49 protein-coding genes and 1 pseudogene (1 of these 50 running past the window's edge) are annotated in these 57,671 nt (G+C 69.8%); 23 read left to right on the forward strand and 27 right to left on the reverse strand.

Annotated elements, in window-relative coordinates:
- The 3 genes from AB0G47_RS10920 to glgB form a co-directional block, all read left to right on the forward strand.
- Positions 1-438 (forward strand): alpha-glucosidase C-terminal domain-containing protein (locus tag AB0G47_RS10920; protein WP_360766892.1); only part of this gene is annotated, 438 nt, incomplete at its 5' end.
- Between the two features lie 136 nt (positions 439-574).
- Positions 575-2,002, forward strand: coding sequence for a maltokinase (locus tag AB0G47_RS10925; protein ID WP_360766895.1), 1,428 nt, complete (start codon positions 575-577; stop codon positions 2,000-2,002).
- Positions 2,003-2,027: 25 nt separating this feature from the next.
- On the forward strand, positions 2,028-4,325 hold the full coding sequence (gene glgB / locus AB0G47_RS10930; protein WP_360766897.1) for a 1,4-alpha-glucan branching enzyme: 2,298 nt from the start codon (positions 2,028-2,030) through the stop codon (positions 4,323-4,325).
- Between the two features lie 12 nt (positions 4,326-4,337).
- On the opposite strand, the gene AB0G47_RS10935 is transcribed toward glgB, so the two are convergent.
- The 5 genes from AB0G47_RS10935 to AB0G47_RS10955 form a co-directional block, all read right to left on the reverse strand.
- On the reverse strand, positions 4,338-6,599 hold the full coding sequence (locus AB0G47_RS10935; protein WP_360766900.1) for a helicase: 2,262 nt from the start codon (positions 6,597-6,599) through the stop codon (positions 4,338-4,340).
- Positions 6,600-6,778: 179 nt separating this feature from the next.
- Positions 6,779-7,123 carry a thioredoxin gene (trxA, locus tag AB0G47_RS10940; protein WP_360766903.1) on the reverse strand — a complete coding sequence of 115 codons (345 nt, stop codon included), beginning with the start codon at positions 7,121-7,123 and terminating at the stop codon, positions 6,779-6,781.
- A 25-nt stretch (positions 7,124-7,148) separates the two neighbouring features.
- The gene (locus AB0G47_RS10945) at positions 7,149-7,541 is read right to left on the reverse strand and encodes a MerR family transcriptional regulator (RefSeq protein WP_360766906.1); all 393 of its coding nucleotides are present in this window, start codon (positions 7,539-7,541) and stop codon (positions 7,149-7,151) included.
- A 57-nt stretch (positions 7,542-7,598) separates the two neighbouring features.
- The gene (locus AB0G47_RS10950; RefSeq protein ID WP_360766909.1) at positions 7,599-7,961 is read right to left on the reverse strand and encodes a VOC family protein; all 363 of its coding nucleotides are present in this window, start codon (positions 7,959-7,961) and stop codon (positions 7,599-7,601) included.
- A 70-nt stretch (positions 7,962-8,031) separates the two neighbouring features.
- Positions 8,032-8,901, reverse strand: a complete 870-nt coding sequence (locus AB0G47_RS10955) for an NAD(P)-binding domain-containing protein (RefSeq protein WP_360766912.1) — start codon at positions 8,899-8,901, stop codon at positions 8,032-8,034.
- 245 nt (positions 8,902-9,146) lie between these two features.
- Here AB0G47_RS10955 and AB0G47_RS10960 point away from each other — a divergent pair.
- Positions 9,147-10,091: pseudogene (locus AB0G47_RS10960) on the forward strand (glycoside hydrolase family 16 protein); the annotation flags it as partial.
- A 27-nt stretch (positions 10,092-10,118) separates the two neighbouring features.
- On the opposite strand, the gene AB0G47_RS10965 reads toward AB0G47_RS10960, so the two are convergent.
- From AB0G47_RS10965 to AB0G47_RS10975, 3 genes are all read right to left on the reverse strand, one after another.
- Positions 10,119-10,994, reverse strand: a complete 876-nt coding sequence (locus AB0G47_RS10965; protein WP_360766915.1) for an SGNH/GDSL hydrolase family protein — start codon at positions 10,992-10,994, stop codon at positions 10,119-10,121.
- A gap of 286 nt (positions 10,995-11,280) precedes the next feature.
- Positions 11,281-11,508, reverse strand: coding sequence for a hypothetical protein (locus tag AB0G47_RS10970; RefSeq protein ID WP_360766918.1), 228 nt, complete (start codon positions 11,506-11,508; stop codon positions 11,281-11,283).
- A 113-nt stretch (positions 11,509-11,621) separates the two neighbouring features.
- Entirely contained in the window at positions 11,622-13,337 is a 1,716-nt protein-coding gene (locus AB0G47_RS10975) for an MFS transporter (protein WP_360766921.1), read from the reverse strand.
- A 140-nt stretch (positions 13,338-13,477) separates the two neighbouring features.
- Between AB0G47_RS10975 and AB0G47_RS10980 the strand changes: the two genes are divergently transcribed.
- Positions 13,478-14,122, forward strand: a complete 645-nt coding sequence (locus AB0G47_RS10980) for a TetR/AcrR family transcriptional regulator (protein WP_360766924.1) — start codon at positions 13,478-13,480, stop codon at positions 14,120-14,122.
- On the opposite strand, the gene AB0G47_RS10985 is transcribed toward AB0G47_RS10980, so the two are convergent.
- Entirely contained in the window at positions 14,119-15,561 is a 1,443-nt protein-coding gene (locus AB0G47_RS10985) for a cation:dicarboxylase symporter family transporter (protein ID WP_360766926.1), read from the reverse strand. The two genes, AB0G47_RS10980 and AB0G47_RS10985, sit on opposite strands and share 4 nt — an antisense overlap.
- A gap of 156 nt (positions 15,562-15,717) precedes the next feature.
- Here AB0G47_RS10985 and AB0G47_RS10990 point away from each other — a divergent pair, with 156 nt between their 5' ends.
- The 6 genes from AB0G47_RS10990 (at position 15,718) to AB0G47_RS11015 (ending at position 24,024) form a co-directional block, all read left to right on the forward strand.
- Complete coding sequence (locus AB0G47_RS10990) at positions 15,718-17,418, forward strand: sensor histidine kinase (RefSeq protein WP_360766929.1); 1,701 nt, start codon at positions 15,718-15,720, stop codon at positions 17,416-17,418.
- On the forward strand, positions 17,415-18,101 hold the full coding sequence (locus tag AB0G47_RS10995) for a response regulator (protein ID WP_266870893.1): 687 nt from the start codon (positions 17,415-17,417) through the stop codon (positions 18,099-18,101). The genes AB0G47_RS10990 and AB0G47_RS10995 overlap by 4 nt, the downstream gene beginning before the upstream one ends.
- A gap of 184 nt (positions 18,102-18,285) precedes the next feature.
- Positions 18,286-19,641: an extracellular solute-binding protein gene (locus AB0G47_RS11000; protein ID WP_360766932.1), complete on the forward strand. Its 1,356-nt coding sequence runs from the start codon at positions 18,286-18,288 to the stop codon at positions 19,639-19,641.
- A gap of 98 nt (positions 19,642-19,739) precedes the next feature.
- Entirely contained in the window at positions 19,740-20,585 is an 846-nt protein-coding gene (locus AB0G47_RS11005; RefSeq protein WP_360767981.1) for a sugar ABC transporter permease, read from the forward strand.
- Positions 20,586-21,449 carry a carbohydrate ABC transporter permease gene (locus AB0G47_RS11010; RefSeq protein ID WP_360766935.1) on the forward strand — a complete coding sequence of 288 codons (864 nt, stop codon included), beginning with the start codon at positions 20,586-20,588 and terminating at the stop codon, positions 21,447-21,449. It begins immediately after the preceding gene.
- 109 nt (positions 21,450-21,558) lie between these two features.
- The gene (locus AB0G47_RS11015) at positions 21,559-24,024 is read left to right on the forward strand and encodes a protein kinase (RefSeq protein WP_360766938.1); all 2,466 of its coding nucleotides are present in this window, start codon (positions 21,559-21,561) and stop codon (positions 24,022-24,024) included.
- 34 nt (positions 24,025-24,058) lie between these two features.
- Here the strand turns inward: AB0G47_RS11015 and AB0G47_RS11020 are convergent, their stop codons facing one another.
- On the reverse strand, positions 24,059-24,580 hold the full coding sequence (locus AB0G47_RS11020; RefSeq protein WP_360766941.1) for an HIT family protein: 522 nt from the start codon (positions 24,578-24,580) through the stop codon (positions 24,059-24,061).
- A 63-nt stretch (positions 24,581-24,643) separates the two neighbouring features.
- Positions 24,644-25,474 carry a class I SAM-dependent methyltransferase gene (locus AB0G47_RS11025; RefSeq protein WP_360766944.1) on the reverse strand — a complete coding sequence of 277 codons (831 nt, stop codon included), beginning with the start codon at positions 25,472-25,474 and terminating at the stop codon, positions 24,644-24,646.
- A 76-nt stretch (positions 25,475-25,550) separates the two neighbouring features.
- Between AB0G47_RS11025 and AB0G47_RS11030 the strand changes: the two genes are divergently transcribed.
- The 3 genes from AB0G47_RS11030 (at position 25,551) to AB0G47_RS11040 (ending at position 27,960) form a co-directional block, all read left to right on the forward strand.
- The gene (locus AB0G47_RS11030) at positions 25,551-26,156 is read left to right on the forward strand and encodes a TetR family transcriptional regulator (RefSeq protein ID WP_360766947.1); all 606 of its coding nucleotides are present in this window, start codon (positions 25,551-25,553) and stop codon (positions 26,154-26,156) included.
- Between the two features lie 11 nt (positions 26,157-26,167).
- A complete protein-coding gene (locus AB0G47_RS11035; protein WP_360766949.1) occupies positions 26,168-26,650 on the forward strand; it encodes a hypothetical protein in 483 nt (160 codons plus the stop codon).
- 587 nt (positions 26,651-27,237) lie between these two features.
- On the forward strand, positions 27,238-27,960 hold the full coding sequence (locus AB0G47_RS11040; protein ID WP_360766952.1) for a helix-turn-helix transcriptional regulator: 723 nt from the start codon (positions 27,238-27,240) through the stop codon (positions 27,958-27,960).
- A gap of 25 nt (positions 27,961-27,985) precedes the next feature.
- Here the strand turns inward: AB0G47_RS11040 and AB0G47_RS11045 are convergent, their stop codons facing one another.
- Positions 27,986-29,011: a 6-phosphofructokinase gene (locus AB0G47_RS11045; protein ID WP_360766954.1), complete on the reverse strand. Its 1,026-nt coding sequence runs from the start codon at positions 29,009-29,011 to the stop codon at positions 27,986-27,988.
- A 270-nt stretch (positions 29,012-29,281) separates the two neighbouring features.
- Between AB0G47_RS11045 and pta the strand changes: the two genes are divergently transcribed.
- The 3 genes from pta (at position 29,282) to pyk (ending at position 34,121) form a co-directional block, all read left to right on the forward strand.
- Positions 29,282-31,366 (forward strand): phosphate acetyltransferase, encoded by a 2,085-nt coding sequence (gene pta, locus AB0G47_RS11050; protein WP_360766957.1) that lies wholly within the window; start codon positions 29,282-29,284, stop codon positions 31,364-31,366.
- Positions 31,367-31,389: 23 nt separating this feature from the next.
- Positions 31,390-32,604: an acetate kinase gene (locus AB0G47_RS11055; RefSeq protein ID WP_360766959.1), complete on the forward strand. Its 1,215-nt coding sequence runs from the start codon at positions 31,390-31,392 to the stop codon at positions 32,602-32,604.
- 86 nt (positions 32,605-32,690) lie between these two features.
- The gene (pyk, locus tag AB0G47_RS11060) at positions 32,691-34,121 is read left to right on the forward strand and encodes a pyruvate kinase (RefSeq protein ID WP_360766963.1); all 1,431 of its coding nucleotides are present in this window, start codon (positions 32,691-32,693) and stop codon (positions 34,119-34,121) included.
- Between the two features lie 97 nt (positions 34,122-34,218).
- Here pyk and AB0G47_RS11065 read toward each other — a convergent pair whose 3' ends face one another.
- From AB0G47_RS11065 to AB0G47_RS11080, 4 genes are all read right to left on the reverse strand, one after another.
- Positions 34,219-35,541, reverse strand: a complete 1,323-nt coding sequence (locus AB0G47_RS11065) for a hypothetical protein (protein ID WP_360766966.1) — start codon at positions 35,539-35,541, stop codon at positions 34,219-34,221.
- Positions 35,531-36,097 carry a DUF6114 domain-containing protein gene (locus AB0G47_RS11070; protein WP_360766969.1) on the reverse strand — a complete coding sequence of 189 codons (567 nt, stop codon included), beginning with the start codon at positions 36,095-36,097 and terminating at the stop codon, positions 35,531-35,533. Before AB0G47_RS11070 ends, AB0G47_RS11065 begins: the two co-directional genes overlap by 11 nt.
- Positions 36,098-36,232: 135 nt before the next feature.
- Complete coding sequence (locus AB0G47_RS11075) at positions 36,233-36,850, reverse strand: DUF6230 family protein (protein ID WP_360766971.1); 618 nt, start codon at positions 36,848-36,850, stop codon at positions 36,233-36,235.
- A gap of 640 nt (positions 36,851-37,490) precedes the next feature.
- Positions 37,491-38,477: a tetratricopeptide repeat protein gene (locus AB0G47_RS11080; RefSeq protein ID WP_360766974.1), complete on the reverse strand. Its 987-nt coding sequence runs from the start codon at positions 38,475-38,477 to the stop codon at positions 37,491-37,493.
- Between the two features lie 349 nt (positions 38,478-38,826).
- Here AB0G47_RS11080 and AB0G47_RS11085 point away from each other — a divergent pair, with 349 nt between their 5' ends.
- Complete coding sequence (locus AB0G47_RS11085) at positions 38,827-39,459, forward strand: TetR/AcrR family transcriptional regulator (protein ID WP_360766976.1); 633 nt, start codon at positions 38,827-38,829, stop codon at positions 39,457-39,459.
- Positions 39,460-39,555: 96 nt separating this feature from the next.
- Here AB0G47_RS11085 and AB0G47_RS11090 read toward each other — a convergent pair whose 3' ends face one another.
- Positions 39,556-40,566 carry an SDR family NAD(P)-dependent oxidoreductase gene (locus AB0G47_RS11090; RefSeq protein ID WP_360766979.1) on the reverse strand — a complete coding sequence of 337 codons (1,011 nt, stop codon included), beginning with the start codon at positions 40,564-40,566 and terminating at the stop codon, positions 39,556-39,558.
- Positions 40,563-41,744 carry a UDP-N-acetylglucosamine--N-acetylmuramyl-(pentapeptide) pyrophosphoryl-undecaprenol N-acetylglucosamine transferase gene (locus AB0G47_RS11095; RefSeq protein WP_360766982.1) on the reverse strand — a complete coding sequence of 394 codons (1,182 nt, stop codon included), beginning with the start codon at positions 41,742-41,744 and terminating at the stop codon, positions 40,563-40,565. Before AB0G47_RS11095 ends, AB0G47_RS11090 begins: the two co-directional genes overlap by 4 nt.
- Positions 41,745-41,955: 211 nt before the next feature.
- On the opposite strand from AB0G47_RS11095, the gene AB0G47_RS11100 reads away from it, so the two are divergent.
- Together AB0G47_RS11100 and AB0G47_RS11105 are read left to right on the forward strand one after the other, a co-directional pair.
- Positions 41,956-42,660, forward strand: coding sequence for a response regulator transcription factor (locus AB0G47_RS11100; protein WP_360766985.1), 705 nt, complete (start codon positions 41,956-41,958; stop codon positions 42,658-42,660).
- Positions 42,657-44,039 carry a HAMP domain-containing sensor histidine kinase gene (locus AB0G47_RS11105; RefSeq protein WP_360766989.1) on the forward strand — a complete coding sequence of 461 codons (1,383 nt, stop codon included), beginning with the start codon at positions 42,657-42,659 and terminating at the stop codon, positions 44,037-44,039. Before AB0G47_RS11100 ends, AB0G47_RS11105 begins: the two co-directional genes overlap by 4 nt.
- Before the next feature lie 37 nt (positions 44,040-44,076).
- Here the strand turns inward: AB0G47_RS11105 and AB0G47_RS11110 are convergent, their stop codons facing one another.
- The 5 genes from AB0G47_RS11110 to AB0G47_RS11130 all read right to left on the reverse strand — a co-directional run bounded on the left by AB0G47_RS11110 (position 44,077) and on the right by AB0G47_RS11130 (position 49,346).
- On the reverse strand, positions 44,077-45,174 hold the full coding sequence (locus tag AB0G47_RS11110) for an alpha/beta hydrolase (protein ID WP_360766992.1): 1,098 nt from the start codon (positions 45,172-45,174) through the stop codon (positions 44,077-44,079).
- 171 nt (positions 45,175-45,345) lie between these two features.
- Positions 45,346-47,046, reverse strand: a complete 1,701-nt coding sequence (locus tag AB0G47_RS11115; protein ID WP_360766994.1) for a methylmalonyl-CoA mutase family protein — start codon at positions 47,044-47,046, stop codon at positions 45,346-45,348.
- Between the two features lie 96 nt (positions 47,047-47,142).
- Entirely contained in the window at positions 47,143-47,475 is a 333-nt protein-coding gene (locus tag AB0G47_RS11120; RefSeq protein WP_360766997.1) for a DUF3817 domain-containing protein, read from the reverse strand.
- Positions 47,476-47,542: 67 nt separating this feature from the next.
- Positions 47,543-48,052, reverse strand: coding sequence for a MarR family transcriptional regulator (locus AB0G47_RS11125; protein ID WP_266870860.1), 510 nt, complete (start codon positions 48,050-48,052; stop codon positions 47,543-47,545).
- A 10-nt stretch (positions 48,053-48,062) separates the two neighbouring features.
- Positions 48,063-49,346, reverse strand: coding sequence for an MFS transporter (locus AB0G47_RS11130; protein WP_360767001.1), 1,284 nt, complete (start codon positions 49,344-49,346; stop codon positions 48,063-48,065).
- An 82-nt stretch (positions 49,347-49,428) separates the two neighbouring features.
- Between AB0G47_RS11130 and AB0G47_RS11135 the strand changes: the two genes are divergently transcribed.
- Entirely contained in the window at positions 49,429-50,412 is a 984-nt protein-coding gene (locus AB0G47_RS11135) for a DUF5937 family protein (RefSeq protein WP_360767004.1), read from the forward strand.
- Positions 50,413-50,541: 129 nt separating this feature from the next.
- Positions 50,542-51,567 (forward strand): glycoside hydrolase family 6 protein, encoded by a 1,026-nt coding sequence (locus AB0G47_RS11140; protein WP_360767007.1) that lies wholly within the window; start codon positions 50,542-50,544, stop codon positions 51,565-51,567.
- Positions 51,568-51,574: 7 nt separating this feature from the next.
- On the opposite strand, the gene AB0G47_RS11145 is transcribed toward AB0G47_RS11140, so the two are convergent.
- The 4 genes from AB0G47_RS11145 to AB0G47_RS11160 form a co-directional block, all read right to left on the reverse strand.
- Positions 51,575-53,533 carry a kelch motif-containing protein gene (locus tag AB0G47_RS11145; protein ID WP_360767010.1) on the reverse strand — a complete coding sequence of 653 codons (1,959 nt, stop codon included), beginning with the start codon at positions 53,531-53,533 and terminating at the stop codon, positions 51,575-51,577.
- Positions 53,534-53,536: 3 nt separating this feature from the next.
- Positions 53,537-55,351: a cellulose synthase catalytic subunit gene (locus AB0G47_RS11150; RefSeq protein ID WP_360767013.1), complete on the reverse strand. Its 1,815-nt coding sequence runs from the start codon at positions 55,349-55,351 to the stop codon at positions 53,537-53,539.
- Between the two features lie 174 nt (positions 55,352-55,525).
- The gene (locus tag AB0G47_RS11155) at positions 55,526-55,789 is read right to left on the reverse strand and encodes an acyl-CoA carboxylase epsilon subunit (protein ID WP_360767016.1); all 264 of its coding nucleotides are present in this window, start codon (positions 55,787-55,789) and stop codon (positions 55,526-55,528) included.
- Positions 55,735-56,979 (reverse strand): cytochrome P450, encoded by a 1,245-nt coding sequence (locus AB0G47_RS11160; protein ID WP_360767019.1) that lies wholly within the window; start codon positions 56,977-56,979, stop codon positions 55,735-55,737. Before AB0G47_RS11160 ends, AB0G47_RS11155 begins: the two co-directional genes overlap by 55 nt.
- Positions 56,980-57,195: 216 nt before the next feature.
- On the opposite strand from AB0G47_RS11160, the gene AB0G47_RS11165 reads away from it, so the two are divergent.
- Positions 57,196-57,671: the beginning of a type III polyketide synthase gene (locus AB0G47_RS11165; RefSeq protein WP_360767022.1), read on the forward strand. It continues 586 nt past the right edge of the window; 476 of the gene's 1,062 nt are visible here — the first part of the coding sequence; the start codon lies at positions 57,196-57,198; its stop codon lies beyond the right edge, outside the window.

A 57,671-nucleotide genomic window follows, 5' to 3' on the forward strand; every position in this document is an offset into this window, starting at 1 on the left:
CGCAACGCCGGCTTCTCCTCCTGCGACCCCGGACGCCTCTACCTGCCCACCATCATGGATCCGGTCTACGGCTACCAGGTCACCAACGTCGAGGCATCCATGTCCTCCCCGGCCTCGCTCCTGCACTGGACCCGCCGGATGATCGAGATCCGCAAACAGAACCCCGCCTTCGGGCTCGGCTCGTACACCGAACTGCCGTCGTCCAACCCGGCGGTCATCGCGTTCCTGCGCGAGTACAAGGACGACCTGGTGCTGTGCGTGCACAACTTCTCCCGCTTCGCCCAGCCCACCGAGCTCGACCTGCAGACCTTCAACGGCCGCCACCCGGTCGAGCTCATCGGCGGGGTGCGCTTCCCGGCCATCGGCGAGCTGCCCTACCTCCTGACACTGGCGGGGCATGGGTTCTACTGGTTCCGGCTGCGCAAGGAACCGGCGTAGGCTCCACCTCTGCGACACCTGCGCGGGGCGGTTTCCACCGCCCCGCCCTGGGCACTCTCCCCGCACAACCGGCACTCCCGCACGACCGGCACTCCCGCACTCTCCCTTGTCCGCACCGCGGAAAGGACGCGACGCCATGTCGGAAGCCGTCACCCGCCCGGGCATCACCACGGACGCGCTGCTCGCCTCGCTCGATCCGCTCCTGCGCGGCTGGCTGCCGAGGCAGCGCTGGTTCGCGGGCAAGGGCCGTCCGATCTCCGGCTTCCACCTGGTCACGGCGACCGAACTGCTGCCGCCCACCGCCAGGTCGGGCCTGCTGCACCTCCTGGTGCGGGTGGACCAGCCACGGATCCCGGGGGAGGGCGGAGCCGCCGCCGCACCGCCCGCCGACTGCTATCAGCTGCTGCTCGGCGTGCGGCGCGAGCTGCCGCCGCGGCTCGCGTCGGCGCTGATCGGCCATGTGACGGCGGGGCCGCTCGCCGGGTTCACCGTCTATGAGGCGCTGCAGGACCCGCGTATGGCCGAGTTCCTGATGGAGGCCCTGCGGATGCGGGCGCGGGTCGGCAAGCTGCGCTTCGAGCGCGACCTGCGCATGGACATCGGCGAGGGTCTCGTGCCGCGCGTGCTCGCCGCCGAGCAGTCCAACTCCTCGTTGGTGTACGGCGATACGTACATCCTCAAGCTGTTCCGCCGTATCGTCCCCGGCCTCAATCCTGATCTGGAGCTGCCGCTGACGCTCGCCCGTGAGGGCTGCGCCCAGGTCCCCGCGCCGGCCGCCTGGTTCCTCGCGGATCTGCCGGACGACGTGAACGTCCTCGGCGTGCTCCAGCCCTATCTGAAGGGCACGACGGACGGCTGGGACCTCGCGCTGCGCGAGCTCGCCAAGGGTGAGGACTTCCGGGACGAGGCGCGGGCGCTGGGCCGTGCGACCGCCGACGTACACCTGGCGCTGGCCCGCGCGCTGCCCACCGTCACGCTCGGCCGCGTCCAGGTGGAGCTGATCGCCGAGGGCATGGCGGAGCGCCTTGAAGCGGCCGCCGGGGCGGTGCCGGCGCTGCTTCCGTACGCGAAGGCCCTGCACACCGCCTTCGAGGCGCTCGCCGGTCTGGCCGCCGACGAGACGCTCTGGACGGCCCAACGCGTCCACGGCGACCTGCACTTGGGGCAGTTCCTGCGCTCGCCCTCCGGGGACTGGTCGCTGATCGACTTCGAGGGCGAGCCATCGCGTCCGCTCGCCGAGCGCAGGCTGCCGCAGCCCGCGGTGCGCGACGTGGCGGGCATGCTGCGCTCCTTCGACTACGCGGCACGGTCGGCCGAGCCCTGGTCGCCCCAATGGGCGGGCGAGTGCAGGGCCGCGTACTGCACGGGATACGCCGAGGTGTCAGGACGCGACCCGCGCACCGATCCGGTCGCCCTGCGCGCCTACGAGACGGACAAGGCGGTCTACGAAGTGCTCTACGAGGCCCGCCACCGCCCGGACTGGCTGCCCGTCCCGCTCGCCGCCGTCCACCGGCTCGCCATGAACGGCCCCGCAACGAACGGCCCCGCCACCGAAGCCCCATGACCGCCCTCGCCGAGGAGGCCTCCCCGTGACCCCCCGCCCCCAGCCGCGCAAACCGTCCGACGAGGCCACCGAGAAGAGCAGGCGCAAGGCGGGGCAGCAGGCCCCGCGGAAGAAGACGAAGCACCCCACGTCCCCCGTCCCCGAGGCCGACCGTGAGCGCCTCCTGAGCGGCACGCACCACGATCCGCACGCCGTGCTCGGCGCCCACACGGTGCGCGAAGGCATAGCGTTCCGCGCGCTGCGGCCGTACGCGCTGTCCGTCACGGTCGTGGCCAGGGACCTGCGGGCCGAACTGCACGACGACGGCGAGGGGTTCTTCTCCGGGGTGCTTCCGCTGCGGGAGATCCCCGACGACTACCGGCTGCACATCACGTACGAGGAAGCCGAGCTGGACATCCATGATGCCTACCGCTTCCTGCCCGCGCTCGGCGAGCTCGATCTGCATCTGATCGGCGAGGGGCGGCACGAGCAGCTGTGGCAGGCGCTCGGGGCGCGCCCGATGGTGCACGAGGGGGCGACCGGGACCCGCTTCACGGTATGGGCGCCCAACGCCCGTGGCGTGCGCGTGGTGGGGAACTTCAACTTCTGGGACGGTACGGGCTTCGCGATGCGTTCGCTCGGCGGCAGCGGTGTGTGGGAGCTCTTCGTGCCGGCCGTCGGCGAGGGCGAGCTGTACAAGTACGAGATCACCCGGCCCGACGGCTCGAAGACGCTGCGCGCCGACCCCCTCGCACGCCGCACGGAGGAGCCGCCGGCGAACTCCTCGATCGTGTACGAGTCGCACCACGAGTGGCGCGACGGCGAGTGGCTAGCACGCCGTGCCGAACTGGCGGTGCACGAGGCGCCGTTCTCCGCGTACGAGGTGCATCTCGCCTCCTGGAGGCCTGGGCTGACATATCGCCAGCTTGCCGAGCAATTGCCCGCCTACGTCGCCGATCTGGGGTTCACGCACGTCGAGCTGATGCCCGTCGCCGAGCATCCCTTCGGCGGGTCCTGGGGCTATCAGGTGACGGGGTTCTACGCGCCGACGGCCCGGCTCGGCACCCCCGACGACTTCAAGTACCTGGTCGACGCGCTGCACCGCGCCGGGATCGGCGTCCTGATGGACTGGGTTCCCGCGCACTTCCCGCGCGACGACTGGGCGCTGGCGGAGTTCGACGGGCGCACCCTGTACGAGCACGAGGACCCGGCCCGCGCCGCGCACCCCGACTGGGGGACGCTTGAATTCGACTTCGGCCGCAAGGAGGTGCGCAACTTCCTTGTCGCCAACGCCAGTTACTGGTGCGAGGAGTTCCACATCGACGGCCTGCGCGTCGACGCGGTCGCCTCGATGCTCTATCTGGACTACTCGCGCGAGCACGGCGAGTGGACCCCGAACGAGCACGGCGGCCGGGAGAACCTGGACGCGGTGGCCTTCCTCCAGGAGATGAACGCCACGGTCTACCGCCGTGCGCCCGGCGTCGTCACGATCGCGGAGGAGTCCACGGCCTGGGACGGCGTGACCCGTGCGACGCACCACCTGGGTCCTGGCGGCTTCGGCGGGCTCGGCTTCGGCCTGAAGTGGAACATGGGGTGGATGCACGACTCGCTCGGCTATGTGAGCCATGAGCCGGTGCACCGCAAGTACCACCACAACGAGATGACGTTCTCGATGGTGTACGCCTACAGCGAGAACTACGTCCTGCCGATCTCGCACGACGAAGTCGTGCACGGAAAAGGGTCGTTGGTGTCGAAGATGCCGGGCGACTGGTGGCAGCAGCGCGCCAACCACCGCGCGTACCTGGGCTTCATGTGGGCCCACCCGGGCAAGCAACTCCTCTTCATGGGGCAGGAGTTCGCACAGGGCGCCGAGTGGGCGGAGAGCCATGGCCCGGACTGGTGGCTGCTCGACCCGGCGTACGGCGCGGCGGCCGACCACCGGGGCGTGCGCGACCTCGTACGCGACCTGAACACCGTCTACCGCCGAGAGCCGTCCCTGTGGCAGCGGGACACGGACCCCGGCGGCTTCGCCTGGGTGGAGGGCGACGCGGCGGAGGACAACGTCTTCGCCTTCCTGCGCTACGCCTCCGAGGACACCGGCGGCTCACCGCTCCTCGCCGTCTCGAACTTCTCACCGGTCGTGCGCCACGAGTACCGGCTCGGCGTCCCCGACGAGATCGCCGCCTGGCGCGAGGTCCTGAACACGGACGCCGCGCTGTACGGCGGCGGCGACGTCACCAACCCCGACCCGGTGAAGCCGGAGCCGGTGGCGTCCCACAGCCGCCCCGCATCACTGAGGCTGACACTGCCGCCCCTCGCCACGGTGTGGCTGCGGCCGGTGTGACCCCACGACGGCCTACCGCGTCTCCAACACCCCCTCGATACCGGCGGGAAGCCCCTCCGTGTGCAGGATGCCGAGCCGCTGCGTGGCCCGGGTCAGGGCGACGTACAGGTCACTCGTCCCATAGCGCGCCGGCTCGACCACGAGCACCGTGTCGAACTCCAGGCCCTTCGCCTGACGCGGGTCGAGAAGGACGACCGGGCGGGTCAGGTCGGGCGCGGCACCCGCCGTCACGTCGGGCAGCTTCGCCGCGAGGTCGGCGTGCAGCTCACGCGGTGCGATGACCGCGAGGCGCCCCTCGTCCCCGCTCTCGGCGGCGACCGCGTCCGCGAGGGCGGCGGGCAGGTCCTCGGTGGCCAGGGCCCAGGGGCGCACGCCCGTGGAGCGCACCGAGCTCGGCGGCCGGAAGTCCGGGTCGCCGGCGGCCCGCGGCACCTCGGCCGCCACGTCCATGATCTCCACCGGGGTGCGGTAGTTGACCCCGAGCCGTGTGTACTCCCAGCGGTCATCGACGTACGGCGTCAGGATCCGCTCCCACGAGCCGCAGCCGCCCGCCTCCGCCGTCTGCGCGGGGTCGCCGACCAGCGTCATCGAACGGGTCGGGCAGCGCCGCATGAGCAGCCGCCATGCCATCGCCGAGAGCTCCTGCGCCTCGTCGACGATGATGTGCCCGAAGGCCCAGGTGCGGTCGGCGGCCGCCCGCTCGGCGGCGCTGCGGTGGTCGGCCTCCTCCTGGCGCTCGGCCATCCGCTCGGCGTCGATGATGTCGTGCGCGAGCAGGACCTCCGACGCATCCGCGTCGATGTCCTCCTTGTCCTCGAATTCGTACGTACGTGATGCGTACGAGACGTCCAGCACGCCCTGCGCGTATGCGATCTGCTTGGCCCGCTCGGCCTCCGCCATCGCCCGCGCCGCACTGTCGTCGCTGCCGAGCAGCTCGGCGGCCTCGTCGAGCAGCGGGACGTCGGCGGCCGTCCAGGCGGCGCCGCGCGGGCGCCGGACAAGGCGTGCGTCGTCCTCCGAAAGGTGCGGCGTTGGCTCCTCCAGGAAGTCGGCGAGGAAGCCCTGCGGGGTGAGCGTCGGCCACAACTCCTCGATGGCGGCGTGCACTTCGGGGCTCGCTGCGATCGCCTTGCCGAGCTGGGCGATGTCGTCGGGGCCCAGGAAGTTGGGGCCGCCGTAGGGATCGGCGCCGATGCGTTCGGCGAGCTGGGCGGTGAGGGAGTCGATGACGTGGAAGGCGAAGTGCGGGCGGCCGAGGTTGTGCGGCACGTCCGCGTCGCGCGCCGCGTCCCGCGCCTCCTGGGCGATCGTCCAGTCCAGGATCAGATCGCCGTCGTCGTGCCGGATGATCAACGGGGCGCCGGGCTCGGGGAGTTGCTGGCGGTCGCGCAGCGCGGCGGCGAGCACGTCCGCCATCTGCGCGCGGCCCTTCACCTCGGCGGCCTCGGGTCCTTCGAAGCCGGTGGCGGTGACGCCGGGGAACAGCTCGCCGACCGTGGAGAGGAGCACTCCCGTCTCGCCGAGCGCGGGCAGGACCTCGCTGATGTAGCCGAGGAAGGCCGGGTTCGGGCCGACGATCAGGACCGCGCGCTTGGCGAGCAGCTCACGGTGCGCGTAGAGGAGGAACGCCGCGCGGTGCAGCGCCACGACCGTCTTGCCGGTGCCGGGGCCGCCCTCGACGACCAGGACGCCGCGGTGCGGGGCACGGATGATGCGGTCCTGCTCGGCCTGGATGGTCTGCACGATGTCGTGCATCCGGCCGGTGCGCGCCGAGTCCAGGGCGGCGAGCAGCACCTCGTCGGCGTCCGCGCCCTCGTACCCGGTGCGGGTGGTGTCGCTGAGATCGAGGATCTCGTCGTGCAGGGCCGTGACCTTGCGGCCCTCCGTGGTGATGTGCCGGCGCCTGCGCAGACCCATCGGAACATGACCGGTCGCGAGATAGAAGGGGCGTGCGACATCGGCACGCCAGTCGATCACGAGCGGGGTGCGTTCGGTATCGGATGCGCGGATTCCGATACGCCCGATGTGGTGATCGCGGCCGTCGCGGAATTCAAGCCGCCCGAAGCACAGTCCGTTCTCCCCCGAGTTGAACGCGGCCAGCAGACCGGACTGCTCGGCCACCATGACATCGCGCTCAAGGCGCGCCTGCAGACCGTTGCCCACCTGCGACAACGACGCCTGCACGGCGGACTCGGCCTCCTCGCGCAGCGCGTCGAGGCGCGCATACAGCCCGGAGACGAATTGCTGCTCTTCCCGCAATTCCTCGGTTGACAATTCAGCCCCTCGCCAGTTACAGTGCTCTTATACAGGTTCTCGTGATGCCGCTATGCTCATATAGACGCAGCCCAATTGGGCAGGGCTTCGCGAAAGAATCCAATATACGCAGAGAAATACCCCGGACGTCAATTCGTCCGGGGTATTTCTTTGTCCGCACCCAGCTACGTGCGCCGGGGTCAGAGCACCTCGGCATCGGCCAGCTCGGCCAGGAGCCTGCGCTTGGGCCGCGCGCCGACCATCTGCTTCACCGGCTCACCACCCCGGAACACCAGCAGGGACGGCACCGAAAGCACGTTGTACGCGATCGCCGTCCGCGGATTGTGGTCCACGTCCAGCTGCACGACCTTCAGCCGGTCCGCCTCCTCGCGCGAGATCTCACCGAGCACGGGACCGAGCTGCCGGCACGGCCCGCACCACTCCGCGCCGAACTCCACGAGCACCGGCACCTCCGACTTCAGGACCTCCCCCTCGAAGTCCGCGTCCGTCACCTGGTCCACGCCCGCCACCTTGAAATGGGACATGCTCCCCGCTCCTCATTCCGTCACTTCATCCCGACACTTCGCAACGGGGCTCCGGGCCCCCCACAACCGCCGCCTCGGCCCGCACGAGCTGCGCGCCGACCTGTTCCCGCACCGCACTCAACTCGGCGATCAGCGCGTCGAGTTCACCGAGCTTGCGGCGGTACACATCGAGCGAGGCGGGACAGGAGTCACCCGCCGGATGACCGGACCGCAGACACTCCACGAAGGGCCGCGTCTCCTCCAGATCGAACCCGAAGTCCTGCAGGGTCCTGATCTGCTCCAGGAGGCGTACGTCGTCCTCCTCATAGGTGCGGTAGCCATTGCCGCTGCGACGTGCGGGCAGCAGCCCCCGTGACTCGTAGTACCGAAGCGTCCGCGTGGTGGTGCCCGCCCGCTCCGCAAGTTCGCCGATGCGCATGTCCACGACGGTAATCCTTGACGTGGGCGTCAAGGCCAGCGCGAGCTCCGTGAGACTTCAGCCGGCGGGCGGCGGCTGATGCAGGCCGAAGACGGAGCCCTGGTCGTCCCGGCAGAGCCGGAACCGCCCGTAGGCCGCGTCCGACTCATCGCTGCCCGCACCGATGGGCGCCTCGACGGTGCCGCCCAGCTTGATCACCCGCGCCAGGGCGGTGTCCAGGTCGTCGACCTTGAAGAAGAGATACGGCGAGGCCCCCGGGTCACTGCCGTGCATACCGCCTGGGACACCCGGAGTGTCGATCACATAGCCCTTCCCGGACGGCCCCTGCACGAAGGACCAGCCGAGCAGCTCGCCGTAGAAGGCGCGCCCGCGCTCCGCGTCCTCGACACCGATCTCGAAGAAGCTGGGTTCACCGGTCATGGTGCGGCTCCTGCCCTGTGACTGCCGTCCTCTTCACCGTACGCCGCCGGGGCCGGGGCCCGCCTGTCGGTCAGCCGGCCTGCCCGGCGGCGGGGCGGATGGCCTCGATGACGGCCGTCCAGCCGTTCGCGCCGTGCCCCTTGCTGATGGCCACGTCCAGGGCGGCCTTGATGCCGCTCAGGGCGCGCACGTCCAGGCCCCGCTGCTCGGAGGCGTGGATGATGTGGTCGACATTGGCGGCCTCCGTGACCAAGGGGGCCTGCTCGCCCGGATAGTCGCCGGAGTCGACCTGCGCTCCCGTCCCCTCGACTGCCGGCGGGAAGATCGGGAGCAGGTCGCTGATGTAGGGGGCCAGTTCCGCGCCCTTGACCCCGTCCGCACCGGCCAGCGCGAAGGCGTGCACGAGCCCGTACATGCTGGTCCAGAAGAAGTCGAGCAGCGCGTTGTCGTAGACAGCGGCGAGTCCGTGATCGTCGCCGAGGTACACGGTCTTGCCGCCGAGCGCCTTGAGCGTGCCCTCGTGCCGCTCGAACACGGACCTCGGACCACTGTGGAAGAGCAGCGCGGCGGCGGTGCCGATCATCGTCACCGGCACCATGATGGCGCCGTCCAGATAGTCGATCCCGTGCTCGGCGGCCCAGGCGGCGGCCTCCCTCGAGCGATCCGGGGTGTCCGATGTGAGATTGACGAGGACGCGTCCGGAGAACTCCGCGGCGATCGGGCCGAGTACGGATTGCGAGACCTCGTAGTCGTGGAGGCAGACCACCACCACGTCCGAGGCCCGGACCGCATCGGCGGCGGTGGCGGCCCTGGTCGCGCCCCGCGCGACCACATCGTCGCCCTTGCCGGGCGTGCGGTTCCAGACGGTGGTGGGATGCCCGGCCGCCAGGAAGGCGGCGGCAAGGGCCTGCCCCATGGCGCCGAGGCCGAGAACGGTCACGGAGGAAGAGGCGGAAGCGGAAGAAGTGGAAGTGGAAGTGGAAGCCTGTCGGCTCTGGTTCGTCATGCCGACCATGCTTGACGGGCGCCCAACTCCCCACAAGTACCGACTAATTAGTCAGGTACTTACCAAAAGGTAAGCAAGAAGTTGAAGGCGCGCCGCCCATTGACGCCCCGCATGCCTGCAACTACAAAACCCTGAGAGCGCTCTCACCGTCACGCGCACTCCCCCCACGGAGGTGTTCCATGAGCACCAAACGCATCCATCGCACGAGCCGCACCGCCCCCGTCCTGGCGGGCCTGGCCGCGGTCGGCCTGCTGGCCGCACTGATGACGCCCGGCACGGCACGCGGCGACGTGCCGCCGCCCGGACCCGGCTGGTCGCTGGAGTGGAGCGACGACTTCAACGGCGGCGCGGGCGCCCCGCCGTCCGCCGACAACTGGCAGATCGACATCGGCCACAACTACCCGGGAGGCCCGGCGAATTGGGGCACGGGCGAGATCCAGTCGTATACCGACTCCCCCGACAACCTCGCCCTCGACGGAAACGGCAACCTGCGGATCACCCCGCGCAAGGACGGCGCGGGCAACTGGACATCGGCCCGCATCGAGACCAAACGCGCCGACTTCAAGGCACCCGAGGGCGGCACGCTCGCCATCGAGGGCCGCATCCAGATGCCGGACGTCACCGGCGAGAGCGCACTCGGCTACTGGCCGGCCTTCTGGGCCCTCGGCGCGCCCTACCGGGGCAACTACCAGAACTGGCCGTCGATCGGCGAGTTCGACGTCATGGAGAACGTGAACGGCATCAACTCGGTCTGGGGCGTCCTTCACTGCGGGGTGAACCCTGGGGGCGACTGCAACGAGACCCAGGGCCTGGGCGCCAACCGCGCCTGCCCGGGGGCGAGTTGCCAGTCGGCCTACCACACGTACCGCTTCGAATGGGACCGCTCGACGAGCCCGAACCAGCTGCGCTGGTACGTGGACGGCGAGCAGTTCCACTCCCTGAGCCAGGACCGCTTCTCGGCCGCGACCTGGTCCGACATGACGGACCACGCGGGGTACTTCATCCTGCTGAACGTGGCGATGGGCGGGGCGTTCCCCGACGGCGTCGCGGGCCGGGCGACACCGGTGGCGCAGACGGATCCGGGACACGCGATGGCGGTCGACTACGTCGCGGTGTGGACGCGCCCGTAGCCGACTCGCCGCCGCGCGCGGTCACTTGAGGTTCAGCGCGCCGATCGCCTGCTCGGCCATGCCCCTCTCGCCGAGGGCGTTGGGGTGCACCGGCACGAAGTTGGTGCCGAAGAGCATCGGCTCCATCCAGCGGGTCCCGTGCGGCGCACAGGCGTCGCGCCCCTCCGATGCGGCGGCCATGTCGACGTACGTGGCACCCGTCTCGGAGGCGGCGCGCTGCACGGCCTTGTTCAAGTGGGTCTGGAGTTCCCGCAGATAGGGCACGTCACCCTCGGCCACCGGCATCTTGGCGAAGCAGCTCGGGTCCGCCTTGGCCGGCAGGATCCACGGGTAGCCGAGGATCGCGACGCGGGCCTGCGGCGCCTTGGCCTTGATGGCGCTCAGGGAGGCCTTGAGCGCCGGATAGGTGTTGGTGTCGATCTGCTTGATGAAGCTGTCCCCGTTGGCGTCCTTGCAGGGGCTGCCCTTGCCGCCGGAGAGCACACCGGCGGTGCCGCAGGCGACGATCGCGTTGATGAAGGTGTTGTTGTCGTTGCCGCCGATGGTCATCGTCACGAGGTCGGTGCCGGCGTCGACCGCGTCCAGTTGCGGGGAGACGCCGGGGTACTGCGACTCGGTGAAGTGCTTGGTCTGGGCTCCGCCGCAGGTCACGTCGGTGAGCTGGGCGCCGGTGCGCTTGGCGACGACGTTCGGGTAGTTGGCCGTGGACCGCGCGCACAGGAGCGGGGCGGAAAGGTCGAGCGGCAGCACGCCGGACGCGGCGCTGAAGCTGTCGCCGAGGGCGACGTAGTCGAGGGGTTCGGAAGCGGCGGCCTGCGCCGGGGCGACGAGCCCCAGGGCGACGGTTCCGGTGAGGGCGGCTGCCAGGCGCAGCGCGAGGGCACGGCGGATCACCATCTGGAGTCTCCTTTGAATCCGATGGGGGGTCAGTCCCAGAGCAAGGAAGAGCGAGCCACATGCACCAACGGCCCGGCCGTGGCGGGTGTTTCAGTAGTGCAACGCTGAAGTTACTGGCAGGTTTGAATAACGGTCAACAGTCCGCGCGCACGTCCACCTAGATGGCGGAAACCTCACCCGGCACACGCCGCAGCCGCCCGAACGAAGGAACGAGCCCGGCGGCTTCGCCGCCGGGCTCGTGTACGCCGGTCAGGGGCTACTCACACCTGGCCGTCATGACACCCCGTCACTTGTCCGCCTTGTACATCCGAAGCTCCCGGTTGACGAAGAGCTGGACGTGCCCGCACTGCCAGCAGATCAGGCCCGTGGCGGACTCATTGGCCCAGGCCAGGTTCATGAACTCCATTCCGGAACTGTTGAGTTTGACCTCCCGGTCCCGGAACAGATCCCCCTGGCAGACCAGACACCTGATCCACGTCTCCCCTATGGCGGCACGCTTCGGCTTGGGCGCCATCGACTTCACCTTTCCCCGCGATCACGGCGCCGGTCGAGCACCGCTGCCATTGATCGTATCGACGCCCCACCAGCACGGATCGTCCTGTCGGCGACCGTCGTCCGCGGAACTTGTCAGCGACCGCCGTCCGCGGAAACGGACTCACGCTCGTCCGCGGCCTCGGGCCGCTCCCCCTCGGTCGCCGTCCCCGAAGCAGCGACCACCCGGCCGCCCTTCCCGGCCCGCGGCAGCAGTACCGCCACCACGATCGTCCCGACCCCGAGGATCACCGCGCCGATCAGGCTCGTGTGCGCCACCGCGTCCGAGAACGCGGAGCCGACCGCGTCCCTCATCTGGCCGGCGCCCTGCGCGAGTTCCTGGGCCTGGGCCTTGAGCTGGGCCGCTTCCTGCGGGGAAGTCGCGTTCGCCGCCGTCTCCGCGAGCTCCCTGGCCTGCTCGGCGATGCCCTGCGCCACGCCGTTGCCCGCGCCCACCGAGTCCTGCGCCGTCTCCAGGGCGGAGGCGGGGAGCTTGCTGCCCGCCGTCCCGTCCGCCAGCTTCGACGAGTACGACCCCGCGAGCACCGATCCCAGGACCGCGATGCCCAGCGAACCGCCCAGTTCGAGGGAGGTGTCGTTGACCGCGCCGCCGACGCCGAGTTCCGACTCGGGGAACGCGCCCATGATGACGTCCGTGCAGGGCGACACGGCGAAGCCGAGCGAAAGGCCGAGGACGATCAGCGGCGCCACGAAGTCGCCGTAGCCGGACCCCGCGTCGATCTGCGTGAGCAGCGCGAGGGCCACCGTGCCGCCGACCATGCCCGCCACCACCATGATCCGGCCACCGATGCGCGGCGCCAGGATCCCGGTGACCGCCGAGCCGACGAAGACCGCGCCGGCCAGCGGCAGCATGCGGACGCCGGTCTCCAGCGGGTCGTACGCAAGGACGAACTGGAGGTGCTGGGTGAGGTAGTAGAAGGCGCCGAACACCGCGAGGAAGAAGAGCGCCACGGCGAGGTTCGAGCCCGCGAAGCCGCGGTCGGCGAACTTGCGGACGTCCAGGACCGGCCGCGGGTGCCGCAGCTCCCAGATCACGAACAGGACCAGGCCTATTCCGGCTACCACCGCCGCGCCGATCGCCCGCGCGCCCCAGCCGAAGTGCGGGCCGTCGATGATCGTGAAGATGAGCGCGCCCACCCAGACCACCGAGAGCAGCCCGCCCACGTAGTCGATCCGGCCGTGCTGGGCGGCCTTCGACGGCGGGACCAGGACGAACGCGCCGATGATCGCGAGCACCGCCACCGGGATGTTGATCAGGAAGGTGGAGTGCCAGCCGTTGTCACGCAGCAGCGCGCCCGCGATCAGCGGTCCCGCCGCGATCGCGATGCCCGACGTGGCCGCCCAGATCGTGATCGCCTTGGCGCGCTCCTCGCGCGGGAAGGTCGCCGCGAGCAGCGAGAGCGTCGCGGGCATGATCAGCGCCGCGCCGACGCCCATGACCGCGCGGACCACGATGACCGCCGTCGCGCTGTCCACCAGCGCGCCCGCCCCGGCACCGGCGGACATGATCACCAGGCCGAGCACCAGCGCGCCGCGGCGGCTGTACTTGTCGCCGATCGCGCCGAGCAGCAGCATCAGGGCCGCGTACGGAACGGTGTACGCGTCGATGACCCACTGCAGGTCGGAGCTGGACAGACCGAGGTCCATGGTCATGTCAGGGGCCGCCACCGTCAGGGCGGTGTTCGCCATGACGGCGATCAGCAGGCTCAGGCAGAGCACGCCGAGGGCCCACCAGCGGCGGGCGTACGGCCGGTCCGTCCTTTCGACCGGTTCCTTGATCAGCAATGGCATTGGATTCCACCCATCCCGTCTCACACAGACCTGTTGCACAAGCCTGTGCAACTACACACTCCTGTGCAAGATACCCGACATTGCACAGCAATGTGCAAGTGGGGGCGTGGGCCCATTGCGGGGGTGGGCAGAATGGGGCCATGAACCCCCGCCCCGCGAGCAGCCCGAGCAGCGCCAGAGCCGACGCCAATCGCCGCCGCATCCTCGACGTCGCCGTCACGCAGCTGCTGCGCGACCCCGACGCGTCCATGGACCAGATCGCGCGCGCCGCGGGCGTGGTGCGCCGGACGGTGTACGGGCACTTCCCCAGCCGCGACGCGCTGATCGACGCGATCGTGGAGCGGGCGGTGGAGGCGGTGGAGACCGCGCACGCCGCGGGCCGCGACGGCATCGACGACCCGGCGGAAGCGGTGGCCGGATCACTGCTCGCCGTGTGGGAAGTCGCCGACCGCTACCGCCTGTTGCTCTCGCTCTCGCATCGCAGCGTCACGATGGGCAGCATCCGCGAACGGCTCGGCTGCGTCCACGAGTCCGGCCTGGCGATCTTCCAACGCGGCCTGGACGACGGCACGTTCGTGACGCCGCTGCCGACGCGGGCGCTCGGCTACGTACTCGAAGGGATCCTGTTCGCCGTGATGGAGGCCGTCAACGACGGTGTCGTACCGGCGGAGAAGGCGGGCAGGTCCACCGCGATCACGTTTCTGACCGCGGCGGGCCTGCCCGCCTCACAAGCCACCGAACTGGTGGAGAGGGTCGCCGAGCGCAGGGCGACCGTGACCGGCTAGGCGGTCAGCGACTTCTTCGCGCTCTCGCTCTCGCTGCTGCCGGGCTGACCGGGCACCGCGTCCACGGTCGACGCGGCCTCCACGGCCGGGGCGTCGTCGCCGTCTTCACCGTCGTCGCCGTTGTCGAGCAGCGTCTTCTCGTCGAACGGCAGCTTCCCGTCGAGGACCAGGGTGACCCGCTCCCGGTCGACCTCCTTGGTCCACGTACCGATCAGGAGCGTCGCGACCGCGTTGCCCGCGAAGTTGGTCAGGGCGCGGGCCTCGCTCATGAAGCGGTCGACGCCGATGATCAGGCCGACGCCGTCCACCAGGGCCGGCTTGTGCGACTGCAGGCCGCTGGCCAGGACCGCGATGCCGGACCCCGAGACACCCGCCGCGCCCTTCGACGCGATCATCATGAAGAGGAGCAGCGATACCTGCTCGCCGATGCCGAGCGGCTGGTCCATGGCGTCGGCGATGAAGAGCGAAGCCATGGTCAGGTAGATCATCGTGCCGTCGAGGTTGAAGGAGTAGCCCGTCGGGACGGTGATGCCGACGACCGGGCGGCTGACACCCAGGTGCTCCATCTTCGCGATGAGCCGCGGAAGCGCGGACTCGGACGACGAGGTGGAGAGGATGAGCAGGAACTCGCGGCCCAGGTACCTCAGGAGCTTGAAGAGGTTCACGCCGGTGACCAGGCGAAGCAGCGTGCCGAGCACGATCAGGATGAACAGCGCGCAGGTGACGTAGAACCCGATCATGATCGTGGCCAGGGCCTTCAGGGCGTCCGTGCCGGTCTCGCCGACCACCGCCGCCATCGCGCCGAACGCGCCCACCGGGGCGGCCCACATGATCATGCCGAGGACCCGGAAGACCAGCTTCTGGATGTGTTCGACGCCGCGCAGGACCGGCGTGCCCGCCGAGCCCATCGCCTGCAGCCCGAAGCCCACGAGGAGCGCGACGAGCAGGGTCTGAAGGACCTCGCCCTTGGTGAAGGCCGAGACGAGCGTCGTCGGGATGATCCCGATCAGGAAGTCGACGGCTCCCGTGCTGGCCTCGTCCGCGGCGTCGTGGCTCGCGTCCTTGGCCGCCTCGGTCAGGTCCATGCCGGAACCGGGGTGCAGGATGTTGCCGACCAGCAGGCCGATGGCGAGGGCGACGACCGACATCACGACGAAATAGCCGAGCGCGAGCCCGCCGACCTTGCCGACCTTGGCGGCCTTGCGGACCGAGCCGATGCCGAGCACGATCGTGCAGAAGATGATCGGCGAGATCATCATCTTGATCAGGTTCACAAAGCCGGTACCGACCGGCTTGAGCTCCTTGGCGAAGTCCGGGAAGAGCAGGCCGACACCGATACCGAGCACGACGGCGATGATGACGGCGATGTAGAGATAGTGGGTGCGGTCCCGCTTTGCTGCGGGTGCCGGAGCCACCTTGCTGTCGGTGGTGTCGGCCACGGGGGCCCTCCTTGAACGACTACGTCGGCGTTTTTCAGCCAGTGCGTGCGGCTCACGTCCTGGGCGAGGAATCCCGGCGACTATCTCTCGCCCTGTGACGGCGGTCACCCTTACGTTCATTTAGTTCGTGCTTATACAGCGAGGCAGACTGACAACATGCCCCTCACCCGTCCACCCCGCCCGCGCAGCCTCGCGGGCCAGCTCTTCGCGATGCAGATCGTGCTGGTCACCCTGGTGGTGGCCGGATGCGCCCTGTTCACGTTCCTGAGCGACCGGCGGCAGGCGGAGGAGGGCGCGCGCCACCAGGCGACGGCCGCGGCGCGTGCGGTCGCGGACTCCCCTTCGGTACGTGAAGCGGTGCGCGGCGAGGATCCGACGAAGACCCTCCAGCCGTACGCGACCGATGTGCGCAGGCACACCGGCGTCGACTTCGTCACGATCATGAACCCGGACGGCATCCGCTGGACGCACCCCGACGAGGAACAGATCGGCGAGCGCTTCCTCGGCCACCGGGCGGACGCCCTGCGGGGCAAGACCTTCACCGAGACGTACACGGGAACGCTCGGCCCTTCCGTGCGCGTGGTCACCCCGATCCATGACGGCGACCGCATCACGGGCCTGGTCAGCGCGGGCATCACCATCGAGGAGATCAGCGAGAAGGCGCGCGGCCAGCTGGCCGCCCTGCTCGGTGTCGCGGCGGCCGCGCTCACGCTCGGCGCCATCGGTACGTACGTCGTCAACGCCCGCCTGCGCCGCCACACCCACGGCATGAACGCCACCGAGCTGAGCCGGATGCACGACTACCACGAGGCGGCGCTGCACGCGGTGCGCGAGGGCCTGCTGATGCTGGACGGGCAGCGGCGGATCGCCCTCATCAACGACGGGGGACGCGAACTGCTCGGCGTATCGGGCGACTTGGTGGGCCGCAATGTCGCCGAACTGGGCCTGCCGGCCCCGCTCACGGGCGCACTGCTCGCCGCCGAGCCCCGGGTGGACGAGCTGCACCTGACGGCGGACCGGGTGGTCGTCGTCAACACCTCCCCCGTGTCGAGCGGTGAGCGCAGAGGAACGGTGGTCACCTTGCGCGACCACACCGAACTCCAGGCCCTGACCGGCGAGTTGGACTCGGAGCGCGGCTTCACGCGGGCGCTGCGTTCGCAGGCGCACGAGGCCGCCAACCGCCTCCACACGGTGGTGTCCCTCATCGAACTCGGCCGCGCCGACGAGGCGGTCGACTTCGCCACGGCCGAGCTGGAACTGGCCCAGACGCTGACGGACCAGGTCGTCGCGGCGGTCAACGAGCCGGTCCTCGCGGCCCTGCTCCTGGGCAAGGCGGCCCAGGCGAACGAACACGGCGTCGAGCTCGTCGTCTCCCCCGACAGCAGCATCGACGACGGCATGCTCCCGCCGGACCTGCCGGCCCGCGACCTGGTCACGGTCCTCGGCAACCTGATCGACAACGCGGTGGACGCGGCCCAGGGCTCCCCGGCGGCCCGCGTGACGGTGACGGCCCGCGCGGACGAGCGGGGTCTGACGCTACGGGTCTCGGACACGGGCCCCGGCGTGGACCCGGCCCACACGGAAGCGGTCTTCGAACGAGGCTGGTCCACCAAGGCCACCACGGGCCGCGGCCTTGGCCTGGCCCTGGTCCACCAGACGGTGACGAAACACGAGGGGTCGCTTACGGTGCGGGAGGCGCCGGGGGGTGGGGCGGAGTTCGAAGTGCACCTGCAGGCAGCCGCTGAGGTTGTGGGCAGGCGTTCCGCACGGCGGAACGGGTGGGCACAACCCCCGATGCCGGGTGCCGATGAAGAGGCGTCCAGTACAGAGGACGTACCAAACGGAGGCACCAAGTGACCGAGGAAATCCGCGTCCTGGTCGTCGAAGACGACCCCGTCGCCGCAGACGCCCACGTCCTCTACGTGAACCGAGTCCCTGGCTTCCGGGCCACCGGAAAGGCCCACACCGCCGCCGAGGCAAAACGCGCCCTCGACCGCACGGACGTCGACCTCCTCCTCCTGGACCTCCACCTCCCCGACGGCCACGGCCTCCAACTCGCCCGCACCCTGCGGGCCGCGGGCCACCGCACGGACGTCATCGCGGTGACGTCCGCCCGCGACCTGGCGGTGGTCAGAGAAGGCGTATCCCTCGGCGTGGTCCAGTACGTACTGAAGCCCTTCACCTTCGCCACCCTCCGCGACCGCCTCACCCGCTACGCGGACTACCGCACCGCCGCAGGCGAGGCCACCGGCCAGGACGAGGTGGACCGCGCCCTGGCGACCCTGCGCGCCCCGAGCCCCGCCGCACTCCCCAAGGGCCTCAGCGGACCCACCCTGGAACGCGTGACCCGCGGCCTGCGCGACGCCCCGGCCGACGGCCTGACCGCGGCGGCCACCGCCGAGTCCGTCGGCATCTCCCGCATCACCGCACGCCGATACCTGGAGCACCTGGTCACCACGGGCCGCGCGACCCGCACCCCGCAGTACGGCCATGTGGGCCGCCCCGAATACGTGTACCGCTGGCTGACTTCAGCCACCTGAGGCACCGTGGAGCCACCGGTGGACACCGGAGGCGGGGCCGCCATAACAACGTTGTCACGTTGATGACAGGCGGCGACGCACGGGCATTGACCTTGCTCCGAGCACGCCCTTACGTTCACCGGGCAGCCCGCGTTGCAGCCCGGCGTGGCAACCTCGCCGCGTCGGCCAGTAGGAGGTCGTGCCCGTGCGCCCCACCACTCCACTGCTCCTCGCCACCGCCCTGGTCGCCGCCGGCACCCTCACCGCCTGCGGCGGGGACTCCGGCGATGATCCGGACACCGTGAAGGTCTCCTTCAAACAGTCCACGGACAACCAGATCAAGGTCATGGACAACTTTCTGGCGGACGTGAAGAAGCAGTTCGAGAAGGAGAACCCCGGCAAGAAGGTCAAGCTGGTGCCGATCAAGGCGCCGGACTCCGAGTACTACACCAAGCTGCAGCAGATGATGCGCTCCCCGAAGACCGCGCCCGATCTGGTCTACGAGGACACCTTCCTCATCAACTCGGACATCACCAGCGGGTACTTGAAGCCGCTCGATCCGTATCTGGACAAGTGGAAGGACTGGGACCAGTTCATCGGCACGTCCAAGTCGGCGGCGAAGGCGGCGGACGGCAAGACGTACGGCGTGCCGGACGGCACCGACACCCGCGGACTCTGGTTCAGCAAGGCCATCTTCAAGAAGGCCGGTCTTCCCGCCGACTGGCAGCCGAAGTCGTGGGACGACATCCTGGAGACGGCGCGCACCATCAAGAAGAAGGTCCCCGGGGTCACGCCCCTGAACGTCTACACCGGTAAGCCCGCGGGCGAGGCGGCCACCATGCAGGGCATGGAGATGCTCCTGTACGGCACGGGCAAGGACCCGATGTACGACCCGAAGTCGAAGAAGTGGGTGACGGGCAGTCAGGGCTTCAAGGACTCCCTGGAGTTCGTCGAGACGGTCTACAAGGAGAAGCTCGGCCCGGATGTCTCGGACGCCCTCGACCCGAACTTCGCCACCCGGGTGCGCGGCGAACTCCTCCCCGAGGACAAGCTCGGCATCAACCTGGACGGCTCGTGGCTGCCGCAGGACTGGGGCAAGGGCGCGGGCCACGAGTGGCCCGAGTGGTCGCAGAAGCTGGGCCTTGCCCACATGCCCACCCAGAACGGCGAGGCTCCCGGCAAGGTGAGCATGTCCGGCGGCTGGACCTGGGCGATCCCGTCCAAGGCGGCCAACCCGGACCTGGCCTTCAAGTTCATCGAACAGATGCAGACCAAGGCCAACGCCCAGAAGTGGTACGTGGCGAACTCGGGCATCGCGGTCCGCAAGGACGTCGCGGCCGACCCCGCGTATCTCAAGGCGCAGCCCGGCCTGAAGTTCTTCACGGACCTGGTGCCTTCGACGCACTACCGGCCCGCGTACCCGGCGTATCCGAAGGTCTCCACGGCGGTGCAGGAGTCCATGGAGAAGGTCACGACGGGCGACGCCTCCGTGGCCGACGCGGCGAGCGGATACGACGACGAGGTCGAGGCGGCGACGGACGGCGAGGTCATCAAGAAGTGACCGCCGCACCCCCCGCCGGGCCCGGCGACATCGTCAAGACGGCGCCGGGCCAGGGCGCATCGCGCCCCCCGTCCCGCAGCGGGAAGACCGGCAGAGCGCTGACCCGCGCCCTGCCGGTCTCCCCCGCCGTGATCCTCCTGCTCCTGTTCCTGGCGGGGCCGATCGGCTACTGCGCGTACATCGCCTTCACCGACCTCCAGCTCACCGGCCAGGCCGAGTCGAGCTTCGTCGGGTTCGACAACTTCCGTAAGGCCTTCGGGGACGAGGCGTTCCTCAACGCGGTCTGGCTGACCCTCGTCTTCACCGTCCTTTCGTCCCTCATCGGCCAGAACACCATCGGCCTCGCGCTCGCGTCCCTGATGCAGCGGGCGTCCAAGCCGGTCCGCACGCTCACCGGCGCGATCGTCATCACGGCGTGGGTGCTTCCGGAGGTCGTGGCGGCCTTCCTGCTGTACGCGTTCTTCCGCCGCGAGGGCACCCTCAACGCGGTGCTCGACTTCCTCCATCTCCCGTCCCAGAACTGGATGTACACGCTGCCGATCCTGGCGGTGTCGTTCGCCAACGTCTGGCGCGGGACGGCCTTCTCGATGCTGGTCTACTCGGCGGCCCTGAACGAGATCCCCAAGGAGATCACCGAGGCGGCCGAGGTGGACGGCGCGGGCGGCTGGCGCCGCATGTGGCACATCACGCTGCCGATGATCCGCCGCTCCATCGGCACGAACCTGATGCTGAACACCCTGCAGACCCTGTCCGTCTTCGGCCTGATCTGGGTGATGACGCGCGGCGGCCCCGGCAACCGCAGCCAGACCCTCCCCCTGTTCATGTACGAACAGGCCTTCCAGAAGAGCATGATCGGCTACGGCACGGCGGTGGCACTCCTGCTCCTGGTCGTCGGCTCACTCTTCTCCCTCGTCTATATGCGCCTGCTCCGCACGGAGGTCTGAGTGTCCGCCAACACCGTCAAGTCGCCTTCCAGGACGCTCACTTCACGTCGTACGAGCCGGCGCCTCGCCGCGGACGCGGGGCTGCTCGTGGTCGCGGCGGCGTTCGTCCTGCCGCTGGCCTGGGTGATCCTGTCCTCGCTGGACACCAAGGCCGATCTGAAGGTGAAGGTCCCCGACGGCCTCACCCTGGACAACTACGACGCCGTACTGACCCCCGAAATCACCTTCACACCGCTGATGAACAGCCTGCTGCTTTGCGGCGGCGGCACGATCCTGACGGTGGTCTGCGCGGCACTCGCCGCGTACCCGCTCTCGCGCTTCAAGTCCCGCCTGAACCGCCCGTTCATGCTGACGATCCTCTTCGCGACGAGCCTGCCGATCACCGCGATCATGGTTCCGGTGTACGCACTGTTCGTCCAGGTGGACCTGATCGACACGATGCAGGGCACGATCTTCTTCTTCGCGGCGTCCCAACTCCCGTTCGCCATCTGGCTGATGAAGAACTTCATGGACGGCGTGCCGAAGGAACTGGAGGAGGCGGCATGGACGGACGGCGCGTCGTCCTTCCAGTCGCTGATCCGCATCGTGCTGCCGCTGATGGGCCCGGGAGTGGCCGTGGTCACGGTCTTCTCGTTCGTCATGATGTGGGGCAACTTCTTCGTCCCGTTCATGCTGCTCCTGACCCCGGAGCAGATGCCGGCGTCGGTCAGCATCAATGACTTCTTCGGCAACAAGGGCACAGTCGTCTATGGCCGGTTGGCGGCCTTCTCGATCATCTACTCGACGCCCGTGATCCTCCTGTACGTCCTGATCTCACGGAAGCTGGGCGGCGGCTTCGCGCTGGGCGGCGCGGTCAAGGGGTGAGGTACAGGGGTTTGGTGACGGGGTGAGGTAAAGGCGTGCGGTAAAGGGGTGGCCTGCCCGCCCGGTGCCCGAGCCGCTGGCTAGGATCACCGGGTCTGAGGGAGGACACATGCGGGGGCGGTTGCTGAACGGTCGGTACGAGTTGCTGGCGCCGATCGGCGCAGGTGGCATGGGGCAGGTCTGGCGGGCCCGCGACCGAAGCCTGGGCCGCGAGGTGGCGGTCAAGCTCTTCGTGCCGTCGACGTCGGCGGGCGCGAGCGAGGCCGATCAACTCCTGGCCAGGTTCCGGCAGGAGGCCCGCGCCGCGGCCGCGCTCGACAGCCCGTACATCGTCGCCGTACACGACCACGGCACGGACGACGGCACCCCGTACCTGGTGATGGCCCTGGTGCAGGGACGCTCGCTCGACCAGCTGCTGCGCGAGAGCGTCCGGGTCCCGGTCGCGGACGCGCTGCGCTGGGCGGCGGACATCTGCCGCGCCCTGGACGCGGCGCACTCGGCGGGCGTCGTGCACCGCGACATCAAGCCCGGCAACGTAATGATCACCCCGGACGGCACCGCGAAGGTCGTCGACTTCGGCATCGCCACGTTCATGGAGCGCGTCGCGGGCGACTCGCGCCTGACCCAGACCGGGCAGCTGCCGTTCGGCAGCGTGCCGTACCTGGCGCCGGAGCGGTTCCGCCAGGAGCCGGGCGACGGCCGCACGGACCTGTACGCGCTCGGCTGCGTCCTCTACGAACTCCTCGTCGGCAGACCGCCGTTCACCGGTACCGCGGTCGGCGTCATGTACAACCACGTCAACGACGCGCCGCTGCGCCCGAGCGCGGCACGCGGCGAGGTGACCCGGCCGGTGGAACGCCTGGTCCTCGACCTGCTCGCCAAGGACCCCGCGGACCGTCCGGCGGACGCGGCGACGGCGCTCGAGCTGGTGCTGGCGGCGGGGCGGTCGCTGCGCCCCGGGGCGGAGTCGACGCGTACGGAGTCACCGGGTACGGAGTCGTCCGGGACCGGGACGGCCGACGCGGAGCCGTCCGACCGTTCCGGGCCCGCATCCGGGCGTCCCGCATCCGGGCATTCCGCCGGAGTCGCGTCGGACGCCCAGGATTCGGTGGCCGACTCCCCCTCGGACCGTCGGCACGCGTCGCATCCGCCCCGCAGGCCGACGGTCCGCGTGGACAACCCGCGCGAAGGCGATGCCGACCGCGGCGAAGAGCAGGCGGCCCGCACCGCGAACGCCGAGACCCGGCCCGCCACGCACACGCCTACGCCCACGCCCACGCCCGATCCCGGCGCCGCTGGAGCGAAGGTCTCCCGACCGGCTGTCCACAAGGACACCATCACCCCGTCCGCGCCCGACGCCCGACGCCGCTCCCGCAAGCGCCCGCTGATCGCCGCCGTCCTCGTCCTGGCGGTCGGCATCCCGACGGGTCTCGGCATACGTTCCCTCACGTCCGGTTCCTCCGACTCGTCAGGCGAATCCTCAGGCGACTCCGTAGGCGGGGCCAAGGAGACCGTCTACGAGATCGGCGTCGCCCACGACTCCCGGCACGTCGGCGCCCCCAGGGAAGGCGTCGAGCCGGACGAGTACGAGACCTCGGAGTTCAAGCAGTTCACCACGCAGCAACTGCGCACCGTGAAGTCCGCGTTCGCCGAGACGCTCGGCACCAAGGGCGGCGGCCGCTTCCGCATCGTCCCCGTGACGGCCGACCCGGACGTCAGCTCCCGCAAGATGCTGGCGAAGCACCCGCGCATGCTCGCCGTCATCGGCGACACCTCCGGATTCGCCTGGGTGCACGACACGGACGAGGCGTTCCTCCCCGAGATCAGCACCTGTTCGGGCGTCGCCCACGCCGACGGCGCGTTCGCCATCCCCGCGGACGACGCGCGGCAGGGCACGGCGATGGCCCGCTACCTCCTGTCGCAGACGAAGGCACGCAGGGTGCTGGTGGCGGAGGACAAGCTCTGGGCGAACCGCGAGGACGGCATCGGCACGGCGCTGCGCAGGGGCGGCATCACCACCGAGGCACTGAACACCAGCCCCAGCGACGTGAAGCCGGCCCAGATCCCCGCCCTGGCCACCAAGGCACGGGCGGACGCGGTGGTGGTACCCGCAAACTCGGACGCCGGAGTGTGGACCAAGCGCCTCAGGGCCGACGGCTTCACGGGCCCCGTGCTCACCCAGAGCAGCTTCGAGGGCGTCTGCCAGGACTCCGAGAAGCGGACGAGCACCGAAGCCACCGAGAAGAACATCCCCGCAGGCGTCCTGCGCACCCGCAACTACACCGGCGAGCCCGACCAGAACCTCCCGGCGCAGGGCAACCAGGAGCTGTACGACGGCGCGATGGCCCTGGCCACAGCCCTCGGCAAACTCCCCGCCGACGACTCGGCGACCTCGCTGCGGCACACCCTGGACCGCGAGATCCAGCGGGTCTCGGTCAACGGCGTACTCGACGAGGTGTCCTTCGAGAAGCGCCGTTCGGCACGGGGCCGCCCCGTGTGGATCGACCGCCGCGGCAACGGCACTTGGCAGGAAATCGGCAAGGTGGACGACAAGTACGAGCGCACAGGGCAGTAGCCCGGGGGGCGGACACCAAGCACCGCCCGACGTCCTAACCCGGCCGTCCCCCCAACTCCCCACCCTGCTCCCCGAGAACACCCCGCGCTCCAACAGCCGCACGGATCCGCGCGGCAATGCCGGCGGCCTCCTCCGGCGACATGGCAAGGACCCCGTTCTCGGTCATCAGGGAATGGAACTGCTGCTCGCGGTAGGGGACTCCGGGCGGCAGAGCCGCGATGTGCCAGTGGAGATGGCTGTTCCCCTGCCGGCTGCCGAGGGAGTAGAGGTAGGTCCGCTCGACCTCGAGGACAGCTTCGACAGCGAGGGCGACTTCCCGCACGACGAGCATGAGCCGTACGTAGGCGTCCTCGTCGAGGTCACGGACGACATGCTCGATGTGGGCCTTCGGCGCGACGAGGACCTTCCCGGGGAGGGTGGGCCACCGGTCGAGGAAGGCGACATGCGCTTCGTCCTCGAAGACGATCTCGTGCGGGTAGTCCGGATGCCCGCCGAGAAACGCACAGACAAAGCACGGCCCGCTCCGCGAACGCTCCATATAGGCCTCGAGATCCATGTCCTGCCACTCCACCGACACGCGGGTTCCTCTCGAAGGGGCGCCCCATTGTGCCGGGTGAAGTCACCCTGAAGCAGGGCCGGTTCGCGTCGCGGTGACCGCCACCGTCGCGTACTCCATCGTGAATCCGCCGCCCATCGCGTCGATGGCGGACCCGACAGCCTCAATAACCTGCGTCAGCTTGTCCCGGGGAAGCTGGGTGAGGTTGCCATGGGTGGGCAACTGGTCCAGCCACGCGTCCCGCCCATAGGACTGCTCCCAGTCGAATCGCCACTGCTCCGGGGCGCTGAACCCGCCCGCTGCTCGCATCCCGTCGGCGGCCTTGGTGAACATGGCCTGATACACGTCCAGGGCTGGCTTCGGCAGCGCGTCGACGTTGAACGGGGAGTCCGGCATCACCTGCCGGTAGACCGCCGCCTGGACTTGTGCCAGTTCGGGCGGTAGCTGGAACACATGCCAGAACGCCGCAAGGCGGCCGCCGGGCCTCAGCACGCGCGCAGCCATGGCCGCTCCCGCGACGGGGTCGATCCAGTGCCAGGCCTGCCCCGCGACAACGGCATCGAACTCCCGCCCGGCAGGATCCCACTCCTCGAAGGTCGCCACCTCCACCTCCACCCCGAACTGCCGCGCCAGTTCGGCCATCCGCGGATCCGGCTCGACGCCAAGGACCCGGCAGCCGGCGCCCTGGAACTGCCGGGCGGCGATGCCGGTACCGGAGCCGACATCGAGAACTTCGGGTCCCCCGGCGGCGATCCGGTCCACGAGAACCTGGGGATACCGGGGCCGGGCCCGGTCGTACCGCTCGGCATCGGAGCCGAACGACTCGGCGGTCTGCCGATACTGATGAGGCTTGAGGGCAGCGGGAGTTGAGCCCTCCGAAGGTATAGTGGGCATACGCCCACTATGGTGGGCACGTGCCCACTCGTCAACGGAGGGGCGGGCCCGCCCACGCTCGAAGTGGAGACACACGGTGCCAACAGGGGTAGCCATCCACGACGCCCGCGAGCAACTCTTCGACGCGGCAGAACGCATCCTGCTCCGCGACGGCCCGAGCGCACTGACCAGCAGGGCGGTCACGACGGAGGCAGGCTGCGCCAAGGGCGTCCTGCACCGCCACTTCACGGACTTCGACGCGTTCCTGGCAGAACTGATCCTGGACCGGATCACACACATCGAAAGCCAGTCCGCCACCCTGCACGAGAGAGCAGGAACCGGCACGGTCACAGGCAACCTCACCACGGCCCTGACGACCCTCTTCAGCTCGGTGGCCGTGTCGATCGTCGCCCTGATCACCTTCCGAGACGACCTCAGAACCCGCCTCCGCGAAACGAGACCAACCCCCGGCATCCCCCTCCTGACAGAGGCCGCGACCATGCTCACCACCTACCTGACCGCCGAACGCGACCTGGGCCGCATCACCCCCGACGCGGACATCACCACCCTCGCCCCCGCCCTGATCGGCGCCACCCACCTCCTCTTCGCCGACCGGAGGGGCACCCCGCCGGAGGCAGCGGCAGTCCAGAGAACGGTGACCACGGTGCTGGCAGGCGCCATACGGATTCCGGACCGCCCCTAGGCTCGGCCGAGATGCACACGGAACACGACCACATCCGAGCCTGGCTGGCAGGCCGTCAGCACTGGACCTTCGGGGCCGACACCTCCGACCGCTTCAACACCTTCCTGTGCGGCTTCCCCTGGACGACGAGCCGGGTCCGATGGCGCCACGTCCCTCACGTGACGCTGACGCTGCCCGCCGACGACAACTGGGAGGTGTTCCTCCCCGCGTTCGCCGCGACTCCCGCCGGGCAGCACGCGTTCACGTATCTCATGTACTCCTGGCGCGAACCCGGCATCGTCTGCCGCACCGTCGACGCCATGAAAGACCTCGACCTGCTCTGTTCCTCGGCCCCGGGCCCGAGGTACTTCTGCGGTGCCGATCTGGTGAACGGCGTCCCGCATCCGGTATTCGGTGACTTCGCGGAGTACGACGGCCACGATGTCGTCACGGCGTACGGAGCGAGGACTTCCGGATCGACGAAGGAGAATAGAATCCAGAATGGCCACATATGAGTACGTAGGCCCTCCCGAAGTAAAGGAGAGCATCCAGAACGGAATGGGATTCCGGGTTCAGCCGGCAGGAGACTGGCATGCGCCGACGGCGGAACGGCGCTTGCCGCCGGAGAGATCGAATTCTCCCGGCAGGCCGGCCGATGGACGGCAGCCTCCGTCAGCAATCAGTCGACAGGTTACTGCCCGGATGCCGAGTCGTGGACGGCGGTCGAGAGCGCCCTCGACCGTGCAGGCATTCAACACGGATCCAGCTACTCCCACCCCATCACATTTCGCCGCTGCCCGTCATGCCGTGAATGGAATTCGGTAAAGGATTCGCACTTTTTCTGCGTATTCTGCGACAGTCCCCTTTCGGTGACGAGTCGCGAATTTTAATCGCTTCAGGGCTCGCTCGTGCCGAATGCGCCCGCGCCGTGGGCGCACCGTCCCCGCCGGGGCGTTCCACCGTCCACGAGGAGGTGTCACCCCGGCTCGAAGAGTCCGAGGGGCGAGACGGATGTAAACGCCACGAAACCCCCGTAGCTTCCTACCAATCCGCAACCTCGTGTGAACGCACCGTAGTCACCGCCCCCGCGCGCACCTACCGTGTGCCCGTGCAACCGAGCCAGCCCAACCAGCCCACGCCCCCGTTCAACTTCCCCGCCGCCCGTCGCCTCCGCGAGGCGTTGGGGATGGCGCACGGGCATGTCGCCTACGGGATGCGGGCGAGCTACGGGCTCGCGTACATCACGCCCGAGACCATCGCCGCCTGGGAGCGCGGGCTCGCCGCGCCCACCTCCGCCGAGCTCACCGCGCTCGCGGGGACCCTGTGGTGCTCGCCCGGTGAACTCATGGGCGCCGCGACGACCCTGCGGGAGCACCGGCTCGCCCGCGGGCTCGCCCCGGAGGACGTCGCCCGGGGGTCCGGCGTCGAGATCCAGGCGTATCTGCACATGGAGGAGACCAACACCTGGCGCGGCAACGACCGGCAGTCCGCCGCCCTCGCCGAAGTGCTGCAGCTGCCGCTGCAGGATTTCATCACCGTCACCGGGCGCGCCGACGAGCTCGCCGAGCTGCTGCGCAGCGCCGTGACCAGCCGCTGGCAGGGGCTCGTGCGGCCGGTGAGCAAGATGCTGCCCGTGCAGAAGCGGCACCTGGAGGATGTGCTGCAGCAGCTGCACGCCGACTATCAGGCGCGGATGGTACGGACGCTGAGCTGGGGCGGCGGGACGGGTGCGGACGCGTCAGGGAGCGCCGGCCGCGACTACCTGGACCGGATCCTCGAGCACTTCTGGGCCCATATGCGCGGCACGGGGGCCGCCGGGCGCTGACACCCCCCGGCAACCAGACCCACAATTAGAAGACCGACTCCGCTTCGTCCATCCGGTCCTTCGGCACCGTCTTCAGCTCCGTCACCGCGTCCGCGAGCGGCACCATCACGATGTCCGTGCCCCGCAGCGCCGTCATCCGGCCGTAGTCCTCGCGGTGCGCCGCCTCCACCGCGTGCCAGCCGAAGCGGGTCGCGAGGACGCGGTCGTACGCCGTCGGGGTGCCGCCGCGCTGGACGTGGCCGAGGATGACCGGCTTGGCCTCCTTGCCGAGGCGGCTCTCCAGCTCGTACGCCAGTGCCGTACCGATGCCCTGGAAGCGCTCGTGGCCGAACTGGTCGATCGCGCCCTTGGTGTAGTCCATGGTGCCGTCGGCGGGGTGCGCGCCCTCGGCCACGCAGATCACCGCGAACTTCTTGCCGCGCGCGAACCGCTCCTCGACCAGCTTCACCAGGTCGGCGGGGTCGAAGGGGCGCTCGGGCAGGCAGATGCCGTGGGCGCCGCCCGCCATGCCGGATTCGAGAGCGATCCAGCCCGCGTGGCGGCCCATGACCTCGACCACCATCACGCGCTGGTGGGATTCCGCCGTCGTCTTGAGGCGGTCCATCGCCTCCGTCGCGACGCCCACCGCCGTGTCGAAGCCGAAGGTGCGGTCGGTGGATGAGATGTCGTTGTCGATTGTTTTGGGGACGCCCACCACCGGCAGGCCCGCGTCCGACAGCATCTTCGCGGCCGTCAGGGTGCCTTCGCCGCCGATCGGGATCAGTACGTCGAAGCCGATCGACTTGGCGAGCGCGGGCGCGTCCTCGCAGGCCGCGCGGAAGCGGTCGCGCTCGAGTCGGGACGAGCCGAGGATCGTTCCGCCACGGGCGAGGATGCCGCTGACCTCGTTGAGACCGAGGCTGCGGTAGCGGCCGTCGAGCAGGCCCGCGTAACCGTCCTCGAAGCCGATGACCTCGTCGCCGAAGTGCGTCACGGCTCGGTGCACGACCGACCGGATCACTGCGTTGAGGCCGGGGCAGTCGCCGCCTGCGGTGAGAATTCCGATGCGCATCGTGCTGTGTCTCCTGCTCCCTGTTGATACTTGTGAGCCGGTCCGATTGTTCCACGGCCGAGAAGTGGTCGCCGCTCGCGGCTGCCCCGCCGGATCCTGGGGAGGAGGGCCTTGGGCCCGCCCGGCAGGGCCTTTCGTCCGGCGGGCGACCTAGCCAGCCGCGGAGGTATTGTCAAGGGGGCACGGCAACCTTATCGGGTCATTTATGCAGCCTTGCCCGGTCTTGCCGGGACGGGCACCCAGACCGCAGCGAAGAAGGAGAGAGCACGCGTGACGCGCAGCGTGTACGTGACCGGGATCGACCGGGGCGACGGCCGCCAGGTCATCGAGCTGGGAGTCATGGAGCTCCTGACCCGTCAGGTCGACCGGGTGGGGGTCTTCCGGCCCCTCGTCCATGACGGGCCCGATCGTCTGTTTGATCTCCTGCGCGCCCGCTACCGGCTCGCGCAGGACGCGGCCTCCGGGTACGGCATGGACTACCACGAGGCCTCCGCGATCCAGGCCGAGCAGGGCACCGACGAGCTGGTCTCCCAGCTCGTCGACCGTTTTCACCGGGTGGCAAGGGACTACGAGGTCGTCCTCGTCCTGGGGACCGACTTCGCCGCCACCCAGCTCCCCGACGAGCTCGCACTCAACGCCCGTCTGGCCAACGAGTTCGGCGCCGCGGTCATACCCGTCGTCGGCGGCAAGAACCAGACCGCCGAATCGGTGCGCGCCGAGACGCGCAACGCCTATCGCGCGTACGAGTCGCTCGGCTGCGACGTCCTGGCGATGGTCACCAACCGGGTCGCCCCCGCCGACCGCGACGAGATCGCCGAACGGCTCGCGGCCAGTCTGCCCGTGCCCAGCTACGTCCTGCCCGACGAGCCGGCGCTCGCCGCCCCCACGGTCGCCCAGATCACCCACGCGCTCGGCGGCCGGGTCGTCCTCGGCGACGACGCGGGCCTGGCCCGTGACGCGCTCGACTTCGTCTTCGGCGGCGCCATGCTGCCGAACTTCCTGAACGCCCTGACCCCGGGCTGCCTCGTGGTCACCCCCGGCGACCGCGCCGACCTCGTCGTCGGCTCGCTCGCCGCGCACAGCGCCGGTACGCCGCCCATCGCGGGCGTCGTGCTGACCCTGAACGAGCAGCCGGGCGAGGAGATCCTCAAGCTCGCCGACCGGCTCGCACCCGGCACCGCGGTCATCGCCGTCTCCGGCGGTTCCTTCCCCACCGCGGCCGAACTCTTCGCCCTGGAAGGGAAGTTGAACGCCGCCACGCCCCGCAAGGCGGAGACGGCCCTCGGTCTGTTCGAGCGGTACGTGGACACCGGCGGCCTCCTCAAGCGCGTATCGGCGCCCAGCAGCGACCGCGTCACGCCGATGATGTTCGAGCACAAGCTGCTCGAGACGGCCCGCTCGGACAGGCGCCGCGTCGTGCTGCCCGAAGGCACCGAGGAGCGCGTCCTGCGCGCCGCCGACGTGCTCCTGCGCCGCGGCGTCTGCGACCTCACCCTCCTCGGCCCGGTCGAGCAGATCCGCAAGAAGGCCGCGGACCTCGGCGTCGACCTCACCGCCGCGCAGCTCATCGACCCGCAGGCCTCCGAACTGCGCGACGCCTTCGCCACCAAGTACGCCGAGCTGCGCGCCCACAAGGGCGTCACGGTGGAGCTCGCGTACGACGTCGTCGCGGACGTGAACTACTTCGGCACGCTGATGGTGCAGGAGGGGTTCGCCGACGGCATGGTTTCGGGTTCTGTTCACTCCACGGCCGCCACCATCCGGCCCGCCTTCGAGATCATCAAGACCAAGCCCGACGCCTCGATCGTCTCGTCGGTCTTCTTCATGTGCCTTGCCGACAAGGTTCTCGTGTACGGCGACTGCGCGGTCAACCCGGATCCGAACGCCGAGCAGCTCGCCGACATCGCCGTCCAGGCGGCCGCCACCGCCGAGCAGTTCGGCGTGGAGCCGCGGATCGCGATGCTCTCGTACTCGACGGGCACGTCAGGTTCGGGCGCGGACGTCGACAAGGTGCGTGAGGCGACCGAGCTGGTGCGCGCGACCCGCGGCGATCTGAAGATCGAGGGGCCGATCCAGTACGACGCCGCCGTCGAGCCCTCGGTCGCGGCGACGAAGCTGCCGGACTCCGAGGTCGCGGGCCAGGCCAGCGTGCTGATCTTCCCGGACCTCAACACCGGCAACAACACCTACAAGGCGGTCCAGCGCTCGGCCGGCGCGATCGCCGTCGGCCCGGTCCTCCAGGGTCTGCGCAAGCCGGTCAACGACCTGTCCCGCGGCGCCCTCGTCCAGGACATCGTCAACACCGTCGCCATCACCGCGATCCAGGCCCAGGGCCCGGCCACCACCGCCATATGACGTCTAGAGAAAGCGCCGCACCCGTGACAGCCACCCGCGTCCTCGTCCTCAACTCCGGCTCCTCGTCGGTGAAGTACCAGCTGCTCGACATGCGCGACAGCTCACGTCTCGCGGTCGGCCTGGTCGAGCGCATCGGCGAGGAGACCTCGCGGCTCAAGCACACCCCGCTGACCGGCGGCGGCGCCGAGGAGCGGGAGCGCGAAGAGCCCATCGCCGACCATGAGGCCGCCCTGAAGGCGGTCTCCGCCGAGCTGGCCGCCGACGGGCTCGGCCTCGACTCCCCCGAACTGGCCGCGATCGGCCACCGCGTGGTGCACGGCGGCCTGAAGTTCAGCGCGCCCACCGTCATCACGGACGAGGTGCTCGCGGAGATCCAGCGGCTCGTCCCGGTGGCGCCGCTGCACAACCCGGCCAACATCACCGGCATCCGCACGGCCCAGGCGCTGCGCCCCGACCTCCCCCAGGTCGCCGTCTTCGACACGGCGTTCCACACGACGATGCCGGAGTCCGCGGCCCGCTACGCGATCGACGTGGCCACCGCCGACGAGCACCGCGTGCGGCGCTACGGCTTCCACGGGACCTCGCACGCGTACGTGTCGCGCGAGACCGCCAAGCTCCTCGGCAAGGCGCCCGAGGACGTGAACGTCATCGTGCTGCACCTGGGCAACGGCGCCTCCGCGAGCGCCGTCCGCGGCGGCAGGTGCGTCGATACGTCGATGGGGCTCACGCCGCTGGAAGGGCTCGTGATGGGTACCCGCTCCGGTGACGTGGACCCGGCGGTCGTCTTCCATCTGGCCCGCGTCGGCGGGATGTCGATCGACGAGGTCGACGCCCTGCTCAACAAGAAGAGCGGTCTGATCGGGCTCTGCGGCGACAACGACATGCGGGTCATCCGGCGCCGCGTCGACGAGGGCGACGAGGCGGCCGCGCTCGCCTTCGACATCTACATCCACCGTCTGAAGAAATACATCGGCGCGTACTACGCGGTACTCGGCCGGGTGGACGCCGTCGCGTTCACGGCGGGGGTCGGCGAGAACGCGGCTCCCGTGCGGGAGGCTGCCGTCGCGGGCCTGGAGGAGTTGGGGCTCGCGGTCGACGGGGAGCTGAACTCCGTACGTTCCGACGAGGCCCGGCTGATCTCGCCGGGGTACTCGCGGGTCGCCGTCGCCGTTGTCCCGACCGACGAGGAGCTGGAGATCGCGCAGCAGACCTACGCACTGGTCGGGAATCGGCCATGACCGCAACGCCTGAGCGCCCTGCCGCCCATTTGTAGATTCCACCAGACGGAATATTCCGTAGCGAAACAAACCGATAGGATCGCCCCATGCGCCGTTCCAAAATCGTCTGCACGCTGGGTCCAGCCGTCGACTCCGAAGCACAGCTCGTCTCGCTGATCGAAGCCGGCATGAACGTGGCCCGATTCAATTTCAGCCACGGCACGCACGCCGAGCACCAGGGGCGGTACGACCGCGTCCGGGCCGCCGCCGAGAAGACCGGCCGGGCGGTCGGCGTCCTCGCCGACCTGCAGGGGCCGAAGATCCGTCTGGAGACCTTCGCCGAGGGACCCGTCGAGCTGGTGCGCGGTGACGAGTTCACCATCACCACCGATGACGTGCCCGGCGACAAGTCGATCTGCGGAACCACCTACAAGGGCCTGCCGGGCGACGTCTCGCGCGGCGACCAGATCCTCATCAACGACGGCAACGTCGAGCTGAAGGTCATGGACGTCGAGGGGTCCCAGGTCAAGACCATCGTCATCGAGGGCGGTGTCATCTCCGACCACAAGGGCATCAACCTGCCCGGCGCGGCCGTGAACGTGCCCGCCCTTTCGGAGAAGGACGTCGAGGACCTCCGCTTCGCCCTGAAGATGGGCTGCGACATGGTCGCCCTGTCCTTCGTGCGCGACGCCGACGACGTCAAGGACGTCCACAAGGTGATGGACGAGGAGGGCCGCCGGGTCCCCGTCATCGCCAAGGTGGAGAAGCCGCAGGCCGTCGAGAACATGGAGGGCGTCGTCGCGGCGTTCGACGCCGTGATGGTGGCCCGTGGCGACCTGGCCGTCGAGTACCCGCTCGAGAAGGTCCCGATGGTGCAGAAGCGCCTCGTGGAGATGTGCCGCCGCAACGCCAAGCCGGTGATCGTCGCGACCCAGATGATGGAGTCGATGATCACCAACTCGCGCCCCACGCGCGCCGAGGCGTCCGATGTCGCCAACGCGATCCTGGACGGCGCGGACGCGGTCATGCTGTCCGCCGAGTCGAGCGTGGGCGCGTATCCGATCGAGACCGTGAAGACGATGTCGAAGATCGTCACCGCGGCCGAGGAGGAGCTGCTCTCCAAGGGTCTGCAGCCGCTCGTGCCCGGCAAGAAGCCGCGTACGCAGGGTGGTTCGGTCGCCCGTGCCGCCTGTGAGATCGCGGACTTCCTCGGCGGCAAGGCGCTGATCGCCTTCACGCAGTCCGGTGACACGGCCCGCCGGCTCTCCCGCTACCGCGCCGCGCAGCCGATCCTGGCGTTCACCACGGACGAGTCGACCCGCAACCAGCTGGCCCTCAGCTGGGGCGTGGACACGTACGTCGTCCCGCACGTGGACAACACCGACGCGATGGTCGAGCTGGTCGACGCCGAGCTGATCAAGCTGCAGAAGTTCAACGACGGCGACACGGTCGTCATCACCGCGGGCTCGCCCCCCGGTGTCCCGGGCACCACCAACATGGTCCGGGTGCACCACCTGGGCGGCGGCGACCGCGACTGACCCGCCCGCCTCGTACGCCACTGAGGGCGCCCCCTGTGAAGGGGGGCGCCCTCAGTGGTGTTGCGGCTCCCGAACGGGTCTGTCGCGACTGGAGAGATCAGTCGGTGATCGACTGGTGCAGCCCGGGGACGTGCAGGTTTCCGCCGAACTGACCGGCCTGCTGCACCTTCACGTCCGTGAAGTAGATCAGCGGGATGTTCAGCGGCGGCGGGTGCTCCGGGTCGAACGTGATCGGGATCAGGCCGAAGAGCTTGCCGGAGATCGACTCGGTGTACATCGTCGTCTCCCCGCCACGGATCGTGGAGGTGGAGCCCTTCTCGGCCTGCACGTGGTACTTCTTGCCGGCCGGGCCTTCGACGATCTGGTGCAGGTCGCCGATGTCCGTGTTCTGGATGACGTACTTCAGTGCCTGCTTGGTCTTGCCGTTGGGCTGCGTCAGGTTCACGACGCCCTGGTAGTCGGCGCCCTTGAGCGTCAGGGAGCTGGCTTCCAGGTGCCACGGCTGGTTCGGGATCGGCACGGGCGTCTGCTCGGCCTTTCCGTCGACCTTCTTCTCGACCACGCACGGGAACGGCTTCTTGCCGTTCTCGTCCGGTGCCATCGGGTCCGCGGACTCTTCGGCCTCTGACTTGTCGGCAGCCTCGTCAGCGGCCTTCTCAGCCTCTTCCTTGGCCTTGTCGACCGTGTCCCCGGCCTCGTCGGCACCGTCCTTGACGCCGTCGCCGACCTTGTCGACCGTGTCTTCGACTGGCTTGGTGACGTCCTCGACCGTGTCCTTCGCCGTGTCCTCGGAGGACTCCTCCGAAGACTCCTCCGAGGCGGAGGGCGTCGGCGTCGGCTCTGCGGGCTCCTCCTCGTCGGGCGTGAAGATGTCCTTGAGCGCGGGTCCGACACCCAGCGGGTCCAGCGGGTTCTTGGTCTCGGTCTCGGAAGGCTCCGGAGCGGGCTCCGTCTCCTCCTCGTCGGCGTCGTCGGACGGCGACGGAGTGGGCTCCGCCTCGTCCCCGCCGTCGTCGCCCGAACCGGCCTTGTCGTCGGCGGAGGGCGAAGGCGTCGGCTCGGCGGTGTCCTTGCCGGCCTCGTCCTTCTCGGCCGCTTCCTGCTCGGCCTTCTCCTTCGCCGCCTTCTCCTGCGCAGCCTTGTCGGCCTCCTTCTCGGCGTCCTTGGACGCCTCGTCCGGCGCCGTGACACACGGGCCGTCCTGGAAGGGGTTCTTCGGCAGCGGCTTGGCCTGCGCGAGCTGTGGGGTCAGTCCCATGCCCATCAGGACAGCGGTCGGCATGGCCGCGATGGCTATCGCCTTGCCCGCCGGCACGTGCAGGCGGGTAAGGAGCGGCTTTCTGGGTGCCGCGTGGCGCGGCCCGGATCTCGCGCGGGACTGGCCCGCGGAGTCCTCATGGTGCACCTCGTCAGCCGGCACGGTGCCTCCCGTTCGTCCCGTTGTCCGGGCTCGTTCCTGACAGATCGTCCGTAGTGCCGCTCACCCCGTTCGCGGCCCCCGCGGCCGCGGGCTCCGGCGCCCCGTCGTCGGAGCCGTCGCCGTCCTGGTCGCTGTGTCCCTTCGCGGGCTTGGCATCGGGCTTGGCCGCCGCCCAGGAGATGCCGAGGGCACCGCCGATCAGGGCGAGCAGGAAACCGATGACGAAGCCGCCGAAGTTGGAGACCACCAGGGAGACCAGAGCGAGCAGAATCGCCGCGACACCCGCGAACACCCGGGAATGCGGCTGGAACCACATGGTCAGACCGAGCACGACAAGCAGGACACCGATGATCAGTGAACCGGCACCGGCGGTGGTCGCCATCCGGATCGTCATCGTGCCGAGCGTGAGGTTCGCGTACGGGAAGTACATGATCGGGATGCCGCCGAGCAACGTCAGCAGACCACCCCAGAACGGGCGCTGACCGCGCCACCCTCGGAACGATCGGCGCATCCGGCCGAGCTTGATGCCAAGGCCCACTTGCGCTTCGGCGCTCATGTCGTACAGCTCCTCGGGGAATGGCGTTGGTTCTGTGTGTCCTGCGGTTTCGGGCACGGGGACGACTCACGTTCCGTCGCGTCCCCGCGCCCGGCCGTTCTTCGCAACAAGTACTGAATTAAGGCGTCAATTGCCTCAGTAGCACTCGTGCTTGCCCTTCTTGACCGACATCGCCAGGCCGGAGAGCTTGAAGGTGCCGGCGGTGGTCGCCCACGCACGCTGCTTGACGTCGGTGAATCGCACCGACTCCGCCTGCTGCGCGAACGAGTCCGGGGCGTACTTGTCGCCCTTCGCCGGGCCGGGGCCCTTGGTGGTCTGGTCGACCGAGACGCCGATGTCGACGTTGTTGAACGTCGCGTCGGCCTTCAGGTCATCGGCGTCGATGTAGAGCTTCTTCGCCTCGACCTTCGGGCCGCCCTTGGCGCCGGCCTTGAGGGTCATCGACACATCGCCGAAGACCGGGACCGGGACGACAACGGACTGGCACAGGTTGGTGATCTCGGCCGATTCGAGGCCGACGACGGCGACCGGGTGGTTACCCGACTTACCGCTGTCAAGCGCCCCGTACTGGACGAATCCCGTACCGTCGAGCTGGTCGGCAGTCACCTTGAACTGCTGACCGGACACACTGAACGATGCCGCGAGCGCACCCTGGGACAGGGCCACGCCTATCGCGGCAGTAGCCGCGACGCTCGGCACCATGACTACGGCGAACCGCTTCCATCTGGTTCCGCCACGAGCCACGGACTCCATGACTTTCCTCCTTCTCGGACGTACATCTCCGGCCCTGACTGCTGGGCGCTCAGTCGGGCAGGGATGGGAGAAGTGCTACGTCCTCGGGAAGGAGAGCGCCCGCATCGGAGGCGCGCAACTGCGCCTTAATCACCGGCGATCACCCCCGAGCGACAACCACTGGTCGCACGCAACACGCACAACCTGCCGGACAGGCCCTGCCGGATGGCAGAGACCCCCCTGTCCAAGACCGGTGACGGGGTGTCTCCGGCCTGCTCGGTGGGGACCCAGAAACCCCGCTCCCGATTGGCTGTCGGGCTGCGGGTTATTGGACCGAGCGTCGCCGATCGTGGTGCATTCTCGCCGCCCGCACAAGGGGGTTCGTTACTCGCTAGTAACGGCGCGATAACCGATGCACGACCGCGCGGTATCGGTCGGGCACGGACGGTGTCGTCAACGCGCGGAACAGACCGGGATGTTGAAGGACGCAACCGGACAGAAGACCGGCTCGGACTTACTCCAAGTAACAGCGGCCGCGATTACCAAGATTTGGTAAAACGCGGCCACTGTGGCGCCTTGGGGACCAAGTTTTCACTCGGGCATCACAAGCCCCAGTGTTTAGGGACTGGTCAGCGAACGGCCCGCGAGGGGTCGAACAGGGTCAGAACAGGACCCGTGCGAGCTGTGTGCGCGCCGCCGTCACCCGCGGGTCGTCCGAGCCGACCACTTCGAGGAGTTCGAGCAGCCGCACCCGCGCGGCGTCCCGGTCCTCGCCCGCCGTGCGCCGCACCGCGTCGATGAGCCGCCCGAAGGCGTCCTCGACATGGCCGCCCACCAGATCCAGGTCGGCGGCGGCGATCTGCGCCGGCACGTCCGCGGGGTTGTCGGCGGCGTCCTTGCGGACCTGCTGCGGGTCGAGACCCTGCACACGCTGCAGCAGTTCGGCCTGGGCGAGACCGAGCTTGGCCTCCGTGTTGCCCGGGTCGTCGGTCAGTACGTTGCGGTACGCCTGGACCGCGCCGCCCAGGTCGCCCGCGTCAAGGGCCTGGACCGCCGCTTCGAGCAGCGCGTCGTAGGGACCCGCAGGAACCTCGGCGGGAGCGGGCGCCTGCTGGTCGCCGCCCTGGGCGTCCGGGTCGACGGCGAGACCGGTCAGACCGAAGCGCTCCTCGCCGACCTGGATCAGCTGGTCCAGGGTCTGGCGGATCTGCTCCACCGGGGCCGCGCCCTGGAAGAGCGGCAGGGCCTGCCCGGCCACCACCGCGAAGACGGCCGGGATCCCCTGGACCCCGAACTGCTGCATCAGCATCTGGTTGGCGTCGACGTCGATCTTGGCGAGGACGAATCGGCCGTTGTACTCCCGCGCGAGGCCTTCGAGCAGCGGACTCAGCTGCTTGCACGGCTCGCACCACTCGGCCCAGAAGTCGATGACGACCGGGACCTCGGTGGAGCGCTGCAGGACATCGCTCTCAAAGCCTGCCTCGTCTACGTCGATGACGAGACTCGCGGGAGAAACGGCGGACACGGCGCCGCCGCCCTGCCGGGCCGCTTCGGCGCGCGCCTGCTCCGCCTTCGCCTTGGCTTCCTGGGCCGCCTTCACGGCGGCGAGGTCGACGACTCCGCTCATGGACATGTTCCGTGGCTGCATGAGTACATCCTCCCCCAAGCCGTGCGGGAACCGCGCCTGTCCGTGACCCCCCGCCGGATTGCGGGGCCACGGACGGCCGCGGTGCCAAGGTCCCGAGGAGGACCGCTGGTTGTCGGTACGGGGTCCCCACCCCGCGCCTGTGGTGTCGCTGTGGTTGTCGCTCCACTGTCGCCGCTGCGGATCGTGGGCTTCGAGAAGTGCCGTTCGTCTGCCGCTCACGATCTTTCGCTACGAGTCGTAGCGTAACTGTCCCGCGCCGCGCGTGGGCCGCCCACCTGGTCGATCTTCGGTGATCTCGCTCACTCGCCGCCGTTCCGACCGGATCCGTACTGGCCGGTATGGTCGCGGGATGCAGAGCCGCATCCCACCGTCCGCCCGCACCGGCGGCCGTCCCCGCAGCGCGGCGGCGGACACCGCGATCCTGGAGTCGACCCGTCAGGCACTGGTCGAACTCGGCTGGTCCAAGCTGACCCTCGGCGATGTCGCCACGCGGGCCGGCGTCGCCAAGACGACCCTCTACCGCCGCTGGGCGGGCAAGAGCGAGCTGGTCGTGGACGCGGTGGCGGAACTCTTCGACGAGCTGGAGCTGCCGGACCGGGGCAGCCTCGCCGCCGACATCGAGGGTGTGGTCCTGCAGTTCGCGGCGCTGCTGAGCCGCCCCGAGACGAAGACCGCGCTGATGGCGGTGGTCGCCGAGTCGACGTCGGACGCGCCCCTGCGTGAGCGGATCCGCACGTCGATCGTGGACCGCCAGAAGCGTCTTGTCCTCGCGGGGCGGCAGCGGGCACAGCAGCGAGGGGAGCTCCCCCCGGAGCCCGACCCCGCGGCCGCCGCGCGGACGGCCGACCTCATCTTCGACGTGACTGCGGGCGCGGTGGTCCACCGCGCCCTGGTCAGCGCGGAACCGATCGACGAGACCTGGGCCCGCAGCTTCACCCTGCTGCTGCTGGGCGGCCTTTCGGCGGCGGCAACTCAGCAGTAGGGGCCATCCGGCCGCCCTCGTTGTGGGCAGGCGTTCCGCACGGCGGAACGGGTGGGCACAACGCCCCGCTGCCGGGCACCCGACTCAGCAGAGGGGTCAGACCTGATAGCGGTCAGCAGCAAAAAGGGGCAGATTCTCGGCAACCCAGGCCGAGGTCTGCTTCAGGCCCTCCGCCAGAGACACCCGCGGCTCCCACCCCGACAGCTCCCGAGCGAGGGAGTTGTCGGACAGCAGCCGCAGCACCTCACTCCCGGAGGGACGAAGCCGGGCAGGGTCGACGACGACCGACGCCTCGCGGCCGGACGCAGCGATCAGCGCCTCCGCCAGGTCACCGATCGAAATCTCCCGGCCCACCCCGAGATTCACCGCATGGCCAACGGCACCCTCACACCCCGCCAGCGCCATGAACCCCCGCGCGGTGTCCGTCACGTACGTGAAATCACGCGTCGGCGTCAGCGAGCCCAGCTTGATCTCCCGTGCCCCGGAGTGGAGTTGGGCAAGGATCGTGGGGATCACCGCGCGGGCCGACTGCCGCGGCCCGTACGTGTTGAAGGGGCGCACCACCGTCACCGGCAGCTCGAAGGCGTGCCAGTGGGAGAGCGCCATCATGTCGGCGCCTATCTTCGACGCGGAGTACGGCGACTGCGGCTGGAGCGGGTGATCCTCGGAGATCGGCGCCGTCAGCGCCGTCCCGTACACCTCGCTGGTGGACGTGTGGACGAGCCGCCGCACCGAGTGCCGCCGGCACGCCTCCGCGACGTTCTCCGTGCCGACGACATTCGTCTGGACGTACGCGCCCGGGGAGTCGTACGAGTACGGAATGCCGATCAGCGCGGCCAGGTGGAAGACGGTGTCACAGCCCTCTACCGCGTCCATCACGCGCCCGGCGTCCCGGACGTCGCCCGCGAGCATCTCGACCCGCGGGTCGCCGAGCAGATGCGCGATGTGCCCCTTCTCCGCGTACGGCTTGTAGTGCACGAAGGCGCGGACCTTCGCGCCCTGCTCCAGGAGCAGATCGACGAGCGTCGAGCCGATGAAGCCCTCGGCTCCGGTGACGAGGACGGTACGGCCGGTCCAGTCGAAGGTGTCGTTGCGGGGCATGGTCATGCGTACTCCAAGTGAGAGGTGTAGTGGGCAAGTTGAACGACCCGCTCGGCGAGCAGGTCGGCGGCGCGGGCGTGCGGCCCCGAATCGGCCGCACCGCTCATCGCGGCGAGCCGCGCGGGATCGGCGAGCAGCGGCCCGACAAGCTCCGCGAGCCGCTCCGCCGTCGTCTCGCCGTCGGACAGCAGCAGGCCCGCGCCCGCGTCGGAGAGGACCCGCGCGTTGTGGGTCTGGTGGTCGCCGGGCGCGTGCGGGTAGGGGACGAGGACGGCCGGAACCCCGGTCGCGGCCAGCTCCGCGACGGTCGCCGAACCGGCGCGGCAGACGACCAGGTCCGCGGCGGCGTACGCGAGGTCCATCCGGTCGAGGTAGGGCACGGCGCGGGCGATGGTGTCCGCACCCGCCTCCGTCAGGCGGCGCCGCGTCTCGTCCAGGGCGGCGGGCCCGGTCTTGATGAGGAGTTGTACGTCGCCGCGGTGCCGCCAGCGCGCCGCGAGCCCCACGGCCGCCTCGGTGAGCCGGGCCGCACCGAGACTGCCGCCGTTGAAGAGCAGCATCCGGGCCGCTTGTGGCACCCCGTACTCCCGGCGGGCCTCGGCCCGCAGCGCGGCACGGTCGAGCGCGGCGAGCGGCGCGGCGATCGGCATCCCGGTGGTGAAGGCCCGGTCGCCGCCGGGCAGATGCGCCTTGCTGCGGTCGAAGGCGACCGCGATGTTCGGGGTGAGCCGGGCGGCGAAACGGTTGGCGCGGCCGGGGACGGCGTTCGACTCGTGGATGAGGCTGGGCAGAGAGGCCATCCTGGCGCCGACGATGACCGGGGCGCTCGGGTAGCCGCCCATGCCGACGGCCACCTGCGCGCCCTGCGCCCGCAGGATCGCCCGGCACTGGGCGCCGGACTTCACCAGGGCGGCGGGCAGCAGATACCGCTTGGCGCCGAGCGACGGGTCGAACGGAATCATGTCGACGGTGTGGAGCCGGTACCCGGCGTCCGGTATCAGCCGGGTCTCGAGTCCCCGTTCCGTACCGACGAAGGAGACGACCGCGCCGGGCACCGCCCGCCGCAGGGCGTCGGCGAGGGCGAGCCCGGGATAGATGTGCCCACCGGTGCCGCCCGCGCCGATGACGACGGAGAGCGGCGGCCTGGCCCCCGCATCGGGAGATCGCATATCGGGTGTTCGCATGGCAATGGAGCATCACGAGCAGGTCTAAGAGTGTTTTAAGAGCCACGTTTGGCACCGTGGGGTGCATGAGATCTCCAGGAGAACCCGGCTGCGGTCCACTCGACCGCCGTCGTCGTCGTTGTGGGCAGGCGTTCCGCACGGCGGAACGGGTGGGCACAACGCCCCGCTTCCGAGCACCGATGCACCAGGCGCCCAGCACGGCAGGCCCCGCGTGACCCAACCCCCCGCCGCCAAGATCCTCGTGGTGGACGACGACCCAGAAGTCCGCGCAGCGGTAGAGGACGCCCTCACGATCGAGGGCCACCACATCCGCACCGCCCCCGACGGCCAGCGCGCCCTCACGGCAGTGGCCCGCTGGGAGCCCGACCTCCTGGTCCTGGACGTCCTGATGCCGGTCCTGGACGGCCTCGCCGTATGCCGCCAATTGCGCGCCGCAGGCGACCGCACCCCCGTACTCGTCCTCACCGCCCTTGACTCCGTCAGCGAACGCGTCGACGGCCTCGACGCGGGCGCGGACGACTACCTGGTCAAGCCCTTCGCCCTGGACGAGCTGGTGGCCCGCGTCAGGGCCCTGCTGCGCCGCGCCGCCCCCGAGCGCGCGGCAGGCGACGCCGACGGCGATCTCACGTACGGAGACCTCACCCTGGACCCGGCCACCCGCACCGGCCGCCGAGGCCCCCGCCCGGTCGAGTTCAGCCGCACCGAAGCCGCCCTGCTCGAACTGCTCCTGCGCAACGCGGGCCAGGTGCTGCCCCGCGAACTCATCCAGGAGTCGGTATGGGGCCGCGACTTCGGTCCTGACTCCAACTCCCTTGCCGTGTACGTCGGTTATCTGCGCCGCAAGCTGGAGTCGGAAGGCGAGCCCCGCATCGTGCACACCGTGCACGGCGTCGGCTACCGGCTCGGCAGCCCATGAGCGCCCGTCGCAGGCTCGGCGCCCGGTGGCGCCGCCGCCGCCCGCTGCGCGCCCGACTCGCGGTGGCAGCCGCCGCGGCGGTCGCCCTCGTCGCGGTCGGGGTGTGCGTGGCCGCCTTCCTCGTCATCCGCTTCAAGCTGTACCAGCAGCTCGACCAGAACCTCGCCCAGTCGGCGACCCTGATCGCCCAGCAGCGGCACGACGGCGGGCCGGGCGTCGTCACGGGCGAGTGCCGGTTCCTCGGCGCTCCGGCCTGCTCGCAGATCGTCCCCGCCGACGCGGACGACGACCCGTCCGAGCCCTACCTCCTCCCGGTCTCGTCCGCCACCCGGCGGGTCGCGAGCGGCAAACTGGCGCCGTACACCACGGACTTCACGCTGCACGGGAAGCCGGTCCGGATGCTCACCACCAGCTACGGCAAGGGCGAGGCCGTGCAGGTCGCCCTGCGGGCCGACATCGCGAACCGGGGCGTGCGGCAGACCGCGTATCTCCTCTCGGCGGTGGGCGGCGTCGGCATCCTGCTCTCCGGGCTCGGCGGCTACTGGGTCTCGCGCACCGGCCTCGCCCCGGTCGCCCGCCTCACCGCGACCGCGGAACGCATCGCGGCCACGCGCGACGCCCGGCACCGCATCGAGCTGCCGCCGGGGCCGCCGGGCCGCGAGGACGAGGTGACGCGGCTCGCGACCTCCTTCAACACCATGCTGGCGGAGCTGGAGGAGTCGGTCACCGCCCGCCGCCGGCTCGTCGCCGACGCCTCGCACGAGCTGCGTACGCCGCTGACGGCACTGCGCACGAACGCGGAACTCCTCGCGCGCAGCGAGCGCCTGACGCAGGCTCAGCGGGAACGGGCGTCAGGAGCGCTGGCCCGCCAGCTCCGTGAAGTCACCGGCATGGTCAACGACTTGATCGAACTGGCCCGGGACGAGGAGCCGCAGCCCCTCCTGGAGGAGGTGCGCCTCGCGCCGCTGGTCGCCCACGGCGTTGACGCGGCGCGCGGCCACTGGCCCCAGATCCCCTTCACCCTCCAAGTGGCCCCGGAAGCCGCCGAGTTGAACATCCCCGGAGTCCCGGCACGCCTGTCCCGCCTGCTGACGAACCTCCTGGACAACGCGGCCAAGTTCAGCCCGCCGGGAACACCGGTGGAAGTGACCCTCACCCGCACCACCCTGACGGTCCGCGACCACGGACCCGGCATCGCGCCGGAGGACCTCCCCTACGTCTTCGACCGCTTCTACCGCGCGGAGAAGGCCCGCGCCCTCCCGGGCTCGGGCCTCGGCCTGGCGATGGCACGCCAGATCGCGCACGCGCACGGCGCGGAGCTGACCGCCGAGGCGGCGCCGGGCGGCGGCGCGCAGTTCAGGCTGACGCTCCCTGCTTAGCCCACTCCTCCTGGGTCCACCCCTACCTGGTCCACCCCTACCTGGTCCACGCGCAACTGCCGAGCGTCGCCTTGCCCTCGGAGACGAGCCGGTCCGCTTCCTTCGCGTACGGCACCTTCGTGTGCTTGCCGCGGCAGATGACCGTCCGCTCCCCCTGCCCGGCCAGGTCGACCAGGATCTGGTCCCAGTGCCGGTACTGCACGTCGTGCCCGGAGTCGGCGTACGTACGCACCTTCGCCGTGCCCGGCAGCGCCGCCTGCCAGGTCTTGAGGGTGGCCGGCGGAACGGTCGTGTCCTTCTCTCCGCCGTAGAGGTGGACGGGGGCGTCAAGCTTCGACAGATCCGGTCCGGGCCGCTCGCAGTACAGCTTCTGCTCATGCACCTGCGGCGCCGGATCGGCCTGCTGGCCCCGCTGGTTGTAGGTCCGCGCGCCCTCTTCGTACGCCGTGTCGGCGAAGCCCGGTATCGACTTGACGGGGCTGTCGTCGGGGAACGCCCACCACTTGCGGGGGTCCTTGATCGAGTCCTTCAGGGCGGCGGCAAGCGCCTCGTCGGACATCGCGCAGTACGCGGGCTTCGCCCCGTACGGCGGGAGCGCGGCGGCCAGATGCAGCGCCGAGATCCGCCCGGGCGCCCGCGCGGCCAGCTCCGCCGCGTACGGCCCGCCGCCGGAGATCGCGACGACGCTGACGTCGTCGATCTTCAGCCGGTCGAGCACCTCAAGCGCGTCCTTCACGAAGTCCGCCTTGCCCAGGCCCTTGTCGAACCCGGTGTCGCCGAAGCCGTTGCGCTCCACGGAGATCATGCGCAGGCCAAGGTTCTCGCGCGTCGTACGGAAGTAGTCCGTCATGTGCGCGGCGCGGGCGCTGGTGCCGGTGCCGCCGATGTAGAGGACGGGCTTGCCGTCCTTGTCGCCGGAGTCGGAGTAGTGCGCCGTCCGCCCGTTCGCCAGCTTCGCCGCATGCACCTCGGGGCCGAGCGAGTCGAAGGCGTCCTGGACCTTCGGCTCGGCCGGCGGGCTCGCGCTCACCTCACCGGAGCCGCCCACCGCCAGCGCACCGAGCAGAGTGACCGAGGCGACTCCGATGGCGGTGACGGCGGTACGGGTGGGGCCGGGCAGGCTCGCAGGTGACACAGGTGCTCCAGGGGCAGGACGAACTGACGCTCGCCGCGCCTACCCAACTAAGTGCCGACCACACTCATCACTTACAACGCCCCGCAGGGGCGCCCCCGAAGGGGCGCGGGGAACTGCGCGACAAGCCACAACGAACCCGCAGATCCCCACGCACTTACCAAAACCCCCGAACTAGAACCCAGGCGGCTCGGTATAAATCCCCCACTCATCCCGCAGGGCATCACAGATCTCCCCCAGCGTCGCCTCCGCGCGGACCGCCTCCAGCATGGGACCAATCATGTTCGACCCGTCCCGCGCGGCACCCAGCATCCGGTCAAGCGAGGCCGCGACCCTCGCATCATCCCGCGCCCCTCGGCGGGCCCCGAGGACCTTCACCTGCTCCCGCTCCACCTCATAGCTGACCCGCAGAATCTCCAGGTCACCGGTGACGGAACCATGGTGGACATTGACGCCCACGACCCGCTTGTCACCCTTCTCCAGGGACTGCTGGTACTGGAAGGCCGATTCAGCGATGTTGCCGGTGAACCAGCCGTCCTCTATGCCGCGCAGGATCCCGGAGGTGATGGGCCCGATGGGGTGCTGCCCATCCGGGTGCGCCCGACGCCCCCGCTCCTTGATCTGCTCGAAGATCTTCTCGGCGTCGGCCTCGATACGGTCGGTGAGCTGCTCCACGTACCAGGAACCGCCCAGCGGATCCGCCACGTTGGCGACGCCGGTCTCCTCCATCAGCACCTGCTGGGTGCGCAGCGCGATCTCGGCGGCCTGCTCGCTGGGCAGCGCGAGGGTCTCGTCGAGGGCGTTCGTGTGCAGGGAGTTGGTGCCGCCGAGGACCGCGGAGAGCGCCTCGACAGCGGTGCGTACGACGTTGTTGTACGGCTGCTGCGCGGTGAGCGAGACGCCCGCCGTCTGCGTGTGGAAGCGCAGCCACTGGGCCTTGTCGGTCTTGGCGCCGTACACGTCCCGCATCCAGCGGGCCCAGATCCTGCGGGCCGCGCGGAACTTGGCGATCTCCTCGAAGAAGTCCAGGTGCGCGTCGAAGAAGAAGCTCAGTCCGGGCGCGAAGACGTCGACGTCCATGCCGCGCGAGAGCCCGAGCTCGACGTAACCGAAGCCGTCGGCGAGGGTGTACGCCAGCTCCTGCGCGGCCGTCGCCCCGGCCTCGCGGATGTGATAGCCGGAGACCGACAGGGGCTTGTACGCGGGGATGTCGCGCGCGCAGTGCTCCATCAGGTCGCCGATGAGGCGCAGGTGCGGCTCGGGCTGGAAGAGCCACTCCTTCTGCGCGATGTACTCCTTGAAGATGTCCGTCTGGAGCGTGCCGTTCAGGACGCCCGGGTCGATCCCCTGGCGTTCGGCTGCGACGAGATACATGCAGAAGACGGGGACGGCGGGTCCGGAGATCGTCATCGACGTCGTGACGTCACCGAGCGGGATGTCCTTGAACAGGACCTCCATGTCGGCGGCCGAGTCGATGGCGACCCCGCAGTGCCCGACCTCGCCGAGCGAGTGCGCGTCGTCGGAGTCGCGGCCCATCAGGGTCGGCATGTCGAAGGCCACGGAGAGGCCGCCGCCGCCGTTGGCCAGGATCATCTTGTAGCGCTCGTTCGTCTGCTCGGCGTTGCCGAAGCCGGCGAACTGGCGGATGGTCCAGGTCCGGCCGCGGTAGCCGGTGGCGTGGAGTCCGCGGGTGAAGGGGTACTCGCCCGGCCATCCGATCCGCTCGAATCCCTCATAGGTGTCCCCGGGCCGCGGCCCGTAGACGGGCTCGACCGGGTCGCCGGAGAGCGTGGTGAAATCCGCGTCGCGCTTCTTCGCGGTGTCGTACCGGGCCTGCCAGCGACGGCGGCCCTCCTCGATGGCGTCAGCGTCCATACCTTCGAATTTACTAGGACGTCCTAGTAAATGTCGAGGCGCTGCGACATCAGCTGCTCCGCAGCGGGGCCACGGGTATCTCCGCGGCGGTGGAGGCTACGCCTTGGCGGTGACCGGCGAACCGTCGACGATCAGCGGCTCGACGTCCTTCGCGACCTTGCGCTCGACGAAGAACGCGGCGGTGGGGATGGTGCCCGAGACCAGCACCCAGAGCAGCTTCCCGAAGGGCCACTTCGCCTTGGAGCCCAGGTCGAAGGCGAAGATCAGGTAGATGATGTAGAGGACACCGTGGACCTGGGAGACGACCAGCGTCAGGCCCTCACCCTTGTCGAAGCCGTACTTGAAAACCATGCAGGTGCACAGCACGAGCAACATGACGGCGGTGACGTAGGCCATCACCCGGTAACGGGTCAGCACGCTCTTCTTCATGCGTTCGAGGGTATCGGCCCGTTTTGCGCGATCTTCCGGCGGCCCCGCTTCCGGTACCGGCCGCCCCCTACTGCTCCTCGAAGTCCTCCGCCGCGACCCGCAGCGGCCGCAGCATCGCGAAGATCTCCGCGCACTCCTCGGCGTCGTACACCCCGAGCCCGAAGTCCATCGCCATCAGCTCGCGGGTGGCGGCCTCGACGACCTCGCGGCCCTTCTCCGTGATGGAGGCGAGCGTGCCGCGCCCGTCGTTCGGGTTCGGACGCTTGTCGACGAGGCCGGACTTCACCAGGCGGTCGACGGTGTTCGTGACCGATGTGGGGTGGACCATGAGCCGCTCACCGATCTTCGACATCGGCAGCTCGCCGGCCTGCGAGAAGGTCAGCAGCACCAGCGCCTCGTAGCGCGCGAAGGTCAGTCCGTACGGCTTGACGACCGCGTCGACCTCGGCGAGCAGGATCTGGTGCGCCCGCATGATCGAGGTGATCGCACCCATGGCCGGGACCGATCCCCAGCGCTGCTTCCAGAGTTCGTCGGCGCGGGCGATGGGATCGAAGGGAAGGCTGAGCGGCTTCGGCACGCCAAAGACCTTACCCGCCGGTCACATGCTGGTCAGCCCCGTCTCGCAATTCGGTCGCCCGTTCCCGTACGTCGTCGGATCCGCCGGAAGCGGTACGGGCCGTGGCCCGGACTTCCGCCACCAGGACCAGGCAGCACACCGTGCCGAGGATGCCCGCGCCCGTCACGACCGTGCTCACCGCGAAGAACTCGGCGGCAAGGCCGGCGAGCGCCATGCCGACCCCCTGGATCGTCATGAGCCCGGCCGTGTGCACGGTCATGGCCCGCCCGCGCAGCTCCTGCGGCACGGCGTCGACGAACCAGCGGTCGAGGCCCAGGGTGTACGCGGACCCGGCCCCGGCGAGCGCGAGGGCGAGCATCGCCCAGACCAGGCCCGGCGTCACGGCGTACACGACGAGCGGCAGCAGCGTGACGGAGGCGAGCGGCAGGGCGATGCGGGCGCGGGTGCCCGCGGAGAGCGCGGACCCGGCGTACAGCTCGCTCGCGATCGTGCCGACCGGCAGCGCGCACATCAGCAGGCCGACGCCCGCGACGCCCGAGCCGATCTCGTCCGCGTACGGGGCGGCCAGCGCCTCCGGGGCGACCATGAACATCGGCGGCGCCCAGAGCAGGAGCAGCAGCGCCCGGATCCGGCGGTCGCCGAGAATCTGCCGCGTGCCGCCGAGGGAGTAGCGGACGAGCGCCGAGCCGCCGTCGCCCCGCGCGGGCCTGCGCCGCGTGCCGAGCCGCAGGAGCAGCGCCGACGCCAGGAACGTACAGACGGTGATGACGAGTGCCCCGCGCGCGGGCACGAAGGTGAGCAGCACGCCGCCGAGGCCGAAGCCGACGAGCACGGAGCTCTGCGAGACGATCCGCAGCAGGGAGCGCCCGAGCACGAACAGATCGCCGTCGCCGAGGATGTCGGTGAGGGTCGCCATCCGCGTCCCGTTGAAGACCGGCGAGACGACGGCGATGAGGCACCGCAGCGCGAGCAGCGCGAAGACGGGCGTCGCGGGCAGCGCCATCAGGGCCGCGCACCCGGCGCACAGGAGGTCGCAGAGCACGAGCACCCGGCGGGGCGGATACCGGTCGGCGATCCCGGAGAGCAGCGTCCCCCCGATCAGGTAGGGCAGCATGCCGAGCGCGAAGGTGAGCGCGCTGAGCAGCGGCGACCCGGTGAGCGAGTACACGAGGACGGTCAGCGCGACCTCGCTGACGATGACGCCGAGCAGCGAGAGGGCGTGTGCGAGGAAGACGGTGCGGAACTCACGGACGGCGAAGACGCGGCGGTAGCCGGTGGGTTTCTCTTCGGGCATGTCCGCACCCTGCACGCGCGCGTGCCCTCGCCCTAGAGTTTCGGCTCCAGGCGAATCGGGCGGTCTTTCGGGCGGGGGCGTCATGCCGTATCAGTTGCACTTCGGGCAGGACGACCTGCTGCGCTGCCGGTTCGCGATCTCGCCCCTGTGGGAGACGCAGGAGGCCGTGCGCACCCTCAAGCGCCCCGACCGGCACGGCTACCACCCGCAGTGGCTGCGGCGGATCCGCGGGGCGGGCGCGCGGCTGGACCTCGCGGCGGTGTGGCTCTTGATGCCGCGCCGCGGGCACTGCCCCGACTTCCTCGGGCCGCCGCCGATCGGGCCCGCGGCCACCTTCGACGAGGAGATCGCGGCCGTGCGCGCGACGGACCCGGAGGTCGCGCTCGACGACATGGCCCGTGCCCTCGACTGCACGCCGGGGGCGGCGGACAGCCCGCTGGGGCGCGCGCTCGTCGGCGATCCGGCGCGCGCGGTGCGGGAGCTCGCGGACGCCATGGAGGCCGCCTGGCACGCCCTGATCGAGCCGGACTGGCCCCGCCTTCGCACCCTCCTTGAGGCCGACGTGGCCTTCCACTCGCGCCGCCTCGCCGAGGTCGGGCTCGGCGGGCTCCTGAGCGAGCTCGACCCGCGGCTCAGCTGGAACGCGGGGACGCTCGCCGTGGACTGGAACGGCGAGCATGTGCGCGATCTGCGGGGCGAGGGCCTGGTCCTGATGCCGAGCGTCTTCACCTGGCCGGACGTGGTCGGCGGGCACGACCCGCCGTGGCAGCCGACCATCGCCTATCCCGCACGCGGCCTCGCCGGGCTCTGGGCGGGGCCCGGCGAACGTACGCCTGAAGCACTCGTACGCCTCCTCGGCCGCGGCCGGGCGACCGTCCTCGCCGCGCTCGGCGACCCCGCCACCACCTCGGCCCTCGCCCACCGCCTGGGCCTGGCCCCGTCATCCGTGTCCGCGCACCTGGGCACGTTGCGCGACGCGGGTCTGCTGGTGTCGCGGCGGTACGGGCATCAGGTCCTGTACGAGCGGACGCCGCTGGGCATCGCGCTGGCGAGTGGCGGCATCTGAGGCGGCCCAAGGCGCTATCTGAGGTGATCCGAGTCGATCTGAGGCGGCCGGTCCCGGTGTCGTAACCGAACCGTATTCGACCGTTATGTAACGATTGCGCGACGCGTCACCATCGCCCAAGGGGTCTGGATGCACCGGCTGCTCCGTACGTTCACGGCACTCACAGCCCTCACGGCCCTCGGGCTCACGGGCTGCTCGTCCGGCTCCGGGTCCGGCTCCGGCAAGGAGAAGCCGGCCGCCGAAGCGGGCCGCTCCAACGCCGCCCGGCCTCCCGAGAGCTCCTTCTGGGTCGACCCGAAGAGCGCCGCGGCCCGGCAGGTCGAGCAGTGGGAGCAGGAGGGGCGCCCCCAGGACGCCGCCGCGCTCAGGCGGATCTCCGAGCGGCCGATGGCGGTGTGGCCCGCGGGCGACGACCCGGCGCCCGACATCAAGGCCGCCGTCGACGGTGCCGCACAGAGCGACCGTACCGCCGTGTTCGTCGCGTACAACATCCCGCACCGCGACTGCGGCCAGCACTCCGCGGGCGGCGCGCACAGCTCCGACTTCTACCGGCAGTGGATCGACAAGTTCGCGGGGGCGATCGGGGACCGCCCCGCCCTCGTCATCCTGGAGCCGGATGCGATCCCGCACATCGTGGACGGCTGCACGCCCGGCGAGTACCACGCCGACCGCTACCAACTGCTCTCCGAAGCCATCCAGCGGCTCAAGCAGCAGCCCCGGGTGAAGGTCTATCTGGACGCGGGCAACCCCGGCTGGATCGACCAGGCGGCCAAGCTCACCGAACCGCTCCAGCAGGCCGGCATCAATCAGGCCGACGGCTTCTCGCTGAACGTCTCCAACTTCCAGAGCGACGAGACGATCAAGGCGTACGGCCGCAGCCTGTCGGGGACGGTCGGCGGGAAGCACTTCGTGATGGACACCAGCCGCAACGGCAAGGGGCCGCTGGCCGGCGACCGCGAGGACGCCTGGTGCAATCCGCCGGGCCGGGGCCTGGGCACCCCGCCCACGGACAAGACGGGCGACGCGCTGCTCGACGCGGTCCTGTGGATCAAGCGCCCCGGCGACTCGGACGGGCCGTGCAGGGGCGGCCCGGAGGCCGGCCAGTGGTGGCCCGACTACGCGCTGGGCCTCGCGCGCAACGCCAAGGACGCCTGAGGGCACGTCACTTCACGTGGATCCACTTGGCCTCGGACGACGTGCCGTTGCGGTCCGTCACGAACAGCATGTACCAGCCCGGCGGCACCAGCGCGGTGTCGCCCCGGGGCACGTCCACCGTCACCGAACGCTTGCCCTTGGTGAGCCCGAGCGCGATCGACCGCTGCTCCACGTCCGTCGTGTGCGTCACCGCGCTGGGGCGCATAAGGCGCGCCGACGCGATCTCCGCCGCGTCTCGCGTACGGAACGTCGCGCGGCCGTCGGCGGCAAGGACCTCGGGCCCCTTGCCGAGCACGGGGCGGTCCTTGCCGGCCTTGTGCAGGGTGGGCGGCGTGAAGACCTCCATGCGCTGCTCGAAGTGGCCGAGCTTGGTGTTCTCCTGGTTGTCGAAGAGCGGGTCGGAGCCGAAGGTGACGACCCGTCCGTCGGGCAGCAGCAGCGCCTCGGAGTGGTAGTTGCGGCCCACCCTCGGTGACGCCGCCTCGCGGAAGGCGTTCGTCCTGGGGTCGTAGAACTGCGCCTTGAGGATGTTGCTCGCGCCGCGCCCCCGGTAGTCCGTGGAGCCGTTGGACGTGAACACCGAGTCGTCCGGCATGATCACGCTGTTCAAGTACCGGGTGCCCTGCGGGAGTTGAGGCCCGGTCCGGAAGACGGGGCTGTCCTCCTTGAGATCCACGACCGCCGTGCGCCGGGTCGCCTTCTCGGACTCACCGACACCTCCACCGCCAAGGATCATCACCTTCTGGTCCTGCGCGGGCGGCAGCAGCACGGACGCAGACGTCTCCGTCTGATCGAGATCGACAAGCCCGGGGATCTTCTGGAACTTGTTGGTCCGCAGATCCCACAGCCCAGGGGCACGGCCCTTGTCGGCGGGGCCGTAGCCCGCGTTCGACGCCGGGTAGAAGAGCTTGCCGCCCTTGGTGAGGAAGAGCGCGGGGTAGGTCGGGAAGTAGCGCTTGGGCCCGTCGGTCCACTTCTTCGTCTTCGGGTCGTATATCTCGTTGTCGCCCGGGTCGATCATGCCCACGTCGTCGAGCCCGGAGACTGCGAGCACCCTGCCGTCGTCGAGACCGACGAGCGTCGGGTACCAGCGGGCCTTCTTCATCGGCTCGACGGGGATGTACTTCTCGGCCTTCGGGTCGAACTCGTAGGCCGCCTTGATCCCTTGGAAGTCCTGCTTGTCCATGGTGATCTTCTCGGCGATCCCGTAGGCGTTGTCCCCTTCCTTGCCGGTCAGGCCCTCGATCTCGTACTGCGCGGACTCCTCGGCGACGGACTGCTCTCCCTTCTGGACGGCCTCCACGAAGACGCGTGCCTCGCTCGCCTTGACCTTCGCCTTCCAGGGCCGCATCACCCCCGACTTGGAGTACGTGATCTTGAAGTCCCGTTGGGCCTTGGGCACGTTGACGTCGAACCTGCTCACGTACTCGATGCCGGAGGGCGAGCGGAAGCGGGTGCCCTTCTTCAGGACGAGCGGCTTGTCGGGGTTCTCGTTCTTGACCCGCATGCCGCCGCCGGCCCGCTCGATCTCGCCGTCGAGGAGTTCGTAGCGCGCCGTGCCGCCCGCCACCAGGAGCCGCCCGTCGGGGAGTTGGGCGTGCCCGGAGCAGAAGAAGTCCTCGGGCGTCGCGATCTTCTTGAAGGTGTCCGTCTTCGGATCCCAGAGGATCGTGTCGAAGGACCCCTTGTCGAACTTCTTCTGCTCGTTGCCGGAGCCCGCGACGATCAGGACCTTGCCGGTGTGCAGAAGCGCCGCGTGGATGGCATTGGTGCGGTACCGGTCAGGAATGCCGATCTGCTTCCAGGAACCGTACTTCGCCTTGTAGCCGGGCTGGGCGATCTTGTACTCGTAGTACTGCTGCTCCGCGAAGGAGAGCGCCGCCGGTGCGTTGAGTCCGACAAGCAGCGCGCCCGCCCCGACTCCGAGGAGTGTCTTCTTCGTCCGCTGCGAGGGCCGGTAGGCCATGGGTCAGTTCCCTCCTGTCGTCGTACCAGTGGCGAATGCCGGCTCCGGATCGCCGTCCGAGCCCGTGGCGACCAGGCCTTCCGCGTCCTTGCCTCCGAGGCGGCGCGCCTGCTGCCGGGCCTCGACAGGTGCCTTGCGTCCCTTGCGCTCTTTGATCAGCGTGAAGGCCCAGATCGTGATCGGGGCGAGCGAGATGGCCATGGCAAGGACGGCCCAGGTGCGCATCGCCGCATGGGTATGGCCGAGCACGAACGAGGCGGCCAGCGAGGTGGCGAGCAGGGCCGCCCAGAAGAGATGGATGCGGAAGGTGAGCACCCGGTCCGGGCTCGTGTCGCCGCCCTTGGCGGTGACCACGAAGCGGCTCGGGCGGCGCAGGAGGGCGGCGCCGAGCGACTTGGCGTAGATGGGCGCGGAGAGCGCGGACATCGCCATGCCGGCCAGGCCTCCGGAGCCCTCCGGCTCGTGCGGCGAGACGTTGTGCCGCCGGTTCCAGAGGTAGAGCCCGACCTGGAGCGCGGCGGCGTCGCTGTAGAGCATCAGCCACACGGACGCGGCAACCTGGGTGCCGGAAGCCCCGAACCACAGGAAGAGCACACAACTCAGCACGCCAAGCAGCCAGTTGACGGCCGTCATCGGGTAGTAGACGAGCATCATCGTGTACGAGAACAGCCGGCCCGGCGGCATCGTCAGCGGTGCCTTCCAGTACTGCTTGAACAGCGTCTCGTACGTCCCGCGCGACCAGCGCATCTGCTGGGTGAAGAAGTCCGTCCAGGAGGCGGGCCCCTCGCCGACGGCGAGCACGTCCGGGGTGTAGACGGACCGCCAGTGCCGCCGGGTGGCGGGGTTCTTGTGGCGGTGCAGCTCGAAGCCGGTCGCCATGTCCTCGGTGATCGAGTCGTAGAGGCCGCCGACCTGGAGAAGCGCCTTGATCCGTACGACGTTGTTGGTGCCGACGAACATGGGGGCGCGGTAGCGGTTGCCGGCGCGCTGGATCAGCGCGTGGAAGAGGAACTGCTGCGACTCGGCGGCTTTGGTGACGGGGGTGTCGTAGTTCCCGTAGACCTGAGGCCCGACGACGAACGCGACGTCCTCATCCCGGAAGTAACCCATCATCCGCTCAAGGAAGTTGGGGAGCGGGACGTGGTCGGTGTCCACGGAGGCGAAGAAGTCGTAGCCGCCGCCGTGCATCGCGAGCCAGGCGTTGTAGTTGCCGTGCTTGGTGCGGGCCTTGTGGACGCCCTTCTCGCGGTTCCACTCGGGCACGCCGCTGCGGGTGAAGTACCGGACGCCGAGCTCCGCGCAGAGGGCCTTGGCCTCGTCGTCGTCGCCCTCGTCCAGGAGCCATATGTCGAGCGGTCCCGGGTGGCGTATCCGGGTCGCGCCCTCGAGGGTGGCGCGGACCATGGCCAGGGGTTCCTTGCCGGGGACGTACGTGGTGAGGAAGGCGACCCGCGTGCCCGGCTCGGGAACGACGGGTACCGGGTCTCTCGCCACCATCGTCGCGTGGGAGATCGATATGACATTGACGAGCATGAAGAGCTCGATGAGACCGATCGCCACGAGCATCGTGATGTCGAGGCCGATGAGCCAGCTGTCGGCGCCCTCGCGTTCCGTCCAGTGGGTCGGCCAGACGAGATAGACGAGGAGGAGGCCGGTGAGGACGGGGGCGAACGTCATCAGCAGGACGGCTCGTATTCGGTGCGGCTCGCCGGAGAGGAGCTTGGTGTACTGCACCCGATAGCAGTCGTCGCCGTCCGGCTCGGTGATTGGGCCGGCGAGTGTGCTGTGGGTTTCGTAGTCATAGCCCTCCGACCGCACAGCGCCTCCAGGTCTTCGATGATCTGGCGATGGCAGGTTCTGGTGTGAACAAGCCAATACCCATACAAAAAGGGAGTTTTCGCCGGGTGTCGAACCGGACTCGGCCGTGTGAGCGGTTTTGGGGCGAGCGGTTTCACCGGGGTTGCGGAGCGGGCCCGCTCCTGCTGTGGAGTGTCAGCGCGGAGGGGGCGCCTGCCTGGAGCGCCAGGAGTGCGCGGGGACATACGGCGGTTTCTGATCCCACCAGGCGCGATGGGCACCAGCGGAGTGCGGGGCGCGCAGGGTGTGGGCACCGCGTATCAGCACGATGAAGACCGCGGTGAGAGCAGCCAGCTCCAAGTGGTTCGGGCTGCCTCCGACGACCTTGATCGTGGGGCGGCGTATCACCAGGACACCGGCAGGGTCTTGGGCCCTCGGATCAGGCCGCCCGTCTGCCACTCGATCTGCTCGGGCGGCACCGCGAGCGCGAGTGCGGGGTAGCGGTCGAGCAGCGTGGCGATGATGATCTCGGATTCCATCCGGGCCAGCATCGAGCCCACGCAGTGGTGGGGGCCGTTCCCGAAGGCCATATGGGCGATGGGCCCCCGGTCGAAGTCAAGCGTGTCGGGGTTCGGGAAGGCCTCGGGGTCGCGATTGGCCGCGAGGTACGAGGAGTAGACCGCCTCACCGGCCCGGACCACGACACCGGCGATCTCGACGTCCTGCGAGGCGATCCGCGGGAGGCCCACTCCGCTGCGGTGCGGGATGTAGCGCAGCAGCTCGTCGACGGCCTGCGGAATCAAGTCCGGTTCGGCGCGCAGCCGTTCAAGCTGCCGCGGATGGGTGAGCAGGGCGTAGACCATGTTGGCGCTGTTGTTGCGTACGGCGTGTGCACCGCTCACCACGATGGCGGTGGCCAGGGAGATGGCCTCCGGCTCCGTGATCTCACCGGCGTCACAGGCCGCGGCGAGGACCCCGGCCAGGTCGTCGCCCGGCTCCTCGCGACGCCGGGCGAGCAGACTGACGACGCACTCACGGACGGTCGTCGTGGCGTCGCCGCTCCGCTCGGGTGCCGGGCCGGGAGTCGTGATCAGGTTCGCCAAGGACGTCATGCCCTCCCGCATGTCCTGGTCCATTCCCAGCAGGTCGGCGACGGCCGCGAGCGGGAAGGGGCCGTGCAGGTGCTCCACGAGGTCCGCCGGTGAGCCGTGCCGCTCCATCGCGTCGAGCAGGCTGTCGGCACTGGCCTGCACGGACGGCCTGAGCTTCTGCATGCTCTTGTCGGTGAACGCTCGCGCCACCACACGGCGCATGTCGTTCAGGCGTGGCGGGTCGGCGTACTTGAGGGACGCCTGCCGGGAGGCGATCGCGTGCGGGGAGGAACCGGTGACCGTACGCCCGACCAGCTCCTCCCTGCTGAAGCGCGGGTCGGTCGTCGCCGCCTTGACGTGGGAGTAGCGCGCCATCAGCCAGGCGCTGCCCTCGCCGGACGGCAACTGGATCCGAGTGGCCTGCTCGTCCCGCAGCCGGTCGCTGAGGAAGGGGTCGAACTCAAGGCCCTCCAGGTCGTCAAGGCCCCAGCAGTGGACCGCCTCGTCCGAAGCCGGTTCCGTCTGCGGCGCGAGGGCCGTGCGCGGGTCTGACGTCATGCTTCATCTCCCTGCCTCGATGTCAGCGTTCCTGCCGCCCCCAGCGGTCGATTCCGCGGGATATCGACTGCGGCATGTCTTCCCTCTCGCCGCTCGATCCGCCGCCCGCGTCGCCCAGCGTCACCGGATTGGCCCCTAGTCACCCGCGGATCAGTCCCGCGCGCGCATTGCGCACGGGTCCGTGAGGCTTTGTCGAAACAGGAAAGGAGAGCCACCGTGGCGACTCTGTGCAGACCGACGGTGTCCGTGCCCGAGTACGTGATCACCATGGAGCAGACCCTCGACCTGGCCCGGTACGTCCATCCGGACCATCCGCAGCTCGAACTGGCTCTGCGGCTGATCGAGAACACCGGCGTCGCGAAGCGGCACTTGATACGCCCCATCGAGGAGACGCTCGCGCACCCCGGCTTCGAACAGCGCAACGCCGTGTACGAGGCCGAGGCCAAGGCACGGGTGCCGGCGGTGGTGCGTCAGGCGCTGGCCGACGCGGAAGTGCGCCCGGTGGACATCGACCTGATCGTGTACGTGTCGTGCACCGGCTTCATGATGCCGTCGCTGACCGCGTGGATGATCAACACGATGGGGTTCCGCACCGACACGAGGCAGTTGCCCATAGCCCAGCTGGGGTGCGCGGCGGGCGGGGCGGCGGTCAATCGCGCGCATGACTTCTGCACCGCCTACCCCGAGGCGAA

It is taken from the genome of Streptomyces sp. NPDC021622, from assembly GCF_040640795.1.
GTDB lineage: Bacteria > Actinomycetota > Actinomycetes > Streptomycetales > Streptomycetaceae > Streptomyces.

What these genes read in the sequence shown, in the direction of transcription:
- AB0G47_RS10925 (WP_360766895.1), top strand. Translation starts at nt 575, where the DNA reads ATGTCGGAAGCCGTCACCCGCCCGGGCATCACCACGGACGCGCTGCTC.
- trxA (WP_360766903.1), bottom strand. Translation starts at nt 7,123, where the DNA reads ATGTCCCATTTCAAGGTGGCGGGCGTGGACCAGGTGACGGACGCGGAC.
- AB0G47_RS10945 (WP_360766906.1), bottom strand. Translation starts at nt 7,541, where the DNA reads ATGCGCATCGGCGAACTTGCGGAGCGGGCGGGCACCACCACGCGGACG.
- AB0G47_RS10950 (WP_360766909.1), bottom strand. Translation starts at nt 7,961, where the DNA reads ATGACCGGTGAACCCAGCTTCTTCGAGATCGGTGTCGAGGACGCGGAG.
- AB0G47_RS10965 (WP_360766915.1), bottom strand. Translation starts at nt 10,994, where the DNA reads ATGGTGATCCGCCGTGCCCTCGCGCTGCGCCTGGCAGCCGCCCTCACC.
- AB0G47_RS10970 (WP_360766918.1), bottom strand. Translation starts at nt 11,508, where the DNA reads ATGGCGCCCAAGCCGAAGCGTGCCGCCATAGGGGAGACGTGGATCAGG.
- AB0G47_RS10975 (WP_360766921.1), bottom strand. Translation starts at nt 13,337, where the DNA reads ATGCCATTGCTGATCAAGGAACCGGTCGAAAGGACGGACCGGCCGTAC.
- AB0G47_RS10980 (WP_360766924.1), top strand. Translation starts at nt 13,478, where the DNA reads ATGAACCCCCGCCCCGCGAGCAGCCCGAGCAGCGCCAGAGCCGACGCC.
- AB0G47_RS10990 (WP_360766929.1), top strand. Translation starts at nt 15,718, where the DNA reads ATGCCCCTCACCCGTCCACCCCGCCCGCGCAGCCTCGCGGGCCAGCTC.
- AB0G47_RS11015 (WP_360766938.1), top strand. Translation starts at nt 21,559, where the DNA reads ATGCGGGGGCGGTTGCTGAACGGTCGGTACGAGTTGCTGGCGCCGATC.
- AB0G47_RS11020 (WP_360766941.1), bottom strand. Translation starts at nt 24,580, where the DNA reads ATGGATCTCGAGGCCTATATGGAGCGTTCGCGGAGCGGGCCGTGCTTT.
- AB0G47_RS11025 (WP_360766944.1), bottom strand. Translation starts at nt 25,474, where the DNA reads ATGCCCACTATACCTTCGGAGGGCTCAACTCCCGCTGCCCTCAAGCCT.
- AB0G47_RS11035 (WP_360766949.1), top strand. Translation starts at nt 26,168, where the DNA reads ATGCACACGGAACACGACCACATCCGAGCCTGGCTGGCAGGCCGTCAG.
- AB0G47_RS11045 (WP_360766954.1), bottom strand. Translation starts at nt 29,011, where the DNA reads ATGCGCATCGGAATTCTCACCGCAGGCGGCGACTGCCCCGGCCTCAAC.
- pyk (WP_360766963.1), top strand. Translation starts at nt 32,691, where the DNA reads ATGCGCCGTTCCAAAATCGTCTGCACGCTGGGTCCAGCCGTCGACTCC.
- AB0G47_RS11070 (WP_360766969.1), bottom strand. Translation starts at nt 36,097, where the DNA reads ATGAGCGCCGAAGCGCAAGTGGGCCTTGGCATCAAGCTCGGCCGGATG.
- AB0G47_RS11075 (WP_360766971.1), bottom strand. Translation starts at nt 36,850, where the DNA reads ATGGAGTCCGTGGCTCGTGGCGGAACCAGATGGAAGCGGTTCGCCGTA.
- AB0G47_RS11080 (WP_360766974.1), bottom strand. Translation starts at nt 38,477, where the DNA reads ATGCAGCCACGGAACATGTCCATGAGCGGAGTCGTCGACCTCGCCGCC.
- AB0G47_RS11085 (WP_360766976.1), top strand. Translation starts at nt 38,827, where the DNA reads ATGCAGAGCCGCATCCCACCGTCCGCCCGCACCGGCGGCCGTCCCCGC.
- AB0G47_RS11090 (WP_360766979.1), bottom strand. Translation starts at nt 40,566, where the DNA reads ATGACCATGCCCCGCAACGACACCTTCGACTGGACCGGCCGTACCGTC.
- AB0G47_RS11095 (WP_360766982.1), bottom strand. Translation starts at nt 41,744, where the DNA reads ATGCGAACACCCGATATGCGATCTCCCGATGCGGGGGCCAGGCCGCCG.
- AB0G47_RS11105 (WP_360766989.1), top strand. Translation starts at nt 42,657, where the DNA reads ATGAGCGCCCGTCGCAGGCTCGGCGCCCGGTGGCGCCGCCGCCGCCCG.
- AB0G47_RS11115 (WP_360766994.1), bottom strand. Translation starts at nt 47,046, where the DNA reads ATGGACGCTGACGCCATCGAGGAGGGCCGCCGTCGCTGGCAGGCCCGG.
- AB0G47_RS11120 (WP_360766997.1), bottom strand. Translation starts at nt 47,475, where the DNA reads ATGAAGAAGAGCGTGCTGACCCGTTACCGGGTGATGGCCTACGTCACC.
- AB0G47_RS11130 (WP_360767001.1), bottom strand. Translation starts at nt 49,346, where the DNA reads ATGCCCGAAGAGAAACCCACCGGCTACCGCCGCGTCTTCGCCGTCCGT.
- AB0G47_RS11135 (WP_360767004.1), top strand. Translation starts at nt 49,429, where the DNA reads ATGCCGTATCAGTTGCACTTCGGGCAGGACGACCTGCTGCGCTGCCGG.
- AB0G47_RS11140 (WP_360767007.1), top strand. Translation starts at nt 50,542, where the DNA reads ATGCACCGGCTGCTCCGTACGTTCACGGCACTCACAGCCCTCACGGCC.
- AB0G47_RS11145 (WP_360767010.1), bottom strand. Translation starts at nt 53,533, where the DNA reads ATGGCCTACCGGCCCTCGCAGCGGACGAAGAAGACACTCCTCGGAGTC.
- AB0G47_RS11160 (WP_360767019.1), bottom strand. Translation starts at nt 56,979, where the DNA reads ATGACGTCAGACCCGCGCACGGCCCTCGCGCCGCAGACGGAACCGGCT.